Origin of the sequence: Methanococcoides sp. LMO-2 (assembly GCF_038432375.1) — an archaeon.
GTDB classification, from domain to species: Archaea; Halobacteriota; Methanosarcinia; order Methanosarcinales; family Methanosarcinaceae; genus Methanococcoides; species Methanococcoides cohabitans.
In genome coordinates this window covers 1-56270 of sequence record NZ_JBCAUS010000007.1, presented here as the reverse complement: position 1 = coordinate 56270, position 56270 = coordinate 1, and the positions used below count along the sequence as shown (strand labels likewise).

The following is a 56270-nucleotide window of genomic DNA, read 5'->3' as shown; positions in this document are numbered from 1 at the left end:
ATAGGTATTCTTGTATGGCACGAAAAAAAAAGAACCAAAAGAACCTGATAAAGGATATTGCGATCCAGAGGATCGAGTACCTTTTCAGGCTTGCAGAGGAGAACTATGGCTCCAGTCCGCAAAGGAGTGATCGCTATGTAGCTCTGGCAAGACGTATCGGAATGCGATATCGTGTAAGGCTTCCTTCTTACCTGAAGCGCAGGATCTGCAAGGATTGCCACTCTTTTCTTGTCCCCGGCAGCAGTTCCAGGATAAGGCTTCATGGCAGGTACATGACGATAACCTGCCTTAAATGCGGGAAAGAAATGCGCTACCCGTACAAATCCGAAAATAAAACAGCTTAATTTCCTGTAACAAGGTTCAGGAGCTTCACAATAAGGTATGCTGCAAGAAGCATTCCAAGACCCATGATCGCAAAGATCAGGAGGTTCCTGATCACAACATCTTTTTCAGATCCTGCCCTGATGCCGAAAGCTCCGCATGTTCCGCCTGAACAGCCACCACATGCACTGGGTGCCTTCTCGGCGAATTCACTTTCTGCTGGCATTTCACTGAGTACGGTGATCATTGGTTTTGTTTTTGGCATGATAATCGCCTGCAACGGTTATATTCTCATTATATGTTCCAATATGGGGATAATGATGTATAAAAAAGCGACGAGAGGGGGATTCGAACCCCCGAGGCGCAAAGCACCACAGGATTAGCAATCCTGCGCCATACCGGGCTTGGCTATCTCGTCATCGGGTTAGCATGTCCTTGCCATGCGTTCTCCTAAAAGGCAATAGCAATATTTAATGCTTTTCGTTTAAAGTGACGGGCACGCCGTGAGTTGCTGTCCATCACACAACCAAATGATCTGTGACCTCGCCTCCACCCCGCAGCCCTACAAGCGACAAGTGTCCATGGTAGGTCTGCTCCCTTCCGGGCCTCGACTGGTTCCCACGATGAAGATAAGAGGGCCAATTCTCCAATTAGTCCTTCTACCAACACCATCCAAGCAGGACGGGGCTTCGCAGTTGAGATCACAGGTTTGGAAATGATCAGAACAACTTCTTTTGGCTTCGTCTCCCGCATATCGGCGATTTCGGGTTACAGGTAACGCCGGCCTACCCAGACTAGCCCGTCAAGGCATACATATGCATTACAGGTAATAAAAGTATTCCTCTTTGAGGGGATTGGTAGGCTGGATACGGGTCACATTGTTCTCAACTACGTCACTACGATCACAAAATATTGCATAGTGGCAAGGGCGGGTGAGTAAATGACTATATAATGTAACGCCGTATACTGTTATGGTGATATCATGGATGAATTAATGGGATTTGTGACCGGTAACAAGAACCGGCAGAAACTACTGGCTCTTCTTGGATCCAAAGGGGAGATGGATGCAGCACGCATTGCAAAGAACATGCACGTGGTAAAACCATCCGTTGACAGGATAATTGCCGAGCTTGTTGAAAAAGAACTGCTGAGTGAAAATGGCGGAGTATACGGCCTCACAGATCTTGGAATGAGCATTGAGCGTTCAATTCACGCGATCTGATGTGGATCATATACCTGATCTGACAGAAAGCTATTCAGCTCTCTTACTTTTTTTAAAATTATTATTTCATTCTTTAACGGATTACATCGCAGTTAATATCGATTCCTTCATCCGTTATTGCATATTCACGCATGTTCAGTGCATGTTTTGATCCTTTGCACTTGAGTATCCTGATATACCTCTTGACCTCATTTGAGTATACGACCTGCCTGACCGTTACCAGAGTGTCCATAATAAAAGAGGCATCCTTGCTCATGATCCTGTCATTGTCCTCGGCGTTCAGCTCTGTTGTAATGACAGATGTGACACCTCTTGCTTTGAGGTAGGATGTAAGTCTCTGGAGGTATCCGCGAAGCTTGATCACATCTGGGAATGTTATCTCGAGATTAATGAGTCCGTCCACAACAAGCCTCGTTGCTTCCATGCTTTCCACAAGTTCTTTTATCCTTGTGGCATGCTCGTCCGGATGAATGTCCTCCGGGTTGGAATGGATGAATTTAAGCGAACCGGAGTCAACATACTGCTGCAGATCGCATCCCAGTTTTGCTGCTTCCAGGATGATCTGCTGTGGAAGTTCGTTATATGTGACAATTATGCCCTTTTCCCCGTTCTTTAGTCCTTCTACCAGGAACTGCCATCCGAATATGCTCTTCCCGGTTCCGGGTTCACCTGCAATAAGCACACTATTGCCTGCGAGCATTCCTCCGTGGAGCATAAGGTCAAAGTTCTCAATTCCGGACTTGATCCTGGTCTCTGTAATGCCATCGGTGTTCTCAACGATAAGTCGTGGGTATGCTGCAAATCCTTCCGAGCTGACATCATAACTGTACTCACGGGCTGTACACATTGCCCTGCTTTCAGGCTCGATGCCAAGCATCTTCAAAACTTTAAGTTTGTGGGCAGTATGGTATCCTGTGTTCTCTTTTGATAGGTATATGATGCCGTCTGTAAGATGGCTGGCGACATTTCCATGTATCTGGTCTTCAAGAAGTTCTCCTGTGAGCATGACAAAGGCATTTGATTCCTTGAGCATGGAATCCAGTGTGTAGAAGAAGCGCCTTCTCTCCTGCTCGACAAAACCAAAACCAATAGGTGTTATCGGATCAATGACCAGACGGTCGGGATTTTCTGTTGCGATCACATTACCAATGTCTATCAGTGTGCTCAATGGATCCTTCTCAGCTGCCGGCCTGCTTATAGGGTAGATCTGTACATTCTCATCAAGGAACGGGTATATGGAATGCAGTCTCTCTGCTTTCCCTGCAGTCTCTGTTGTGAGAGGGATGTATAGTGTCTTTTCTCCATTTTTTGCAGCATTAGATAGCATCTGGAGGGACATTGTGGTCTTGCCAACACCTGCTGTACCTGCGATCAGTATCGTCGAAGGCTTCCTGAAACCTCCAAGGATCTCGTCAAGACCATCGACACAGCATGACAAATTTTGAACTTCTGACATTGTAATTTTCCATATGGACAAAGGGTTACTTATAATTTCTTGATTTTATGTAAGGTAGGTCTATAAAAAGAATATCCTGCTTTTACCTCTACCTTTTCATTTTCCTGTCATTCCATTTCACTGAAAGGCTCTGTTGTAAGTTTCCCGTTCCTTTCGATAAGTTGCTCGATCTTCTTTTCAGAATCCTCTATCTTCCGGTTGCAGAGAAGTGCCAGCTTCATTCCTTTCTCGAAGGTCCCTATGCTGTCATCCAGTGTCAGTTGTCCTCTTTCAAGATGCTCGACAATGGTCTCAAGCTCCTCAAGAGCTTCTTCAAATGTAAGTTCCTCAATATTATTTTCACAGGTCTCTTCATTATTGTCCGTCTTACCCATATGCTCACCTTTTCCCATATGTTCACTTCTCAAATGACAGGTATTTCTTCCTGTCACTCCTTATTTTCCTGACATTACATTCCAGGATCCCATCGGTGACCACCACATCAACCTCGTCTTCTTCCTTTACGTCAGCAACCTCTGTGACGATCTTCCTGTTGTCAGGAGATATCGTTATACTGTAGCCTCTCCCTATGGTGTTCAGGGGGCTCACCGAATTGAGCCTGGATGCATGAAGCCTGAGCTCCGCAGTTTTGTTCTCCACGATCCTTTCAATTGATGCTGACAGCTTTGACGTGAGCTCGTCAAGGTGCTGGTAATCCTGTCTTAGCATGTCCCTGAAATGTTCAGGCTCGATCTTTTCCCGAAGGTGCTCAAGATGCCTCTTCCTTTCTGAGATCATGTGCCCGATCTCGCTCTCCATTCTCACGGACAGGTTCGAGATATGCCTTTTGACCTCTTTCTTATCGGGTACCACAAGCTCTGCAGCCGCAGATGGGGTCGGTGCCCGCAGGTCGGCAGTAAAATCAGATATGGTAAAATCAGTCTCATGGCCAACTGCTGAAACAATAGGTTTTTCCGAGTTGAAGATCGCCCTTGCAACTGCTTCCTCATTGAAGGACCAGAGGTCTTCAAGGGATCCTCCGCCGCGGCCCACTATAATTACATCAACCTCGGTCCTGTTCAGCAGTTCTATGGACCGTACGATACTTTCAGCGGATTTCTCTCCCTGTACTATTGTCGGGGAAAGCAGGATGTCGACAGGGTACCTGCGTCCGATAACATTGAGTATGTCATGTATCGCCGCCCCTGTGGGCGAGGTGGCAACACCGATCTTTTTCGGGAACTTCGGGATGGATTGCTTGTGGATGGGGGCGAACAGTCCTTCCTTCTCAAGCCTCTCCTTGAGTTGTTCGTAAGCTTTGTACAACTCTCCTATGCCGTCCGGGCGCATGTCCAGCACACGCAGTTGGTACTGTCCCCTGATGGTGTATACATCAATAGAGCCGAATACAAGGACCTTCATGTTCCTTTCAGGTTCAAAACGAAGTGTCCTGTTCACAGACCTGAAACTGACACAACTGACCTGGCTTTTTTCATCCTTGATCGTAAAATAATAATGTCCTGAACTATGCTTTGTGAGATTTGATATCTCTCCCTGTACCCATATATTGTTAAGTTTCGGGTCGGTTGTCAGGATATTTTTGATAAAATTGTTCAGTTCGGTAACGGTATAGGCAGGCATCGACACTTTCTCCAACTTCGCATACCGTTATGTTCTACTTATTATTTGTATCTGCTGTGAGCACACTGAAAGTAATATGCCGGAGGGATAATAAATGAATAATGTATCAGGCACAGTTACCTGATACTCAAAAGAAGTGTCATGCTTTCCTTTTTGCCTTCTTGTTCGCAAGTGCTTCTATGGGCTTCAGGTCCACATTGTCTGATATCACAAGTTTTTCTTCATCAACTGCGCTCATGAAGAACCTGTTTCCCACAGGTGTGCGTATTATCAGTGTGGTTTCTCCCTTTGGGGTTCCGATAGACCCTGCAGAGATATCCGCATCAAGTGCCGTCAGATCTGTGCAGATGGCACAACCCGGGCGGATGCAGTCCTCAACTTCGGAAAGCGGGACCGTGTGGACCTTGCCTTCCTCAGTTGTGATCTCCAGTTTTCCAGGGATGTCAAGGCGCTTGATCTGCCAGGGGTCAATTCCCATATCCTTTTTGAACTTGCCTTCAACCATTTTCTCATAGTCGAACGTTTCCGTGCAGAACAGGCCGATCATCAGGCGAATGGAATCTTTGAACGGGCGTATGAGGTCATGCTCACTTTTTCGCATCTCACTGATGGCCTGGACGACGCAGGGCACACCTACTATCGCTATATTGCGGTACTTTTTGGTGATGACCGCTTCCTTCAGTGCCGACAGGAGGGGGACCCACCAGTTATAGCGGCTTCCTGCCTGTTTGGTCATCGCCTCGCTTGAAGTTACGATAGTTGACATGGGTTTGAGGGTCCATGGATCCTCGGCAACAGTGATCACTGCATCAACAAGCTCCTGTTCCAGGGCGTTCATTAGAATGGCAGTGACCGCTCCTCCGCTCTGCTTTTTCTCAACATCGAAGTTCGCTGAGGCTGATACGATGTCGATGGAGTCCCCGATGGTCTCGATCTTCCGCTCGTTCACCCGGGGGCAGATCTCATAGCAGGCACCGCAGGCGACTCCATCCTTCTCTGACTTGCAGTATCCGTCATTCATCGGGTGTGTGGAATTCTCTCCTGTTTCAAAGAAAAGCGAGTTTGCCGGACAAACTGCAACACAGGCGCCGCAACATGCACACTTTCCTGTATGCCATATAGTGTTCTCCAGATCAGTATAGTTCCTGTCATACATGTTATCACTCCCATGTGTACTTGCCTGCGAACGGCCTGGTGCTTGCAGGTACTATGCAGGTGTAGTTCATATTTAGTAGCCCGGACGGGTCCTTGCCGAAATGTTCACAGAACTCTTCAACGTAAGGTGTTATCATTTCAAGCTCTTCCTCTCCGAAATCTGTCTTCCTGGCACCAATTCCCAGGATCTCATCTTCGACTTCCCCACGGACAATGATCATACCGCCGTGTATACCGCTGCCAATTCCACGGTCAACGATCGGTTCTTCCTTTCCAATACCCAGTACAAGGATGAGGCCTCCAGCCATATATTCTCCCAGGAATGCATGTGCAGTTCCTCCCACGACCAGCACAGGGCGGTGCTCCTCTTCATACTGTTTCATGTGGATTCCACCACGGTAACCGATGTTGTTCTCCACGAACAGCTTTCCACCGCGCATACTGTGTGCTGCGGCATCTCCCGTGCTTCCGTGGACGATGATCGTCCCCATGTCCATTGTATTGCCGGGAGCGTGGTCGCAGTTGCCGTTGACTATGCAGGTAGGACCGTTCATGAACATCCCGAGGTCGCCTCCGGCAACACCGTTGATAGTGATGGTGACGTCACCCTTCAGCCCATCAGCAATGAAACGCTGTCCTATGACGTTGTTCAGGACGATCTCTTCGGCACCGTCCCTTACAGCCTCCCTGATCATTTCATTTAAGGGTGTATAGTGGATGCCTTTTGCATCGATCTCTATTTTCTTCATGATATCAGGCCCCCACCGGCTTTACCTGCAGGACATCCAGGGTGCCTTCGTCCAGCATGTATCCTCTCAGGCGGCTTCTGTTGCTTCTAAGGCTCTCAATACTGTTAATTCCTGCAGCACCCATGAGCTCGCTGAGCTCCAGTGTCCATGAGCGGATGAGGTTTGCAACATGCTCGGATTCTACCTCAGGGTCAAGGCGTTCCACGAGATCAGGCCTCTGGGTTGCGATACCCCAAGGGCACATGCCTCTGTAACACTGGCCACATACGCGACATCCCATTGCTATAAGCGCACCTGTTCCAATGTAGACGGCATCTGCTCCCAGGGCAATGGATTTTGCAATATCGGCACTGTTGCGGATACCTCCGCTTGCAATGACCGAGATCTTGTTCCTGATGCCCTGGTCCTTGAGCTTCTGGTCAACACTTGCAACAGCTGCCTCGATGGGTATTCCCACATTGTCCCTGAAGACCTTTGGTGTTGCTCCGCTACCTCCGCGGAATCCGTCAATTACAACGGCATCTGCCGAGGATCGTGCGATACCTGCTGCAATTGCCGCAGCATTGTGGACAGCAGCAATCTTTACGAACACCGGCTTTTTCCACTCGGTAGCTTCCTTGAGACTTCTCACAAGCTGTGCGAGGTCTTCGATACTGTATATATCATGATGCGGTGCGGGGCTGATGGCATCACTTCCAAGAGGTATCATACGGGTGCAGGACACATCCTGACACACCTTCTCTCCTGGCAGGTGACCTCCGATTCCCGGCTTTGCGCCCTGTCCTATCTTGATCTCGATAGCAGCTCCCCTTTCCAGGTAGTTGATATCCACACCAAAACGTCCTGATGCCACCTGTACGATCATGTTCTTCTGGTACGGGTAGATGGCCTCGTGAAGACCTCCTTCACCGGTTCCCATGAACGTACCGGTCTTCTCCACAGCCTTTGCCAGACTCAGCTGGGCGTTCAGGCTGATAGCACCATAGCTCATGTGGCCGATCATGATGGGGGTATCGAGTTTGAGGTTAGGGGTAAGTTTGGTCAGCAGCTCTACGTCGCCGTTGTCCTTCTTATTAATTTCAAGTCTTGATGGCTTCTTTCCAAGATATGTGCGAAGCTCCATGGGTTCACGAAGGGGATCTATACTTGGATTTGTTACCTGACATGCATCCAGCACAAGCCTGTCGAAGATCACCGGATATGGTTTTGCATTTCCCATGCCTGACAGGATGATCTTCCCGCTGCGTGCCTGGTTGATGATGTCCTCACGTGCCTCTGCTGTCCAGAGTGGATGACTGCGGTAATCCACAGGTCGCTCCTTAAGAGTAATGGCATCCCTCGGACACATGGAGATGCAGTGATGGCATGCGGTACACTTTCGTGAATCGATGATGATCCTGTCATCTTCCCTGTGGAATACGCCATACGAACAGTTATCGATACAGCGCATACAGTGCATGCACTGCTCGCGGTCGATGCTGACCTTATATTTCAGGGGTACACTTCCAAGGCTCATACGTTCAACCTCCCTATCACAGGCTCTCCTGCCCTTGGCATGTGGATGTTCTGGACGTCCGGATCCATCACACGGATGGCAGCTTCCTCACTTGAGATGTAAAGCCTGTCTTCATTTTCTCCTATGACCAGCGGCCTGAGCTTGATCCTGTCGGTGAACCCTACTATTCCTTCATGGGTGGCTACCACTATTGCGAACGGCCCGTTCATGAGGGCAGGTCCGTAGGTGAGGCGGATCGCGTGGTTGAGCTTCTGCTCCTTTTCCGGCATGTTGTCTATCTCGTCCCAGAATGGTGGGGCAAGTGCCTTTACCACAATGTCCTCCGGAAGCCCGTGCCTTCTGCCCAGGAGATCGAAAAGGTATGCGACAACCTCGGTGTCGGTGAACATGCTGCATGTATAGCCCTGGCTTTCAACGTAGCGTCTGTTGGTTCCGTATGAGGTGATCTCTCCGTTGTGTACCACTGCCCAGTCAAGGAGGTTGAACGGGTGTGCTCCTCCCCACCAGCCAGGGGTGTTTGTGGGATAGCGGTTGTGTGCAAGCCAGATGTATCCTTTGTAGTCCTCGATACGATAGAAGTTGGCAACATCCTCAGGCCAGCCGGAAGCTTTGAAAACTCCCATGTTCTTTCCGGATGAGAATATCAGGGCGCCCTGGATATTGGAATTCGTTTCCATTACAATGTGCTTGATGACATCATCTTCAGGAGTTGTGCTTCCTGCCATGAGGTCGCTGTAAGGCTTGAAGAAGTATCTCCAGGGTATGTGGCTCCTTTTAAGGCCTTCCTGTTCGTATGTCGGGATGGCTTCCTGGTGCACAATGCGTCCCCATTTATGGAGCATGTGGTCAACCTGCGATTTTGGTTCCACAAGGTTGTCAAAGAAGACGTGGATGGCATAGCAGTCCTGGTAATCAGGGTATATGCCGTATGCCGCATAACCTGCACCTTCCCCACTTCCTCTTTCGTTCATAAGGCTTAGTGCATCGCGGATGCTGGATCCGTCCATTAGCGCCCTTTTCCTGTCGATCACACCTATTATTCCACACATTTTCATCACCTACTTAAATTTGTATAATCAGCATCTTCAATTCAGGGCGGAGGGTGTAAGGGAAAAGCCCCTTACAATATACTGAGGTACGTGTCAAGTTCCCACTGATGCACACGTGCCTTGTAGTTGTCCCATTCCGCAGTCTTTGCAGCGAGGTAGTTCTCAAAGACATGGTCTCCAAGAGCGTTTCTCACGAAATTGCTCGTCTTCATTTTGTCGGTCGCTTCCTTCAGGTTGCCCGGCAGGGATTCAATTCCCATTTCCTCTCTTTCCTGTTCACTAAGTTCGAAGATGTTCATCCTGAGCGATTCTCCCGGCTCTATCTTGTTCCTGATCCCGTCAAGACCTGCTTCCAGCATAACTGCAAATGCAAGGTACGGGTTACATGAAGGGTCAGGGTTCCTGAGCTCCACCCGGGTGCCCATGCCCCTTGTTGCAGGGATACGGATCAGTGAGCTCCTGTTGCTGTCAGACCATGTGATGTATATCGGTGCCTCATAACCCGGTACAAGACGCTTGTAGGAGTTCACCACCGGATTTGTGATAGCTGTAAATTCGCTGATGTGGTCAAGCAGGCCGCCGATGTAGTATCTTGCATTGTCGGAGAGCCCATTCTCTGCATTAGGATCATAGAATGCATTCTTTCCATCCTCTGTCATCAGGGACTGGTTTGCGTGCATTCCTGAGCCGTTCTCTCCAAAGATTGGCTTTGGCATAAAGGTTGCATAATAGCCTTTGTGGTATGCAATGGACTTGACCACGTATTTGAAGGTGACAACATTGTCTGCTGTTGTAAGGACATCTCCGAACCGGAAGTCGATCTCGTGCTGTGAAGGCGCGACCTCGTGGTGGGATGCTTCCAGCTTGAAGCCCATGTGCTCCAGTGCATAGTCGATCTCCCTGCGGACATCCTGTGCCCTGTCCAGCGGTGCAAAGTCAAAGTATCCACCGTAGTCGGTCATCTCAGTAGTTGCGTTTCCGTTCTCGTCCAGCTTGAAAAGGAAGAATTCCAGTTCAGGTCCTACGTTCATAGTGAATCCCATATCCTTTGCCTGCTGGATGGCTCTTTTCAGGATGTATCTTGGATCTCCTTCAAAGGGTGTTCCGTCAGGCAGTTTGACATCGCCTATGATACGAGCAACTGCACCTTCGGAAGGCCTCCATGGGAGTATATTGAAGGTTGTAGGATCGGGCATTAGCATCATGTCGGATTCTTCGATCCTTGTGAATCCCTCGATTGAGGAACCATCGAACATAACACCGTCATTGAAGGCATCTTCCAGGTTCTCTGAAGGGATTGCCCAGCTCTTGATCATTCCCAGTGTATCGGTGAACTGGGTTCTGATGAACTTTACATCATATTCGGTTACTGCTTCCAGTACGTCTTCCTTGGTCTGTATCTTTTTTTCAGAGTTTGTCATATCTGCACTTCCTTCGGGGAATACAGAATCCACATTCCGCCTTATTATATTTAAATATTTCTCTTAATTCAACATTTTGGGCAAATATATTGGTCGAACTCTTCTTTTTGTCACCCTATGAAATGGTGCCTGACATTCCTGACATGTGGTTTCTCCCCATCACAATTGCCTTTGAACAATGCCTTTTGATTCTCTTTTTGCAGTCCTCTATGGATCGATACTTTTTCTGCTAGCAAGAGTATATAAAACTTATAACTGTTTTCAAATATAACAATTGCTCTTCACGGTTTGTACCAAAGCGCACAATAGCATAATTTATAATGTATGAGCATTTAATTCCCATTGATGTCCCTCAGAAATGAACCGAATCTGATTTCCCTTATGGAAGGGACCGGCTCTGATATTTTAAAATGCATGCACTGTGGTGTCTGCAGCGGTAGCTGCCCGTCGGGAAGGCATACAAGCCTGAATATCAGGAGGCTCTTGAAGAAAGCACGTAATGATGCCGGGGTACTTTCTGATGACTCTCTCTGGATGTGCACCACCTGTTACAATTGCCAGGAGCGGTGTCCGAGAGGTATAGGCATCGTTGATGCTATATTCGAGATGCGTGCGCTTGCTGTGAGGGAAGGAATCATTTACCCTGAACACCGAAAGGTCGGAGAGCTGCTTCTGGAACATGGGCATGCTGTTCCTATCGATGAAGAGAACATGGCAAAGCGAGAAGCCCTGGGACTTGCTCCGCTGCCACCCACAGTTCACAGTTTCCCTGAAGGGCTGGAAGAGGTAAAGAAATTGATGGCATCATGCAGGTTCGATGAGCTGATGTCCGAAAAATGATTTTTTATTGTGGGAGATCAAGATATGGCAAATTTATCACTTTTTCTGGGATGTGTGATCCCTAACCGTTATCCGGGTATCGAAAAGAGCACAAAGCTCTGCCTTGAGAAGCTGGGTGTCGATTGTGTTGACCTTGAAGGTGCATCATGCTGCCCTGCTCCTGGCGTACTTCGCTCTTTTGACAAGGCCACCTGGCTCGCCCTTGCCGGCAGGAACATTGCATTATCCGAAGAGCTGGATCGCGACCTGCTGACCATCTGTAATGGTTGCTATGGCTCACTTGCCGATGCAAATTACGAGGTCAAAGAAGACGAGCAGCTCAAAAAGGATGTGAACTCCCATCTTGAAAAGATCGGAAGAAGCATCAAAGGCGACCACGAGGTCCGTCACATAACCGAGTTCCTTCACAGGGATATCGGTCCGGAGAAGATTCGTGATATTGTCATAAATCCTCTGGAACTGAGGGTTGCCGTGCACTATGGGTGTCACCTTTTAAAGCCATCTAAAGGACGTGTGGGTTCAAGTTTTGAAAGACCAGTGTTCTTTGATGAACTTGTGGAAGCAACAGGCGCAAAAAGCGTTGAGTACTCCGATAAGATGGAGTGCTGCGGGGCCGGTGGAGGTGTGCGTTCCGCATTGCCGGATGAAGCACTTGCGCTTACCGGTCATAAGTTATCCATGATCGAATCTGCAGAGGTTGATTGCATAGTAAATGCATGCCCCTTCTGCCATATGCAGCTGGATGTGGGACAGGTGGACCTTAATGAGAAAACTGGCACCTCGCATAATATTCCTGTGCTTCACTATACTCAGCTTCTGGGACTGGCTCTTGGTTTTTCAGTTGAGGGACTGGGCATCGACCTGAATGCAGTGGTGAATACTGACTTCCTTATGAAGGTTCTGTCAGAATAAATCATTTTCAGGATAGAAAGGAAGAACTAAAAAAGTGGTAATAAACCTTTCTTTTCTTTTCAATATTTATTATCAATATTTCTCTGCCATCCGGTTATCTTCCAAATAACAGTAGTCCAAGTAGTAACGCTATGACTGCAAGGATTATTATGGTGGCAATGATTCTGCCGGGTGAATTATTCTGGTTCATTATGTGCAATTAAGGCCGACTGTATAAATAAAAATTTCTGACAATTTATCTTTTTATTACAGTCTATATTTTGCTACCAAATAGCTTTGTAGAAATTTAAGTTTTTAAGATCCTGTTGACTATCTCAGAATCAACTCAAAGGTACTAAAAGATCAGTTAATAAAAAAAGAGAAAAAAAGAAAACTGGTTTGTTTAAACCAGTTTGTTGATTGGGTGGTTCTCATCCATGATCTCAAGACCGAGTTCTTTTGCGGTCTCAGCAAGGATGATGTCTACGAGTGCAGTTGCAGGGTAGACTGTGTCAGTGTTCTCGATAGGACCGAACAGCTGGAAGTTGGAACCGAGTGTCTGTGGGACAAGGTTTGTTCCGATATCTGCTGGCATGTAAACTGCCTTGCGCTGTTCCTTTGTCTCGAACTGCTTCTTGTATTCCTTCATCCAGTCCCATGCGGATGCAAGGTTGTGGTATCCACCGCCAACAGGGAGACCGAAGTGTCCCTTTACAGCGACGACTGCTCTCATAGATGCACCTGCACCTGCTCCGAGTGGAGTTGCAGCTACATCGACGAGTGGCTTTGTGATTCCACAGTCCTTTGCGATGTCGAGCATACCCATGCTCTGACCTGGACCACCGGACTCAAGGACTTCGAGCTTTCCTTTGACGGTTGGGTCTGTTGCGTTGAAAGCAAGGACGATTGAAGCGTCGATGTCACTCTTTCTGATAGCTTCGATCTCATCTTCGTGGATACTACCGTTGATGGAGTTGTAGATTGCTCTGTCAGCTACACCGATCTCTGTTACGTAATCTGCTGCTGCTGCACGTACGTCACCTGCGGATGAGTCGATAAGGAATGGTGTTGTGTCATCCTCTGCAATGAACCAGTCGATGTACTTCTTGATTGCCTGTGGTGTTTCACCGACGATCTGGTTAACACATGGGTTACCTGTAACGTCTGTCATCTCAAGCATGTGGTTCCAGAGATTGTCTGCTGCTTCCTTGTCGAAAATTCCCTCATCTTCATCGGTTACGATGTTGTGCCTGTTGTAGAACATTGAACCGATAAGAATTGTTGGGTACTGGCCAGGCTGACCGCCGAACTTGACGCCACCAACCTCGAATACTTCCTGTTTCTTGTCAAATTTGAACATGTTATTACCTCTTATCAGATGAGTATCGGGGATAATGAAATGTAGATGAGGAACATCAATATACCTGCAACTGCTCCGTATATGATACCTATATCCCTTCCTACTTTCTTTCCGATCCTCTGTGCGATCTCACTGTTTACGAATTCGATCTTCTCGTCGATCTCATTGAGCTTCTCAAGAACCTCATTGAAATCTGCAGGGTCTGTTACAACACTTGGTGTTGTGTTATTTCCGTCGCTCATATTACACCACCTACCTGCCAGATGATCAATGGGAGTACAAGTACCATCAGCACTGCAAATGCGAAACCGACGATGAAACCGGTTGCAGCTGTGGCATTAACTCCGGAGTCGAGCTTCTGGTTCCTTGCGATAAGCTGAGCCCTGTATCGAATTCTTTCGACAACACTTTCAATGGCACCCATCTGTGGGCTGATGACCATTGGGACTCCCTGTCCGGATTCTATTTCTTCTGCCATGTCAATTACCTCCCGAATAGCAATAGGCCAAGTAGTGACAGTGTGATCGCAAGACCGATCATGATACCTTCGACCTTTCCTGCGTGTACACCTGAGTGGAACTTGTTCCAGTTACCGGCAATGACCATTTCTCTGTCAATATCAAGGATCCTGTGCCTGACTGTAGCGAGCTCTGCTGCCATTGGCTTAAGTCCGCCAGCCTCTTCTTCCTCTTCGCCGCCACCTTCGCCGACCTCGACGATCATTGGGTCAGCATCAAAGGCTCCTGGGTCTCTTGCTGCGAGTTCCTTGATCTTTGCTGTGATCTGTCCCATATCTTCGGTACCGATCATCTCTACAGGCTCGATCTGCTGCTGGAACCTCTCGACTGCTGCCTCGGTTAGGTTCTCAACGTATGGGATAGCACCGCTTGCTCCGACAATACGGTTGTCGCTGACACCGTTCTTGTGGAACATCATGAATGCTTCACCGGTAATGTGTCCCTTTACTTCAGAACCTGTTACAAGAAGGAACCTGATGTTAGGGTTTGAGATGATCTGTGCAACTACTTTTTCCAGACCAAGGTTCTCTGTCTTACATGGACCTGTGATAGCAGCTCCTGCTTCTAACTGAGGTGCGCCTGGCAGGTGTGATCCAAGGGTGATGACTGCGACGCAGTTCTTTACGTCCCCTAATTCAAATTCACCTTTCAGGGTTGGCCAGCCTTCTGCTGGTTCTCTTTTATCTGCCATTTTAGAGTCCTCCGATCAGACTTAGTATGTACAGGGCGAGTGCGACCATACCTGAGAATACAAGACCGACAACAACTCCGTAGAAGGTGTTTCCGTAGAAACCTGCTTTGAGTGATGTGTTCTCTCTTCCGGGGTATGAGTTCAACAGCTTCCTGTCAGGTGCGAGTGAATTGATAAGATCGTCAGCGATCTTGTCAAGCTCATCGACCTGTTCCATGATTGGGTCCATTGAGTAGCAGATGATATCTTCACGCTCTTCTGCCAAGACTGATGTCAGTGGGTCCAGTACAAGATGTGCTTCTGGTGCAATGTGTACCATGCTCATTCTAATTCCTCCTCGGTTGGCAGGAGACCTGTTCCAATTACCTTGTATGCGTCCCTGTTAACGAGCTCAACATATTTCCTGAATGCAACATACCAGATCACGATTCCAATCACAATGCTTGGAATTGCTGATGCACCGGTTGCTACTGTTGCAACGATACCTGCAATGATCATTGCGATAGCACCCTTCTCAACAGCTGTTGTGAGTGTCCTGTCCTGCTGTTCGTCAGGACCGAGGTTTGCATTGAATGGGTGAAGGATAGCCATACCGCCTGCGATGAAGATCACAGCGATGTATCCTGTTGCTACAACGGTTTCCAGTACAGCGTCGAACAGGAATGTTCCTGTCATTGCGACACTGAGTCCGATGATGGTAAGTGCGCCTGCACCTGCGATCTCTGTCATGGACTGTTCCATGATAGGAATGCCCATTCCAAGGACCTTGTTAGCGAGTACACCAATGACGAGTCCGATAATAGCTGCTGCAATGAATGCGACGATAGGTCCGGCAATGCCACCAACGGCAAGTCCGAAAAGTGATGCGACGACTCCCATACCAAGTGCCATCATACCAATGGATGGTACACCGGTACCAAGACCGTAGCTTGCTACACGTCTTACTGCTGCTGCTCCCCAGACGATCGCACAGATAGCTCCAAGAGCACCAATGAATGCGAATGCTGGTCCGATTCCCTGTGTAAGGAAGTGTCCTGCGTATGCAGCGATAAGTCCGCCGGCTGCTCCGACAGCGATCAAGTTGTTCTGTGGAATTCCGCCTGTGGCTTCTCCACCAGCTCCTCCTGCTGACATTTTAGAGACCTCCTATTGCCATTACACCGACAAATGCGCACATCAATGTTGCTACAAAGGATGCGAGTACTGCCTTTGGCCATTTCTTGAACTTAGGGTCGTGGAAACCTTCGATGGTTCCTCCAATGTTGTATGAAGGAATTACCGCATTCACGAAGAAGATACCTACTGCGAAGATACTTGCGAGTGAGATAAGATCACTGTGAGCGAGTGTTGTGCTTGTGCTCATGAGTGAGTAGTATATGATAGCTCCACCAATACCTCCGAGAGCTCCACCGATGACACCACTTACGTATGAAACGGTTGGAAGTCCGTGTCCCTCTGTACCCTGGGATACATAGAGGTCCTGCCTGTCCTTTGTGATCGGGTCATAGTCTACCTTTGCGGATGCTGGTGGTACACCAACACCATACACGTATACCCATGTACCGATGATCATTGTTACTGCGATCATGATCATTGCACCGACTGCGCCTGATGCGACTACAAGTGCAACACTGTCGCTTACGTTCATAACTGCTCCTGCGGTGACAAGTCCGGTAAGACCTGCTCCTGCTGCCAGCTGGACAGTACCGGTACCAATACCAGTTGCCTGTGCCATAGCTGCAGGTGCTCCACCTACAGGTACGAAGTGAACACTCCATGAAATCAGCATGCCGCCGAGAGTGATCATAACAATATAGATTATATTTTCTGCGAGAATTCCTGCTATATCAATCATGCAGCTACCTCCTCGTCTTCCTTGTAAGGTCCGTATGCCTCACGTGCTGCGACTTCGATCCTTCTGTTCCAGATGATCATAAGTAATACAAGAATAGCTCCTGCAACAACTGAAAGCCAGCCCCAGCCTGCACCGATTGCAGGGTCAAAAACTGCTGTGATCCAACCGCTTAAGAAAACGGTCATACCGAATGCGAGACCTGTTACAGGGCCGCCGAACTTTGCACAGAACCATGAGTTGTCCATACCGTTTCTAAGTCCTGCTTCTCCTTTCCTTACAATGTTACCGGAGTTTGCAGCATTAAGACCGGATCCGAACTCGACGCTCTGGAATTCACGTTCTGCACCATAGTGAACATCACCTGTTGATGAACCGATAGCTCCGACAGTGATTCCCCAAATGAATGCAATGAGTGCAAGTGGGAAAGGATGTCCGAGAACAGCTACCATAATGTATGATACAACAAGGATACAGAATGTCGTAATGTATGCATATCCCATGATCACGGGCGTGTGTGATCTGAGAATATCAAGATAGATTGGTTGTCTGAAACGTTTCTGACTTGCAGTACGTCCCATGTATGACGTAATAGCATATGTTCCATGTACTGCGGTTGCAATGAGTGCACCAACAGCGAGAGCAAAGACCACTGACAGACCAGCGGTCATCAATACAGATGCCACGGTTCCGCCAATTGCACAGATCAATGCATTCGATGGTGGTTCACCGGAAATTGCTTTGTTATAGATCCTGTGTGGATACATCATCTGGGGTGCAAGTTGCACTTGTGAGTTTGGATTACTCTGGGATCCTACATCTGATTCAAGATCCTCAGTTGTGCCAGCAATAGTTGCGGCAGCACCCATAAGTGCTAAAACACCCATGCCCATGAGTGGTTCCATTTATTTATCCTCCTTATAGTTCTAAGTCGATAAGTGCGATAGTAATGCACTTCCTTCGATAATTCAGCCATATGTCGTTGAATATGGCATAGACTAACGTAAGATGGTGTGGATTATATGAAATCCTTCATAAACCTTTCGGAACTTTTCTGAAAAAAATCTGCTGACAGTAGGGACTTTCATTCCCTTCTGTCAAATCTCATAATGTAAATATCAGGCCTTGGCTGCTTCCCGCTTCCCCGTCCAAAGTCCATATAGCAGCTGCTGCACAGCATTCTTGCATTGATCGAAGCGACCTCTGCAGTGCCGGGAATAAGGCGTGCAAAAAGAAAAGATGGTTCTATTTCAAGTGATGTGACTGTGTCAGTCAGATGCTTGAGTATATGCTCTTCGAATATCTCCAGGTCATCCAGCTGCAGTCCTCTGGTGTTGATCGTGACACCACCGCATCCGCATGGGAGTGCAAAGGCATCCATTTCTATCAGGAATACAGGTATCCCTAAGAGTTCCCTCAGGTTGTTCTCCAGGGACGTGCGCGCTTTCAGCAGTTCTTGTGTCATGCTCATTTTCTATCTCCTACTGGTCCCAGTGGTATCTTCCGGATCTCGTCACCGCTTCCGGAATATCTGTATATGACCTTTTCAGCAAGGCGTTTGCAGTATCCGCATTTGTGGCACACTTTATCGCATTTCTTCCATTGCTCAATGGCACCGTCCAGCTCACTGTTCGGTATATAGAATGTATCCTTCAGGTCCTTTATGCTGTCCAGCAGGTCCATGAGGTTTCCATCATATCTCTCATTAGCGTATGCTTCAACGTTGTTGAGGATCCAGTTAACGAAATGGGTGCGCCCGCCGATCTTGAAAGTATCGGTAATGTGCTTGTACTCTTTCAGGTCCTCAGGCCTGATCCATGGTGATTTTATTATCTGCTGCGGATCCTTTATCCTCAGGGAAAGGCACTTGTAGTAGTAATAATCGTCAAGGACATTTGGCTTAGGCCCCGGGCCGTTGGCATGTGAAAAGAAATTGAAGTGGGCGTACCTGAATGGGCACTGGTAGAGGCATGCTTCATTGACAAGCAGCTTGAGCTTGCAGGAGACTGTATCCCGGATTGCTTCCAGCTTGTCGAAATGCCTGTTCACCGCAGGGTCCACAACAATTGTGGTAGCTCCCAGCTGTTCATAGAACTCTGCCTTTTGCGGTGTGTCAACGAATGAAAGTACTGAGACCACAACATCCATATCATAATCCTTTGCCAGCATCTCTACAATGTATGGGTCGGCAACGGTTATGGAATCGATCCCGATGGTATTCAGCTTGTCGAAATACCAGTCAATGGCGCGATAACCTTCCGGAGTGAGTTGCTGTCCTCCCATACAGGAGCTGTTCAGCACGATCTCCATTTTCACGCCTTTTGAATGTGCGTACTCGGTCTGCTCTGCTATCTCATCGAGCTTCGGAGCGCTCAGGTTCGTCCTTCCGGTCCCGATATAGTCAGGTGAGCCTGCCATGTATACTGCATAAATATTATCAGAACAGTTCAAAAGCTCCTCAAGTCCTTCAAAATGACCGACATGTGGTACATACAGCTTCATTGGAACTTCCTTATCAGTTGAGTTTAGATAAGGATTTTGGTTTGTTCGTGTCGGACCAAAATAGTTATTTAAGTCTGTTTTCGTTCTAATGAATATGATGATAGGTGCGTCTTCCTTTGCAGGTGAGCTAAAGGAACTGGATGATCATGTACAGTCAGTTGAACTTTATATGCCAAAACTTGGTGTCTATGAAGGTTCGAAACTTCAGAAGGACAGGCTTGAGATGATTCTGGATGAGCTTTCAACATATGACCTGCAAACATCCATGCACGCGCACTATTTTGCGGACGTCCCCACATATCCCAAAGAATTGGTTGTGGACACCGCTTCAATGGACGAAATGCACTTTTCCCTTATGGAGGAGTGTATAGAACTTGCAGGAAGACTTGGTACAAAAGCGGTTGTAATGCATCCGGGGAGAGTCGGGGATGACAGGCAAGCCTCCCTGAAAAGGATGGTCTCCAACCTTGAGCAGCTTGCTGCATTTGCATCCGAGAACAACGTTATGCTCGGTCTTGAGAACAAGGAAGCGACCGACCCCGGCAACCTTTGCTGTGAAGCTGAAGAGCTGTTAATGGTGGTCGATGCGGTAGATTCCCCGAATCTCGGGGTCACTTTTGATGTAGGCCATGCAAATCTTACGTGTGAAGGCGATCCTGAAAAGCTGGCTGCTTTTGTAAAGACCATCTCAGATCATGTGGTACATGTTCACCTGCATGACAATTATGGTTACTGGACCTCCAATTATGACGGCGACGAACACATGGCGCCTGGAAGCGGTAACATCGATTATTCTGTCCTTAAAGGGCTTAAAGGTTACAAGGGGATATACAACCTGGAAGTGTTTTCCATGGATGATGTCCTTGCCGGGAAAAAAGTGATAGGCGAATATGTAATGCCTTAACTTTGCGGATATGTCAGTTTGCTTATCCGGATGGTGTAAAATGATGTCTGTCTTCTGAGATCAGGCCTCTATTTTGTAATCAGGGGGTACTACAAGAACAAGCGTATCAGAGATCTGAAGCACTTTCTGTGTGACCGATCCCATGATCTTCTTTATGCCGGTATGTCCGCTGGTGCCGATGATTATTCTGTCAACGTTATGCATCCTGGCGGTCTTTACTATCTTTTCCGGTGCATTCCCGTCCACGATCTCGGCATGAAGTTTTGATTCTTCACATCCCATTGAGACCAGTTTCTCCTTGATGGAGCTGGTGACCTGTTCCGCACCGCTTTCTCTCCATGATTTCCTTCCAAGGCCCTTGTCTTCCACTACATGGACTATTACTATCTCTGCGTTGTGTTTCTTTGCGATCCTGCCTGCAACCATTGCAGCGTTCTCTGAATAAGTGGAACCATCGGTTGGTAGTAATAGTTTCATACAAGTTCGGGTAATCACTAAACATATTTAAGATATTGGATTTTGTTCCCTTATTTCCCGGATCGTATATGCGAACATTCATTGTTGACCACAATTTCGCAGATATTAAAAATATGTGAAGAGGATGGACCATTCATCCTCTTTGTACTGTATTCATGTGGGCTATCACGATGTCATCGATCTTTATCATGACGTTGCCTTCTGTTTCTTCATAAGGTATGTTCTCTTTCGGATAATCGACGCATGCTCCCTGTATTCCCTGTCCGGTTCCTGTATCAAAGGTTGTTCGGCAGGCATCACAGATAAGAAGTTCATCCTGAAGACTAAATCCGATTGATCCACAGGGGGGACAGACATTGGATCGTACCACGATCTCGTCCCCGAGCATGTAAGCCATTACTGCTATTTCTCCTGCAGATGTTTCCATTTTGAAGTGTGTGTTCATGCTCTCCTCGATGGTCTGAACAGGGATCACGACCGTATCATCAATCAATTGTGGCTCTATCCATGTGGCAGAAACCGGTTTCGTCTGGGCTGTTGCCTGTGCACCATCATCGACACAACCGGCAGCGAACACCACTGCAACTATTACTATGTAGGCTGCTAATTTAGATCTCATTATCTCATTCCTTTATTTTTCCGTCCTGTAAACTGATGATCCTGTCTGACATTGCAGCAAGATCATGATTGTGTGTTACCATTACCACTGTCATTTCATCTTTCAGAGACTTCAGAAGTGAGATTATCATCTCTCCTGTTTCTTTATCCAGAGCTCCTGTAGGTTCATCGGCAAGGAGAACGTCAGGTCTCATCACCAATGCTCTGGCTATTGCTACCCTTTGCTGCTCTCCACCGCTAAGCTCGGATGGCTTGTGGTCATGTCTGTGTGAAAGGTCCACTCTCTCCAGAGCTTCGACTATCTTTCGGTGTTCTTTCTCTCCTGCAAATACAAGGGGCAATGCAACGTTCTCGTATGCCGTTAGGGAAGGGATCAGGTGGAACTGCTGAAAAACGAAACCAACCGTCCTTCTTCTGTGTTCCACCAGCTCTTTCTGGGACCTCCCGGTAACATCAATTCCGTTTATCACTATGCTCCCGCTGCTCGGCTTGTCAAGCATGCCGATAAGGTTCATCAGGGTTGTTTTTCCCGAGCCGGACTGGCCCATTATGGAAACGAATTCTCCACTCCTGATTTCCATGTCAATACCATGTAGAACTTCGAAATCATCGGCCCCTATCTTGTAGCTCTTTTTAAGTCCTCTGGCCTGAATACTTATGTCAGACACTTCTAAGCACCTCCGCAGGGTCTATCTTTAGTGCACGTCTTGCAGGAAGTACCGATGCGACAAGTCCTACCATAATAGAAATACCGGCTGCCAGTGGCAGGAGTTCCCACATCAGTGACGGTTCAGCAAAGCCCAATAGAGGGGAAATTGAATAAGATGCCAGGCTTCCTGCAAAGAATCCAATGCTTCCGCCTATCATGCCGATCAGTGCTCCTTCTATGAACAGCATTGTTATGACCTGTCGGTCACTGGCCCCAATTGCGCGCATGATCCCTATCTCCTTTATCTTCTCGTTAACGGATGCAAGCATTGTGGAGGCTACGGTAAGTGTGCTTACAAGCAGTGTTATAAGTGAGACTGCCATGGCAGAATTCCGGGTATGGTCTATCATGGCCATCTCGCTTTGCACGATCTGGCTCATCGCCCTTGCCTCAATACCGGGTAGTATTCCTTCGATCTGCCTACTCATTTCCGAGACCGGGCAGTCATTACAAAGGGCGCGGATCTCAATACTGCTGACCTTTCCTTCCCTGTCAAGAAGCTTTTGTGATGTCAGAAGTGGCATTATGATGTATCCGTCTTCTTCCCCGCCGGTGCTCTCGATGATACCTTTCACTTTAAGTTCCATGAAAATATCATTTTTCTCAAGTGGAAATGTAGAACCGACCTCAAGTCCAAGAGGGGTTGCGATATCCTTTCCCAGCAGGACTTCCATCCCTTCGGGGTTGGAAATCCATTCTCCTTCAACGTTCCACCATGATTTGAGTATCTTCTCCTGCTCGATGTCGACCCCCATCACAATGATATTATCATTCCCGGTCTCTGCAACTCCATAAAGCCGTGGGGCCACTACGGCAAGATTGGCATTGTTCTCAATATCATATATTCTGGAGATTTCGGTTTGTTCAATGTAGTTCTCGCCTGTGGATATCGATCCCAGGGATGTTGATCCGGCTATCAGGGGTATCGAGTCGGTCTGGGGTCTTACTATAATGTTAGCTCCAAAATTGGTTGACTCTTCATAGAGACTCTCAGTTGCAGTGGAAAATGTTGTGACCACTGCTACAATAGCAGATGCTGCAACTATCACTCCCAATACGGCTATTGCAAGCTTGTTCTTTCGTCTGAAGATATCTTTCAGGACAACCGAATGTAAGTGCATGAAGTTGCATGTGAGAAAAAGATACATTAATGGGATTCTTCAGGTAAATATGGCCTTAACAAAAAACAGTTTGTTTTTCTTGTTGTGCTAAAGCAATATCATCGCAGGAAAGTATTTATCTGGTTGCAATACACTATGAAGTAAGGTCTTTGAGGGGATATGATGAACAAGTATGAGAAGTTCAAAAAGATGGAGAACAAGAGTTATTCGGATGTGACGCGCTTTCTGAAAAAGACCACTCACCTTACTGCACGTGAATGGATCATTGCCCGCCTATGTGCGGATTTCAAGAACCTTTCGAACCGCTCGGAAATGACCTGGATCGGACAGAACCTGCCGGAACTGGTGCCATTTGTGGATGAACCTTACACCAGGCAGGAGGTTTCCAATGCACATGCTGCGTTCAAACATAAGGTCCAGCGAAGCGGGACGACCTTCTTCTATGCATATTATGCAGGACTTATCAGTAAGGAAGAGATGATCCAGATGATCCATGGTATCGTGGGGGACCTCGAAAAGCTTATCGAGACCGAGAATGGTGAGGTGTCCGACGAGCACATGACCGATGTCCAGATGATCGTCGCGGATGCATTGCACAGGATAAATGAGTCACTTGACCTGGGTTGATGGGTCAAGGACCTTTATTTGTTGGTTAGTTATCAATTTAAGTAATTTATGTTATCTAAACCAATCAGTATTTATGCGATGAGGCTTTCTAAGGTTTGTGTTACAACGCTCCCATCTTACTTCCTTTCAAACTGATTTCCAACCGATTCCTCAATGATGGGAGCACCTCCTTCTGATAGTAAGTGTGTCTTTATTTTCTGCAAGTTGCATCTACTCTTCCCATTGTTATCGCTATCGTAGGTTTTGGCGACGTTTCATACAATGTTATCAAGATAAGTAATACAAATTATCTAAAAACATTACTATTTATACTATGATGCATTTCTATGTGTAGTTCTATGTGTAGTTCTATGTGTAGTTCTATGTGTAGTTCTATGTGTAGTTCTATGTGTAGTTCTATGTGTAGTTCTATGTGTTGTCTTCCAAATGCTCCCATCAGACTTCCTTTAGTTCTGATTTCCAACCCATTTTCATCATCGATGGGAGCGATTCCTTTTCCTGAAGACAGATCTCTTTTTTTAGACCTATACAGGGTTGTATGAAAAAAGACGACAATGTATTTATCGAGAGAGATTTTTTACTATATCGATACAATGAGTTTCAGAGATTTTATCGATCATTTAAGGGCAAGCGACAGGCTTGTTGAGGTCACTGATCCGGTTTCGAAGGTCTTCGAAGCACCACGAATTGCAAAAAGGAGCAATGGCCCGGTATTTTTCCATGATATTGACGGACAAAAGGCCATCATGAACCTCCTTGGTTCCAGGGACGAGCTTGCTGACATGTTCGGTGTGCCAAAGGATGGCATCATCCAGAGGCTTTCTGAAGTTCGTCCGGATGGAGAAGTGAAGATAGTCGACTCATCTCCCACACAGGAGGTCGTTACTGAGGATGTCGATCTTACAAAACTTCCACTTATGACACACTTCGAGAAGGACGGCGGACCTTACATCACCGCCGGTGTCGTGGTATCCGAGTATGACGGAATGATGAACGCATCCATCCACAGGCTCATGGTTGCCGGAAAGGATAAACTGGCAGCAAGGCTGGTCCCGCCGCGCCACACCTTTGTCCTGCACAAGAAGGCATCCGAGAACAACGAATCACTGCCTGTGGCTATCGTACTTGGTGCAGACCCTGCGATCACCTTTGCTTCCACCACCCGCGTGCCTGCAGGAAAGGAATTCGAGTACGCAGCAGCCCTTCGCGGTGCACCTGTGGAGCTTTTCGAATGTGAGAACGGCGTCAAGGTACCACACGCAGAGATCATTCTGGAAGGTTACATAGACCCTGTGGAAAGAGTGGACGAAGGTCCTTTCGTGGACATCACAGGAACATACGATCTTGTGCGCAAGGAGCCGGTGATCCGCATCACAAAGATCATGCACAGGCGTGATCCTATCTATCACGGAATTCTCCCGGCTGGTCCGGAACATCTCCTTATGATGGGAGTGCCCTATGAGCCAAAGATCTACAATGCCGTTTCAGAAGTAACCACAGTAAAGAACGTGGTGCTAACTGAAGGCGGTTGCTGTTACCTGCACGCTGTTGTCCAGATCGAGAAGCAGACCGAAGGTGATGCCAAGAACGCTATCATGGCTGCATTTGCAGCACACACAAGTCTCAAGCACGTTGTTATCGTGGACGAGGACATTGACATATTTGACATGCAGGACGTGGAGTTCGCCATTGCCACCCGTGTGAAAGGCGACTCTGATATGATGATAATCCCGAACGTGCGCGGCAGTTCACTTGATCCTAGAGGCGCACCTGACGGAACCACTACCAAGGTAGGTATCGATGCAACAAAAGTTCTTGCAGAGAAAGAGAACTTTGAACGCGCAAAGATGCCTGAATAAATCTTAGTCTAAGTAAGCTAAGTAAGCTAATCGGAAAATAACATGTATCTTACAAAAGAAGAAGAACGCACCCTGGATGGCGAGGATGGGGAAACCCTGCAGAAGGCAATGGAGATCCTTGTCGCACTTGGTGATATCTATGGTGCTGACAGCCTGATCCCGGTCAAGAGCGCGCAGATCGCAGGCGTTTCCTATAAGACCATAGGGGATGCAGGACTTGAATGGATATCTGATCTTAATGGCAAGGTGAAAGTGCCTTCCATCCTCAACCCTGCGGGCATGGACATGCAGCGCTGGAAGGATATGGGCATTGAGCCGGATTTTGCTGAGAAGCAGGTGGAAGTTATCAAGGCATACGAAAGCCTTGGTATCCGTTCCATGTGTACCTGCACACCATATTATCTTGAAGGCTTTTCAGCCACTTACGGCGACCATCTGGCCTGGAGCGAGTCCTCTGCTGTCTCCTATGCGAATTCAGTGATAGGAGCGCGCACAAACCGTGAAGGCGGTCCGTCTGCACTTTCAGCAGCACTTGTGGGCAAGACCGCGAACTATGGTTACCATCTTGACGAGAACCGTGTTCCTACGGTTTCCGTGACCGTGGAATGTGAGCTTTCAGGGTCAGATTACGGTGCACTGGGCTATCTTGCAGGAAAGGATGTGGGCAACAGGGTCCCTATCTTCTACATGGCCTCAACCCCTTCATCTGACAACCTTAAAGCACTGGGTGCGGCAATGGCAGCATCCGGGGCAGTAGCATTGTATCATATTGAGGACATAACCCCTGAAGCACAAAAGGTCGGCTTTGAGAACCCTGCCGAAAATATTGTAATTGAACGCAGTCAGATCGATGAGGTCTACGAAGAGATCATTGGTGGGAACGATGATCTGGAATGCGATATCGCTGCAGTAGGCTGTCCTCATTGTTCAGTAGATGAACTGGAGAACATCGCCCGGCTTCTGGAAAGCAAGTCAATTGAAAAGGAATTGTGGGTATGTACTTCAAGGGAAGTTGCTGAGAAGAATGCCGAACTTGTGAAGCAAATAGAGCAGAGCGGGGCAAAGGTGCTCTGTGATACATGTATGGTTGTATCTCCTGCTACGGAAGGTCATAACTGCATGATGGTAAACTCAGGGAAAGCGCTTGCTTATGTTCCGGGAATGTGCAAGGTTGCTGCAAAGATCGGCAGTCTTGAAGAATGCATCAACAAGGTAGGTGGTGGCAATTAAGATCAAATGCCGTACTATTGCAAGGGGTGTTGCAGAAGGCGAAGTACTGCTTTCATCTGATGCTCTCTCATTTTTAGGTAACGTTGACCCGAAGACAGGGGTAGTTGTCGATCCTTCACATGCCATCTACGGGAAGTGCATCAAGGACATGGTCCTGGTGTTCCCTCACGGGAAAGGCTCAACTGTGGGTTCCTATGTGATCTACCAGCTGAAAAAGAACAATGTTGCACCTGCAGCCATGATTAATATCGATTCCGAACCCATAGTCGCAGTCGGTGCCATCATATCAGGTATCCCTCTGGTGGATAGGCTGGAAGAGGACCCGTATGAGGTCCTTTCAGATGGCGATCATGTAAAGGTCGACAGCAGCAACGGATGCATCGAGATCCCTGAGTAAATCATAAGTGTGACATAATGGACAAAGACCAGGCAGATCCCGGCCATCTGGATGAGGCACAAATAGAAGCTTCCATCATGGAACTCTATCAAAATGTCCATCCCCTTTTCAAAGCCTATGAGGTGGGATATTCAGATGGTGATATTCATTTTTACGGTGTCCCTTTAGTGGACAGGAGATCGATCCACAATGCACTCTGGGGATTGTTTGCGGCAAAAGGCTACCGTCTTGAAATAAGGTCCGAACTTGGCGAGGACGTGCTGATCGCTTCCCCGATAAAGCAGGTCCCTGAACGTATCTGGATCAATGTAATACTGGCAATAGCTACTGTCTTCACGACCATGTTCGCCGGTGCGATGATGTTCGGGGTGGATATATTCAGCAACCCCGGTGATTTCTGGAAAGGTCTGCCCTTCACTCTTGCGATCATGTTCGTACTGGGATCTCATGAGATGGGGCACTATCTGGCCGCCAAGAAACATGGCCTTCGAACATCGCTTCCGTATTTCATTCCTTTCCCTAGTTTTATCGGTACCATGGGTGCCGTGATAAAGCACAGGGGTATTATCCCTAATCGTAGGGCACTGTTCGATGTGGCAGTTGCAGGTCCGATAGTGGGTATTGTTGCATCTGTGATCGTGACCTTCATAGGCCTCTCGCTGCCTCCGGTAGAGTTTAGCGGTGATCCCGGAACGATCATGATAGATATTCAGACCCCGCTTCTCTTCGATGCAATCTCTTGGATCACCGGCAGCACCCCGGAAATGATGCATCCGGTGGCATTTGCCGGATGGGTGGGCATGCTGGTTACCGTGCTGAACCTTCTGCCTTCCGGACAACTTGATGGTGGCCACATGATGCGTGCCATGCTGGGTGAGAATGCCAGGAAAGTGTCCCTCATCATGCCGTTAGTACTGGGCAGTATTGCGATGTATGTGATCTACGTCATGGAACAGAACGGAGGCATCTGGCTTTTCTGGTCATTTTTCCTTTTGCTGTTTGCCCTGGCAGGGCATCCAAAACCCTTAAATGATGAAATAATGCTTGACAACAGGAGGATGGCACTCGGGATTCTCACTTTTGTGCTGGGGATAATGTGTTTCACACTGGTGCCGCTGACTCTGGTCGTAAACTGAGGTTAAATTCATGGATGTTTGTTTCAGGTGGATGCAGAAGAACACTTACAGCCTTGCAGCTCTTCTTCCCCTTGTACCCGAGAACAGCATTGTGAAAAACCCTCAAGATGGCATCATGATATACAGTTTTGCCACCAGGCAGAAAGAGAGCGTTTTCTCAGAGGTTGATAGCTCCACAACAGATTCCATCTATATTGCTGGAGGTCCCCACCCTTCCGGTTCTGTGGAGGATACCCTCGAGCACTTTGATTATGTTGTAATTGGTGAAGGGGAAGAAACACTCCCTGAGCTTGTGGAAACACTTCAGGGAGGCAACAGACCTTCTGATGTGAAAGGTATCGCATATCGGAAGAATGGGAATGTGGTCTACACCGAAAAACGTGAACCTGTGGACCTCGATAAATATCCCTGCTTTGACCCGGAAGGCATCCGTTCTCCCATCGAGATCAGCAGGGGATGTCCGTGGAGGTGCAAGTACTGCCAGACGCCCAGGTTGTTCGGCAACCGAATGAGGCACAGGAGTATCGATTCCATTGAAAGGTTCGCAAAATACTACAGTGACCTGCGTTTTACTTCCTCGAATGCCTTTGCTTATGGTGGTAATGGTGTGCACCCTGAATTTGACAAGGTGGAGAAACTCCTGTCAAGACTGCATTCAATGGAAGATAAAAAGATATATTTCGGCACCTTCCCCTCAGAGGTCCGTCCGGAATTCGTGACCCACGAAGGGCTGGACCTGGTCGATAACTACTGTGCCAACAGATCTCTCAGCCTGGGTGCCCAGTCAGGTAGCGACAGGATACTGAAGGAAATGCTGCGTGGTCACACCTCAGAGGATGTCACAGTTGCAGTTGATCGCTGTTTTGAGCATGAGATAACACCGGTGGTGGATTTCATATTCGGTTTCCCGGATGAAACGGAAGAGGACCAGCAGAGAACGCTTGAGCAGATAAAGTGGATATGCAGAAAAGGCGGCAAAGTGAGAGCTCATTACCTTACCCCTCTACCGTCCACTCCGTATGAGAACATCGTACCGGCACCTATCAGTGCTTCGGTCCACAAGGTGCTGGGCAGGATGGCAAGGGATGGCAAGCTCAGCGGCAACTGGGACAAGTAAGTCAATAAGTAATTGATCAAGGATATTCAGTCATTTTTTGATATTCGATTGAGTTCGAACTCGTTTTTGTAAAATACGTAAACTTCGACCTCTTCGCCCTTGTTGAAAGCACGCATCTTCCTGTCATATATTGATTTGACATGACGGAGCTTGTTCTTCTGGAAGTGTTCCTTTATTTTTCGGAGGAACCTTATCTGCTGATCAAGGTATGCTTCCTCGTATGCTTTTGTGTCCTCTGCAATGATCTTTGCTTCATCTTCCGATATCTCAGCGTGGTAGCACCCGTGCTCGTTAAGCCCGGATATCTGCCTCCAGTCCAGATTACCCTCATCGTCCGTTTCCCTGTGGAGCATGTATGGGTAGAGCCGGCAGATGGTGAGCCTCCTGTCATAGATGGTACATCTTTTGTCCTCAAGCATGATGCAGCTGCCATCCTCCTTTGTTCTCAGTGCATACCCTGAAACGTAGAAACGGCCGTTCTGGTCACAGAACTCATAGTAAGGTGCAGGTTCGATGAGGCTCGGGTCAATGCTTTTCATGACCTCGGTATCCTTATCGAGGAGGAACACATGGTCGTTGAACTCACTGGTACAGCATCTGCCGCATAGGTCACATTCGAAGCCCACTTCCCTGATGATGTCGATCAGCTTCTCATCAGGATACGCAAGCATTTCCTCAAGTTCCCTTTTAGTATCCTCGATCTGTTGGTCTATAGAAGTAATGTCCGTCACCTTCCCATGTTCTGTATATAATATCCTGCTTTAACATTAAGATTCCCGGCAATAAGGCAATTTGTCAATAAAGCTTCCTCTGTCTTCAAAGCCTGAGTTCCGGATACCTGTCTCTCATTTTCCTGATGGCAAAAGGATATGCCACCCTTTGCAAAAGGTTGAAGTTGTGGAACGAATGCATGTGTTTCGGAGGGTTCCGTGTACCTTTCAGGCCATTGAATATCATGGAATAGTTCCTTGCCCCAAAGCGTTCCCATATGTAGCGGTTGACAAGGCTGGCCTTCAGCTTGTTCCGGAAACATTCGGTGGCATCTTTTTCATAGTCCTCTCCATGGATTATACTTCTGGCAGCAAGGTAGCCTGACCTCATTGCGCTGCGCATCCCGAATCCCCACACCATGTCCTGCAGTCCTGCAGCTTCACCAACATACAACTGGCCGTTGCTCTCGAAGTGGCAATCCAGTGAGAATGATCCGATCCCACCGTCAGGGCGTGGGTTCTGGATGTCCAGATCGACCATCTCTGAGAATATCCTCTTTGTGTTCTCAAGACAATCTCCCACATTGCTGAACCTGTCAAAAAGGACGGTGCACATGCAGCCCGAGCCATTCGTGACCAGAAGATAGGAGTACCCAAGGTATGCAGCCCGGTCGTCAACAAAAGCAATGGCCATGTCGTCCATGGATGTATCAAAGGCAATACCCTTTGCAGCAATGAACACCTCATTTTTTACAGGCCCTGTGGCGATTATATCCATTTCTTCCAGAGGGGCTTTCTCCTGAAATCGTATGTTCACTCCGCTCTGAAGGGCCTGCTCCTTTAGTCCGTAGTCAAGGCTTCCGGGAACCGAGCCCCGTTTAACAAGATAAAATGCAGGTGTCCCCGGGTCAGCTTCAAAATCCCAGTTCTTCCTGCCGTTGGAAACTGTAAAATTATAGAATGGGTCAAGGTCAAAGTTTGTCTCCAGGTTCATTTCCCGGAGTTCATCACCGATGTCCTTTTTGTCAGACCAGTTCTCCAGACCCTGCAGGCCGCCTTTAAGGTGCTTGCCCACATCAGGTGCCTTTTCGAACACGTCCACCTCATACCCTGCCTTTGCAAGGTTGATGGCTGCGGTAAGTCCTGATGGTCCGGCACCTGCAATTCTTATCTTTTTCATCTGTCCGGGAATAATGCCTGAGGATGTATTAGTATTTTGAGATTGGCCCTTTTCACTTTCACTTTCAATTCTGCTTGCTCTTGAAATGCTCAATTATCTTCTCGGCAAGCCCTTTGGTGATGCCTTCCACGTCAGCAAGCTCTTCCACAGAAGAACGCCTTATCTTATCGATGGATCCAAAGTGGTTCAACAAGGCCTTCTTCCTGGACGAACCTATGCCAGGTATCGAATCCAGCTCGGAATGGGACAGCCTTGCAGTCCTTCTTCTGCGATGCGAGGATACTGCAAAGCGGTGGGACTCATCCCTTACCTGCATGAGCATCTTCAGCGCATCCGAGGTATGTGGTAGTATTACAACTTCATCCTGTTCTTCCTTCGGAACGATGATATGCTCGAATCGTTTTGCCAGGCCGACCAGTGGTATGTCAAGCCCCAGATCCCTGAGCGATCCCATTGCGGCACCCACCTGTCCCGGTCCTCCGTCAATGAGGATAAGGTCAGGCATTTTATTATTCTCATTTTTCTGCTTCCTGTACCGGCGCCCCACAACTTCTGCCATCATGGCAAAGTCATCTATTCCCTTTACCGTCTTGATATTGAAGTGCCGGTACTGGTCCTTTGCAGGCATTCCGTTTTTGAAGACCACAAGGGATCCCACCGCGTCGGTCCCTGATATGTTGGATATGTCAAAACCCTCAATGTGTACAGGAAGTGTTGGCAGGGAGAGTTCATCACGAAGGTGTACCAGTGCCTGCAGTGCCGCATCCTGATCACTTTTCCTGATGTGGGATTGTTCCATTGTCATGACCGCATTCCTTGCAGCCATGTCAAGTAGTTTTTTCTTATCCCCCCTTGCAGGCACTTGTATGTGGACGCTTCGGGATGCTCTTTCGGACAGCCATTTTGTGATAAGCTCCTCATCGGGTATCTGGTGCTGTACAAGGATCTCCGGCGGCACCGGTGCATCCTGGTAGTATTGCTTGATGAACTCTGCCACAATTCTGGAGATATCCCCGGCCGCGTCTCCCCATGAAAGTGAGAAGTCAGCTTTACCCACCATGTTTCCGTCACGGATGTAGAAGACCTGCACAAAGATCGTTTCCTCATCGGCTGCCGTGGCTATGAGGTCGCTGTCATTGTTCCCTGCTGTGGCGGTCTGCTGCTCGGACAGGCTCTTGAGAGCTGTGATCTGGTCACGAACTGCAGCAGCGGCCTCGAACTCCTGTGCTTTTGCATGCTCCTGCATCTTTTCCGTAAGCGATCTGAGAATTCCTGCGGTGTCCCCTTTCAGGAATTTCACGGCTTCCATGACGTTACTGCGGTATTCTTCCTCAGAAATAGAACCGTTGCAGGGTGCATAGCAGCGGTCGATGTGAAAGTTAAGACATGGTCGGTGTCTCTTCCCGTCTATCTTGCGGTTGCACCTTTTTATCCTGAACACCTGTGATATCATGTCAAGTGTACGGCGAACCGGCTTGACATTGGTGTAGGGTCCAAAATAGAGTGCTCCGTCCATGAGCCTCTTGCGTGTTATGAATATTCGAGGGTATTTCTTGTTGACCGTGACCTTCACGTAAGGGTATCGTTTGTCATCCTTCAGGTCGATGTTATAGTGGGGCCTGTTCTTCTTTACAAGATTTGCTTCAAGTATCAGTGCGGCGACTTCGGATTCGGTGACAATATAGTCGATATCCCTGATCTTCCTGACCATTGCCCTGGTCTTCGAAGAATGGTGTTTCCCGGACTGGAAGTACTGGCTGACCCTTTTCTTCAGGGATTTTGCCTTTCCGATGTAGATTATGTTGTCGGAGTCGTCCTTCATCAGGTAGACGCCCGGCAGGTCAGGAATGTTGGATATATCCGGCTTCATTATATTCTGTCATCCTCTGTATGCCGCAGGGAAAAGAAAAAGACGTTGTCTCATTTTCCAAGGGCTTTCTCGAATGTCCTTTCGATAAACTGCTGGTATGTTTTATTGATAATGGTTTCCAGGTTGACGATATCTTCCCGGTTGTATTCAAGGAGAAGGTCCAGTGCTTCCTCGCTTCCTCGCTCGTACTCATGCCAGAGCCTGACCGCATCGAAACCGGTGATGTCAACTGTATCATCAGTTCTCTGTATTCCCAGCTTCTTTTCGATGGCCTTTAAGCCACCAGAAAGGCCAATGCGGCGCAGAGGGTACATGAGGTCCACATGGAGCTGGTTGAAATCGATCTCCGGGAACTCGTGCTGGATGAAAGGCAGGTCAAAGCGTGCTCCGTTGAAGGATACCAGGAGTTCGTATTTCTGCAGCTCTTCCACGATGTCGTCAAGGTCAATGCCTTTGACATACGTTTTTGCATCCTTTCCGTCATAGATTCCGACCACGGTAATGCAGGAACTGTTTGCTGACAGGCCAGTGGTCTCAATATCCACATAAGCGACAGAGTCCGAGAAATGCTCAAAGGCCCTCCAGTGTTCTGCACCGGGGAGGCATCTGGCGAAGTACTCGTAATCCCTCATTGCAAGGTGGTCTTTGGATTCGATGATGCCTTTCTCGATCTTTTCTTTCCTTGTTGCAGGTATTGAAATGTGGTCCTGGTTCTCCAGGTACTCGTCCCATTGGCAGTGTCCGCTCTCCCATATGCGTTTTTCAATCGTTTTTCCTATTCCGGGAATATGTGTGTAGGTGCTTGTAAGCATGTTCTTTTGCCCCTTCGAACCTTTCAGTTATGATTCTATTTAATTATGATGAGCTGGATATTTCGTTGTTAATACATATTTTATAGAAGGATCTGTGGCATAAGATACGCATTTTATATATATTATCAACATGTAAATCATATTTACAATTTCAATTGATCATACAAGGGGCTATCATGCGCGCAGATATAACATCACTGTTTGGGTTAAATGTGTATACGAATCAGGGTACGTATGTGGGAAAAGTGAACGATCTTGTTTTTGATGTGGATGAGAGGGTCGTATCCGGCCTCGCTCTTTCAGACATCAACCGTGACATCTTCGATGTTACAACAAGAGGTGTCATTCTTCCATACAGGTGGGTAGTGACCACAGGTGACATTGTCCTCATACGTGACATCGTTAAAAGGTTCAAGAAACCTGTACAAGAGGGAGAAAAGGAAGACTGAAATTTCTCATGAAACAGCGGGAGATCTATTCTGATCTGCGCTGCCTTGCTCCTGTGATCATACGAGTTGATGGCAGGACATTCAAACATACGCTTTCACGGCTTGGTTGCAAAAAGCCATACGATGAAAAGTTTGCATCTGCCATGGCGGATTCCCTTGAACTTTTCTTCAAAAAAAGCGGAATGAGTGCAGCGCTGGCATATACTTTTTCTGACGAGGCGAGCATTCTTTTCTTTGACCTGCCATTTGATGGAAGGGTCGAGAAGCTTGATTCGGTGGTCGCCAGTTACCTTAGCAGTGCTTTTACAATTAAGATGGGTCTTGATGAACCCGTTTCCTTTGATTCAAGGATCATCCCTGTCGAAAAGGAGCAGGTCCCGGAATACCTGATCTGGCGACAGAACGAATCCTGGCGCAATTGTGTTAGTTCCTATGGTTATTACACACTTCTTTCCGAAGGCATGGGTGAGAAGGAAGCTGCATCTGCTCTTAAGGGCAAGAAAGCCGCGGACATACATGAGATGCTGTTCCAGCGTGGCATAAACCTTGATAAGGTCCCTACCTGGCAGAAAAGAGGAGTTGTGATACACAAGACCGAGTATCATAAGACCGGTTTTGATCCTGTGAAGAACGAAAGGACCCTTGGTAAACGAAGCAAAGTGGTCCAGGACTGGGAAATCCCAATGTTCTCTTCTGAGGAAGGGGACGATTTTTTGAAAAGATATCTGGGTCACTGATGGTGCGGTGGCCTGTATTGGCCTCAGATGTACCGTAACCTATATGGTCATGACCTGAGTTTAAGGTCTCATCATTCATAGTGGCCAGTTTATAGTTCTACTATGATATCGAAGGTGAATTCATGGAAAAGATGGACCTTATAAAAAGAAATGTACAGGAGATTGTCACGGAAGAGGAGCTTACAAAATTGCTGGAGTCAAAGGAAAACCCTTCAGCATATACAGGCTACGAACCCAGTGGGAAGATCCACATGGGTCATGTTCTTACTGTGAACAAGCTGATGGACCTTCAGAAGGCAGGATTTGAGATCACTGTCCTTCTTGCGGATGTCCATGCCTACATGAACCAGAAAGGTACAATGGAAGAGGTTCGCAAGACTGCGGACTACAACAAGGAATGTTTCCTTGCACTGGGACTTGATCCGGAAAAGACCAATTTCGTATATGGTTCTGATTTCCAGCTCTCTCCTGACTACATGCTCAATGTGCTCAAGCTTACTCAGGCTACTTCACTTAACAGGGCAAAGAGAAGCATGGATGAGGTAGGAAGGAAGATGGAAGATCCTAAGGTCTCCCAGATGGTCTATCCGATCATGCAGGCCATTGATATCGCACTTCTTGGCGTTGACGTTGCAGTTGGTGGTATTGACCAGAGGAAGATCCACATGCTTGCAAGGGAAGGATTACCAGGACTTGGCTTCAAGGCTCCGCTTTGTATCCACACCCCGATACTTATCGGACTTGACGGTACCAAGATGTCATCCTCCAGCGAGAATTACATTTCAGTGGACGATGATGCAGCATCCATAAAGAAGAAACTTAAGAAAGCATTCTGTCCTGCAGGCGTTGTTGAAGACAACCCGGTGATGGCACTCTTCAAGTATCACATAATGCCACGTTATGATGAGATCGTATTCGAAAGGCCGGAAAAGTTCGGCGGCGATCTTGTGTGCAAGAGCTATGAAGACCTTGAGGCTGTATTTTCAGATGAGACCCTTCATCCGATGGACCTGAAGAATGGTGCAGCAAAGTACATCAATGAGATACTTGACCCTGTAAGGGAAGTACTTCTCTGATCTTATTTTGTCTGGCCGGGGCAGCAGATTCTCTGTTGCCTACGTAACCTATTTAATGTTTGCACCATAAGAATTAATTCAATAAGAATTGGTCGAATTGGGGAGCCACATGAAATATACATTTCAAGATTCTAATGATTTATCTATCCAGAGGGATGTTATACAGGACCTTCAGGATTTTGTTTACACATCAAGCAAAGTTCTTCCTATAGAGAATGCTTCCATTGAGAAGAACGATGATCTGATAGGAAGGAGAACATCTCTGGAAAATGGGTCTGAAGAACTGGAGTCTGCCAACAGTAAGCTCCTGGATTTCATCGATCGCATTACCGGTGAATTTGAAGAAAAAGAACTTCTTGATTACAGGAATTCCATCCTTGACGCATGTGAGACCTCTTTCAACAAGAGTTCCGGTGCCATGCTTTCGGATATCGAAAGCATTAACAAGGATATTGATAAAGGCCTGGACGATGTGGAAAGGCAGATCCTTTCCATACTGGATCCCTTCTTTGAAGGTGGTGTCTATGGCACAACGGAGAAGTATTTTGCTTCCATGGACAGGAATGTCCTGAGGGGTAAGCTAACGTCAATTGTTTCTGGAATGGAATATGAGTCCGAACTGACCTTTACTGATAATTCAACAACAATAAGGGGTTTCTTTGGCACTCTTTATCTACCTACCTGGAAAAGGTCAGGTATCATATACAAGGAAGACAAGGTGAAACTGGAAGATGTTTCCGACCTTATTCTCTCTAACCTGGACTTTGATGATCATCATATCAGTGCAATGTTCGTTAACAAGAAAGCCACCAAGAAGTTAAAGGCCGAGATGGGTGGCGATTCCCTTGTGATCTATTATGATGGCAATGAGGTCACAGCTGACCCTGCCCTCATGGGCTCTGTGAAAGAAGAACATGTAGTAGCAATGCTTGATGCGCTTAAGGATTACATCCGCTCCCATGTCAAGAGGAAGACCCTTGTCAAGCTCATGATCGATGGCGAGGATGCTATTCGTAATAACCAGACATTCGATTGCCTGAAACTAATTGCCGAGCAGTTCACAGATATCATCAACGAATGCATTGACAGAGGTTATACTGACGGCGAGATCACAATAAAGATCGAGCAAAATGACGGTACTCGTACCGAAAAATACGTTACAAAGGCTGAGCTTTTCGACCAGCTTTCAGAGTTTGGAAGCGAAGGTCTTGAACTTGCAAGTCTTCTCGGTGTGGAAAACATCTGAGACTATCAATTTCAGCTGGCCATATTCCTGATGTGGCCTTTTCATTTATCTTATATACTACCTGAAACAGAGATAACTATCAGTAAAATATCTCTGATACTATTTCGGGGGAGGCTTCATGGAATCTTTTGTAATTAACAATCTTACCATTATTTTCGGTTTTTCCATAGGCATCCTCTATCTCTGTCACCGCCTTCACATACCCATAATCGTAGGATTTCTTTTCACGGGTATGCTGCTGGGGCCCCATGGCTCCGGTCTCATAGATGCCGTCGAAGAGGTGGAAGTACTTGCCGAGATCGGCATAGTGTTGCTGCTTTTTACGATCGGTGTCGAGCTGTCCTTAAAGGATCTCTGGAGTATGAAAAGGGCTGTCCTCATAGGCGGTTCGATACAGGTACTGCTCACCACAGTGGTAGTCTATTTCATTTCTTCCTGGATGGGGTATGGTTATGGGGAATCCATCTTTGTCGGTTTCCTTTTCTCTCTTAGCAGTACTGCTATCGTTCTCAAACTACTGCAGAAAAGGGGGGAGCTGCATGCCCCGCATGGTCGTCTTTCCCTTGCGATCCTGCTTTACCAGGATGTCATTGTGGTTCCAATGATTCTGGTCACACCATTCCTGGCAGGTGTAGGTGGGAATGGTGATCCGGCCCTTATTCCCATAATTGCAAAAGGCATAGGGCTGGTCGTTCTGGTAATGGCAAGTGCAAAGTGGATCGTTCCGAACGTTCTCTATCAGATCACAAAGACCCGTGACTCTGAGCTCTTCTTCCTGAGCATTATTGTTGTCTGTCTTTCTGTTGCCTGGCTTACTTCCAGCATGGGACTGTCGCTGGCGCTTGGTGCTTTCCTTGCAGGTCTGATCATCTCGGAATCCGAGTACAGCCATCAGGCAATGAGCAACCTTATCCCCTTCCGTGATATTTTCATGAGCTTCTTCTTCATCTCCATAGGAATGCTGCTTGATATCGATCATTTCCTTGGCAACCCCTTACTGTTCATAATGGTGGCTGCAGGCGTCCTGCTGTTGAAATCAGTGATCGCGGGCCTGGCCTCATATCTGCTTGGCTTCCCCCTGCGTACGGCGATCCTGGGAGGGCTTGCATTGGCACAGGTAGGAGAGTTCTCATTCGTCCTGTCAAGGTTTGGACTGGAGTTCGGGATACTTGAACAGGATGTATATCAGTTGTTCCTTGTGGTTTCCATTCTTACCATGGCAGTAACTTCATCGGTCATGTCCCTTTCACCCAGGGTAGCAGACCGGGTAGTGAACCTGCCCATTCCATCAAAGCTCAAATGTGGTTTTCATCCCGGGGCCATGGAGTCTGTTCTTGATAAAAAGACCCATCTTGAAGACCATCTTATTATTGCAGGTTTTGGTTTCAATGGTCACACCGTTGCAAAGGCGGCAACAGTTGCCGGTATCCCATATCTTATCCTTGATACCAACCCAGAGACCGTCAGAAAGGAACAGTTAAAAGGTGAAATGGTCTACTACGGTGACTCTTCCCAGAAAGGAGTACTGGAACATGCGGATATCAAGAATGCAAGGGTACTTGTGGTCTGCATATCCGATCCGGCAGGGACAAGGAGGTCGGTTTCACTTGCCCGTAAAATGAATCCCAATGTTCACATCATTGCCCGTACACAGTATCTTCAGGAAATGGAACCATTGTATGCACTTGGTGCAAATGAGGTCATTCCCGAGGAATTCGAGACCTCTATTGAGATATTCGTGAGACTGATGAAGAGGTATCTTATTCCAAAGGATGAGATCGACAGATTTGTTGCAGAGATACGTTCGGACGGATATGAGATGTTCAGGACACTGTCTGGTACGATGAATATCTATGACATGGAAGTCGATATCCCGGATATGAACATCACGAACGTAAGGGTAAGGTCTTCCTCATTTGTGGTTGGGAAGACACTTGCCCAGCTTGAGCTCAGGAAGAAGTATGGGGTAACCATACTCGCCATCCGCAGGAACTCGGAGATCATTTCAAATCCGGACCCTGATCTTTTCCTCACCTCGCATGATGTGGTGGTATTGATGGGTGCACCGGAAATGATCTCAAAGGTCGATCCGCTGTTCGCAGGCGGGAGCATTGAATAAGGATATAGGAGTGGTCATATGGAACGCAGTATTGAAAGTATAAATGAACGCATCGGAAAAGGCGAAGCTGTTGTGCTCACTGCACAGGAGGTCTGTGAACTTACGGACCGTGGCGAAGATATCGAAAAGGTGGATGTTGTGACAGCAGCGACACGTGCCATTATGAGCGGTACCTATGCTATCCTCTCTTTCCCTGTGGATGCACCCTGCAGTTTCCTGCGGGCAAAGGAAGTCTATATGAACGGAGTCCCTGCACACACGGGTCCGTGTCCCAACGAAAGGCTGGGTATCCTTGACCTGATGCTCTTTGGTACGGATCACAGCCTTGATGACCACCACTATGGTGCAGGTCATCTCTTCCGTGACCTTGTAGCAGGGAATCCTGTGGATGTAAAGGTGGTCACAGATGGTGATGTAACATTCACAACACAGGTTACATTAGCCGATATGCCATATGCCATGATGTATGGTACACGTCATGCTTTCAAGAACTATTCCGCTTTTGTGAACACTTCCGATGACACAATTTCTTCCATATTCCATGCAATGGACTTCGGCCCAAGGCTTACCGAGGCCACTATCTCCGGCTGCGGGCAGATCAATCCTGTGAAGAACGATCCACTGCTCCAGTCCATTGGAATCGGGACACGCATTCTCATGAACGGCTCGGAAGGTTTCATATTGGGCTCCGGTACCCGCAGTGCCAAAGAGAAACCAAACCTTACGGCCTTTGCAGATATGCATGACATGGACCCTGAATACATGGGTGGTTTCTTCACTTCAGCCGGTCCGGAATGTATTGTTTCCTGGGCTGTACCGATAGCTGTTACCGATCCTTCGGTCGTTGATGCGATAACCGAACGTGACAGGCAGATCAAAATGTCAGTCATGGCCGTGGACAAAAGGGCTTGTGTTGGATATTCCACGTATGGTGATGTGTGGGAAGATGTGGACCTGGAGGTAACGTTCGCTCCTGATGAATGCATCAACTGTGCTTTGTGTGAGCCTCAGGAGAACTGTCCGATGGCTGCTATCAGTTTCGAAGAGGACAATGTAAAACTTGACAGGTATGCATGTTTCAACTGTGGCCTGTGTATGACCCTGTGTGTTGGGGATGTTTTCACAGGTAAGATGGGTTCCATCAATTTCGAGCTGGGTGATTATTCGGCCAACGTTCCTATCGTATTGCGCCAGTCTGACAAAAAGAGGGCACTGGAGCTGTCAGAAAAATTAAAAGAAAGGATTCTGGATGGCTCATTCCGTCTTACTCAGATGGTCGAGCACATTCAGTCATGAAGCGCTCGATTATCTCTTCAGGGGAAAGGCAGATCACGGGTACGGATGCATTTCCAGGATCCACGCGTACAACGAGCACTCCCCTGTCAACTTCTTTTAGCATCTTTTCGAGATCATCTTCGTTATCCACTGTGTGAACTTCGTCGATTCCTGCTCCTTTTGCAACAGCACCAAGATCTGTTCCAAGGGATGTGGCTGTAGGCTGGTCTCCGGTGGAACCGTAGGTTCCGTTGTCAATGATAACAAGCAGGTAGTTCTCAGGTTTCTGGTGTGCAATGGTGGCAAGGCTTCCCATGTTCATGAGGACTGAGCCATCACCGTCTATGGCAATGACATGTCTTTCAGGGACAGCAAGGGAAAGTCCGAGGCCAATGGATGATGAAAGTCCCATGGAGCCAAGCATGTAGAAGTTTCCCGGCTTGTCTTTCAGATCGTGGAGTTCCCTGGAAGGATAACCAATGTTGGCTACAATGAGTGAGTTCTTCTCCTCTGCCTTTCTGGCTATCATTGAGATCGCATCTATGCGTTTCATTCTGCCTCCCAGAAACCGATCTCGAGAAGGACGGCAACAGGCCTGCCTTTATCAGCTGCGATGTTCCATGCATGGATTATTGCATCTTCCACGTTGTCTATGGTTGGTACTACATACGGTATATCCATGGAATCGAGCAAAGACGGTGTAAGCTGGCCCATAGGTACCTGGGCACAGATGGTCTCACCTTCAATGCCCCTGTGGCTCATGATCAGAACCAGCGGGATGTGGAATAATTTATTAAGGGAGGCAAGTGCGTTGATGGAGTTCCCAAGTCCTGAGTTCTGCATTAGCATTGCAGGTACCTTCCCTCCCATGTAGGCTCCGGCACATATTCCTACGCCTTCTTCCTCGCGGGTTACCGGAACATGGATTATGTTCGGATCATTATCTATCATTGGAAGTATGTCTTTCAGGTTGACGCAGGGTACACTTACAACAAGGTCGATGCCTGCCATCCTCATACCATTGAATACAGATGTGCTTGGGTCCATTTGATCACCATACCTTCAGATCGATCGCTTCGATCCTGACATTTCTTTCCTCAACACCGACAACAATGCCTGAATGCACTTTCTGCATCATGCAATGTGTGGGAATGAACTTCACTGTTTCACCAACTCTCGGGATACGTCCTGTTTCTACTTTTCCGTCAAAGGCGAAGATAAGGCATATTCCTGCATCGATGAACTCAACCTCCTCATTTCCAAGGCGCTGGATAGGGCCCACCATGTGGATGGTGTTCATTCCACGGGAGGCTTCGATGACCTTTGCGAAATGCGTAATGGGGCAGCCAAGTGGTCGGTACCTTACAAGGTCACCTTTTTTCATCTCGGTACCGTCAATTGGATGGATGTCCTCCCTGCATGTGGGTTCGCCATCAAGGGGTGCAAGGGTGAAATCTGCTTCCAGCCCGTCGATTACACCGATGATGTTCGTGCTGTCAGACCTGTCCTTTAAGATCTCTTTCAGCTTCTTCCTGTTCTCGGCGAACTGTTGTTTTCCCAGAAAAGGGCAGAGTCCTATGTCCTCTGCTCTTCTCATGTTATCTGCAAGATCGCGGCATTGTTTGTATCCGCATTTGCCACAATTGTATCCCGGAAGCAGTTCAAGTATCTCCTGCATTGTTCATTCTCCCTTGTATTCCATCAATCCGTCGAGGTGGCGGAGAACTCCCATGTGGAATTTGCGTTCAACGCGCTTTTCACCACTGCAGAGGGTACAAATGGCAAGTGGCGGGTTGTACCTGAGGGTCATATCCTCAATATCTGCTTCAGCTCCTTCCTCGATAAGCTCTGCAAGTTCGATGGCACCTTTTCCGCTAAGTCCGTTAGCTTCCACAACCATGCATTCAGGGTTAACTTCCAGTACCCTTTCCCTGAACACCTCACGTTCTGCCTGTGAGACGATATCTCCCTTTGTCATGACAACTATATCTGCTGTCGTAAGAAGTGGGCCGACCTTCAGTGGGGTGTTCGGACCGGTTGTCACATCAATGACACAGACGGCCAGGCAGGAGTCTGGATACGGTGCACACCTCAGGCACAGTCCTGCGGTCTCATTGAGCAGTACATTGGAACCTTCTTCTTCCGCCCACTGGAGCATGGGCTCAGTATTGTAAATGGTAAAATGGTCCGGGCACATGTCCCTGGCAAGACCTACCCTGATCGGGACTTCAAGTCTTGCGAACCTTTTGTCATCATCTGTCCAGAGACAGTCCACCTTGACCACTGCAGGCTTGTTACCTCGCCTTTTCAGGGCCCGTATGGTATGAAGTAATACGGATGTTTTTCCGGATCCCGGGGTTCCTGCAACAACTACGAGTTTCATACGACACCTTCCACGACCTCTCCCCTGCGAATGATCTCACGAAGGTCCATCATCCAGTTGTCGACCTCTGAGACACGATCTCCCACATTCTTTTCTTCGGTGCTTGTTGTGATTATATCGTTCATTCCTCCGTTCTTTATGACTATCCTGCGGGATGCCATGAGTGCAAGAACAGGGTCATGTGTGACAACCACAACGATCTTTCCCTCTCCGGCCAGAAGTTCCAGTGCTTCCTGCTTCTTAATTCCTGCATTCTCAATCTCATCGATAAGCACGATGGGTGAATCGCTGATCACTGCGATGTCGGCGGTCATAAGGGAGCGTGATTGGCCACCACTGAGAACGGTAAGCGGCTCATCCTCGCGGATGGGTTCTCCTGTAAGCGTATTTGCAAGTTCGATGACCCTGTACATAAGTTCAGGATCCTTTCCGCGGCTTCTGGCATGCATCTGCAGGAACTCGGAAACTGTCATGTCAGCAAGGAAATGCATGTTCTGGGATAGCTGTGCGATGAGCTTCAGGCGCGGGTCAACTCTCATCTTTGTATCGGGTTCTTCGTCATTGATGAGTATCCTGCGGCCGGTGGGAGTGTCTCCCTGTGCCAGCTGTTCTATATCATCGATAAGCGTACTTTTTCCGGAGCCAGTTGGACCAACTATGCCAAGGATATCTCCGGGGTTCACTTCCACCCTGTCGATAGCTTCCTTTGTTCCATCCTTGTTAATGCCTCCGATGATCGTCAGTTTGATAGAATTGCTCATTCAATAACCTCCTTTGTAAAAAAATTCGGAAACCTTTCCCAGGATCTTTTTCTCAGAATCCGGGTCTTCAGGGGATACGCTAAGCCCGACATCCAGTTGTTTTGTAGCAAAATCTTCTTCAAGTCTTTTTTGTCCGCCACCGGTTATGTTCAACACGATACTGTCATCGTCATTGATCTCCCCGGTCTCCACAGCCTTGATCAGTGCAGCACAGGCAACACCCGGTGCCGGCAATATATCAATGCTTTCGGTCTCTTCAAAAAGCTTCTGTGCATCTTCGGCTTCCTTGTTAGTGATACCGTAGATTATCCCGTTAGTGTCATCAAGTGCATCCTTTACTCCGCCACTGGCTGAGTATGGTGGTTTCCTGTTGTAGAGCACATCGTCATGCATCTCTTCAGGGCAACGTCCGGTAAGTTCCATACCGGTCCATAATGAGTAGAGCGGAGCACATGGCAGGTTCTGGGCAAGATGAAGTCGTGGCATGTTGTTGCCGAAGCGACCGTCCTCTAGGAGTCTCATTGATGCTTCCCAGACCGAGATGCCACCTGTTCCGCTGCCAACTGCCTGGAAATAGTGTTGTGGGAGGCTTCCTGTAGTGAGCACAGCATCCAGCATCACGGTTGCCATGCCGTCCCTTCTGGCAACGTTGCGGGCACCACCCTCACTTACAAATCCTTCTTTTGCTGCTATCTTTTCTGCCATTGCGATAGCCTGGTAGTAGTCACCTTCCACAGTGACAGTACATATGGATGATGTGTCATCATTCGTTGTCCACAGGCGGTGAATGCTGTTCTTTGGTACTATCAGCAGCAACTTCTGTCCTGTTATGGATGCCACATGAGCAAAGGCTCGGGCTGTGTTGCCGGCAGATGCGACCACCATAATACGTTCTTCATCCCTCTCTATCAAACGCTGCATTGTGGGGAAGGACTCGAGGTCCTTGAAGCTGCATGTTTTTATGAAGGCCTCTTTTTCAGGCCAGTATCCGTTAAAAGTGATGTTCAGGTCGTTAAGCCCAAGTTCTTTTGCAAAACCTTCACTCTTGTATGTCACAGGTCTTCCGGTACCTTCTTCTATGATACCATTCACCGGTAGCCAGTCGATATATCTCCATATCCCTGGCAGATCGGCCGGTTCGATCTGTTTTTTGGAATATTCTGTACGCAGTAATGCATCACCATTTTTACAATGTAATGCGTATGGGTCCTGCACTTCTCCACATTTCGGACACTTAACGACATACTTTCTCATGCCTTCAAGTCGGAAAATTTGTTTATATATTTTTCCATTAATCAGGCAAAAATTGCCGTTTTAAGCCAGAGGGACGAAGGAGTGTCTACTATCAGGAAATATGATTGTAAAAAATTAATATGTGTATTCCGGGCATTTCCAATAATGCCCGGGAGTAGCCTTAAAAAGACCATTAATTAAAAAACCTTATTCTACCAATGTACCGACAACAGGGAAATCTTCCATAACATCATCGTCATGGGGTGAATCGTCCATTTCCTCTGTAAGGTCAATTCCACCTTCATGCATTCCCTGATGATCTCCCTCATCCCATAGCATGCTTTCAGTTACATCGTAGACCTTTCCCTGATATGCTATGTAGCACTTTTCTCCGTCCTGACCATTGTATTTTGCAAGTTGTTCCTTTGTAAATTCTTCCACTTCAATAACCTCCGTTTCAATTATTCTATTTTGTTTTAATATTGAATTAAGCTTTCTTTAACGTTACCCAGAAAACACTTCCCGGACCGTTCGGGTTGTCTTCCACTCCAACCTGTCCGCCATGCAGTTCGACTATTCTCTTGACAATTGCGAGACCAAGTCCGCTTCCCTTTATATTGCAATCTCCAACTGCTCTTTTGAAGCGGTCGAAGACCAGCTGCTTGTCCTTATCTGCAATGCCTTCTCCGGAGTCCGTAATTGTGATCTTCCAGTGCTCATTCCGGTCCTTTACTCCGATCTTTATGTCCTTATTCTCAGGGCTGTACTTTACAGCATTTGATACGAGGTTCGCGAATACTTCCTCGATCATCATATTGGCAACAGTATCACATTTTCTATCGTTCTCAAGCACGATCTGTATGCTTTTTTGTGCAGCTTGGTATTCGAACTGGGATGTACAATCATTCAGGACTTTCATAAGATCTACTGTTTCAAAGTTTATCTCGTCCATTGATTCCAGTTTGGCAAAAGCTGCCACACAGTCAATAAGCTCGATGAGCTTCCTGTTCGTGTTCTCTATCTTTTCCAGTTTTTCCAATTTATCTTCACCATCTTCTTCTGCAAGCAGAAGACAGGTATATCCGTCGATGACTGTTGCATGGTTCAGGATATCATGGCTTAGTATATCTGTAAAGATGCCTTTAAGCTCGTTCGAGCGCTCAAGCTGTTCTGTATATTTCCTGAGTATCTCCTCATTTTCCTTGATCTCGGTTATATCTATTATTGCTCCGACCAGACCGGCAGTCTCCCCGTTGAGGTCCGTGAAAAGGGATTTGTTGAACATCACTCTTCTTATTGAACTATCAGTCTGCGATTCGGTGGATGATTCGTAGACCTGTATTCCGCCTTTCTCGAAAAGCTCGTTATCCTTTTCATAGTATTGTATTGCAAGATCTTCGGGTGCAATATCAAATACCGTTTTACCAACAAGGTCTTCTTTCTTAATTCCGATGAAATTCTCAAATGCCTTGTTGCATCCAAGGTATGTTCCATCCTTATTCTTGTAGAATACGGGGACCGGGACTGCATCGATGAGTTCCTGAAGGAAGTGGAAGTAGGTCTTCTGTACCTTTTCAGCCTCCTTCCTTTGAGTGATGTCGTTTCCAATGGCAATGGATCCGATGACTTCCCTTTTTTCATTGACAAGGTTTCTGGAGTTCCATGATATAATGCGTTCTTCGCCATCCTTTCTTATGATGGTGGTCTCGAGCCCTGCTACCCGCTTGCCCTGTTCCAGAATGGCCTTAGCCTCTGCAAATATCTCTTTGCGATATTCTTCTTCAGGATATAGAAGTTCCCAGATCCTGTCACTACCAATGATCTCTTCCCTGGAATACCCGCTTATTTTTTCTGCAGCATTGTTCCATATGACAACTTCTGCCTTTTCGTTAAGGACGTTAAGCCAGATATCCGCATTTTCGATAACTGTCTGCTGGAACTGGGTCAGGTTGCATATCTTCTCTTCAGCCAATAGTTTCTCAGTGATATCCTCTACTGTGAACGTGATCCCAGCAGGCGGATCCTGGGGGTCTACAAGTGCAAAGGTAAAAGCAACGTTGATCTCTTTTCCATCCTTGCGTATCCATCTGCCCTGTGTTTTGAGTGGTTCCTTTGTCCTTATCATGCCCTGCAACAGAGCACCGATCCTGTAGTACTCATCATCATTGGGGTAGAGGAACCGGGTATTTGTCCCGATTATCTCTTCCCTGGAGTACCCGACAAGATCGCACATATTGTCATTAACATCCCTGAACACCCTGTCCCATACAACTCCGATACCTATTGGGGTTGCAAGGAATGCGCTCCTGATCTTTGCTTCCTTTTCCCTGATGTCCTTCTCATATTTTTTAAGTTCTGTAATGTCCTGCAGGGTGTATATGATCCCTCTTGACGTGTCTTCACTGTCCAGAAGTGCGAGTTTCAGGGAAATATCAATGATCTTTCCATCTTTGTTTACGAGCTGTGTATCTATTGTATGCGTCTTTCTTTCCCTTATGACGGCTTCAATTACTTTTCCCACCTCTCTGTAATGTTCATCAGATGGGTAGTACATGCGGGTGTCTTTTCCAATCACAGCATCTTTTGAGTATCCAAGTATGCGGTAAGCTTCTTCATTAGCATCCATTATCTTTCTGTCATAGGAAAACCCGATGCCTATGGGAGCTACATCGAAAAGGCTACTTATATGCCTCTCTTTTTCTTTTAATGATTCTTCAGCACGCTTTCTTTCTGTGATCTCCAGTTTGAGCTTTTCATTGGCTGCTTTAAGCTCAGATGTCCTGATCTCCACGAGCTCTTCGAGATGATTCTGGTATTTCTTGAGTTCGTCCTCTACAGCCTTGTGCTTTGTTACATCCCGGAGTACGCCTATCAATCCCCGGGAGTTCCCGTTTTCATCGCTCTGGAAGTGGGGGTAGTTCTCTATCCAGTGAATATTTCCTTCACTATCAGGCATCCTGAATGTGATGGAAGGGGCATTTTTATTGATCATTGCTTTCTGGAAAGCAGCAACTATCTTTCCGCGGTCTTCCGGATGAAGGTAATCTGAAAATGGAGTGTTCTCCATCTCTCCAGGATCAAACCCATATCTTGTGATCTGGGGACTGATGTAAAGAATTATGCCTTCTTCATTTGTAATATAAACTATATCCTTGGTGTTCTCGATAAGGTATCGATATTTAACCTAACCTTTGTTAACAAGATCCTTTATGGAAACGTAGTCTTTGGTATCTTTTTCTATAGTTTGCCCCCCGAGCAGTAGAAAAACAAAACAGGATATTATTATGCTCATGTCATGTATATAACTATAATTGTTCCCGGGAGCTTCATAGTAAAAAATAATATATAAATAGATACAACATATTGAAAAAAATCTTTGAAATGTAGCGTCAAATATGCAGATAAAATTAAGTTTTAAAGATGTGCCCTTTCAAAGCCCTGCAACCATGAAGCTTTTTTGAACCTTTAAGCTAGAAAAAGATCTCAGGCTTTCCTTAAAGTTACCCCGAATACGGTTCCATTGCTTTCGGAATTATCCTCCACACTGAGAGATCCTCCGTGCAGGTCGACGATCCTTTTGACAATAGCAAGTCCCAGCCCCGTTCCTTTGACACTGCCTTTTTCCAGCCGCTTGAAACGGTCAAAGACCAGTGATTTCTCATCATCCGGGATACCTTCTCCGAAATCGGTGACGGTGACCTTCCATTCCTGGTCTTTATCAAGGATATTCACAATAACCCTTGAGTTATCCGGGCCATATTTTATGGCATTTGATATGAGGTTTGCAAAGACCTCTTCTATCATGGGATTTGCCAGTGCATTATATGTTCCCTGTTCCGGATATTCGATAACAACTTTCTTTTGGCTGGCTTGATAATGGAAATTTTTAGAGACATCTTTTAACATACCTGAAAGTTCGATGGATTCGAATTTGATGTCTTCGATGGTCTCGAACTTTGCAAAAGAGGCCGCAGACTCGATAAGTTCCATAAGCTTACGGTTACTCGTCTCGATGTTCTCCAGTTTACTTATCTTCTTCTCATCCTTTTCCATTTCCAGCAGCATGTAGGCAAACCCGTTGACAACGTTCGCATGGTTCAGGAGATCATGGCGCATGATGTCGGTGAAGATATCTTTAAGTTCGTTGGAATGTTCAAGTTGTTCAGCATAATCTTTCAGGATCATCTCTGACCTGACACGTTCGGTGATGTCAAGAAGAACGCTTATAACTCCCAGGACATTCCCTTTTATGTCAGTGAAAACAGATTTGTTTACAAGAATATTGTGTTTTTTCTGGTCGCTGGCATAGGTAACTTCTTTTTCGTAGGTCCTTGTTCCCCCGGTTTCGATGAGTTCCATATCTGTATGATCCGGTTCCCCTATCAGTTCATCTACATGTAGCTCGGATGCCAGCTTTCCGATCATATCCTCTTTTCTGACACCTGAAAAGTTCTCAAACGCCATGTTGCATCCCAAATATGCCCCTTCCTTGTCTTTGTAACATATAGGCGCAGGGATCGCATCAATGAGCTCCTGCAGGAAGTGGACATGCTTTATCTGCATCTCTTCCGCTTCTTTCCTTTTGGTAATATCATTTCCTATGCCGATGGTTCCTATATTCTCTCCTTTTGTGTTCAGGAGTTTTTTATAGTTCCATGAGACTACACGTTCTTCGCCATCCTTTCTGGTGATGATGGTTTCCAGGTCGGAGACTTCCAGTCCTTCCTCGATTATCCTGGCTATTGTCGAGAATACCTCTTCGCGATATTCTTCATCAGGGTAAAGTTTTTCCCAGATTCGGGTACTTCCGACGACTTCGTCCCTTGAATAACCACTTATCCTTTCTGCGGCGTTGTTCCATATTACTACCTCAACGTCCTTGTTAAGGACATCAAGCCATATGTCAGCGTTCTCAATGACGGTTTGCTGGAACTGGCTGAGCCCGGTAACTCTTTCTCCTGATTTTTTGAGTTCCTCATTCTCTTTTTTGAGCTCTTCATTGGAACTTATCAGCTCTGCATTCCAACCCTCCAGTTCTTCATTGGAGTTGTCACGGAGCTTCTGGAGTTCCTTTTCCATTGAGATCTGTTCGGTGACATCCTTCATTATGCCGATGATCCTGGAGTTCTTCCCGTTAGCAGCTTTCTGGAACTCAGCATGGTTCTCGATCCAGTGCTCTTCGCCATCTTGGTCAAGGACCCTTAGAAGTGTGTCAAAAGGAGTCCTGTCAGTCATCATCTTCCGGAATCCGGATGCAAGTATCTCACGATCTGATGAATTGATGTATTTGAGAAAATGGGTTTGATGCATCTTTTGGGAATCCAGCCCAAATTTGCTTATCTGGGGACTGATGTAATCTATCACGCCGTCAGAGTTCAAAATATAGAATATGTCGCTTATGTTCTCTATGAGGAAGCTGCATCTGTTCTCTTCCACGTCCAATGCATTATGCATCGTGACACTCTCTACTTGACCTGTCATTTGGGGCTGCCTTCCAAAGAAGAAATATTATACTCATTATTATGATTACTTAATTATATATGAATTTTTTTAAGTATGTATCTATTTCTTCAGTTCTCAAGAACTTTTGATGCGTGTTTCAGCATTTCCTGTATGGAAATATGCTGTGGGCATTTCTCTTCGCACAATCCGCATTCAATACATCTTGATGCCCGCTCCTCAGGTGGTACGAACATCTCGTAGTGGTGGCGTGCCTTTTCAAGGTTGCCGTAAATAGAGGCACTGTTGAGGTAGGTGAATGCAGCAGGTATGTTAACGCCAGATGGGCAGGGCAGGCAGTATTTGCAGTTGGTACAGTTGACCTCGGTCTTTTCAAGATACACTTCACGGACCTTACATATTAGGTCGTGCTCTTTCTCTGAAAGCCCGCCTGCAATCCCTTCTTCTGCATAGGCAATGTTCTGTTCTAGCTGTTCGAAATTGCTCACTCCGCTCAGGACAATGCTGACCTGCGGCTGGTCCCAGAGATATTGCAGGCACCAGTTTGCAGGTGTGCGTTTAACATCCGCACTGTCCCATATCCGCTGCACATCATCAGGGACCTGTACAAGACTGCCTCCGCGTAGTGGTTCCATGATGGCAACACCAAGTCCCTTCTCAGCAGCATACAGAAGGCCTTCCTTTCCTGCCTGGTAGTTCTCATCCATGAAGTTGTACTGTATCATGCAGAAGTCCCAGTCATAACCGTCCACGATCTCTTTGAACACAGAGATGTCGTCGTGGAAGGAGAACCCGATGTACTTTATCTTACCTGAAGATAGTGCACTTTCAATAAAGTCGAACATTCCCAGTTCCTTCATCTTTTCCCAGTGACCTCTTGTGAAGCCGTGCATGAGGTAAAAATCGAAATAGTCTGTCTGCAGCCTGCGGAGCTGTTCGTCAAGGAAGCGGTCCATATCTTCTCTCTTTTCCACAAGCCAGAGGGGCAATTTTGTAGCCAGGAATACCTTCTCACGGTAACCATTGCTCAGGACCTTTCCCACGAAAGGTTCGCTTTTTCCTTCGTGGTAGGGGTAAGCGGTGTCAAAATAGTTCACGCCCTTTTCGATGGCGTATTCTATCATCCGGGTTGCCTGCTCCTCATCGATCCTGTCCTCTTTTCCATCGATCACAGGTAATCTCATACACCCGAAACCAAGTATTGAAACATCCTCTCCGGTTCTTCCAAATTTACGGTATAACATCTTATCCCTCTATTTTATGTAATATCAGCTATCTCTTGAGGTTGCACGGTATTGCATCTGATCTCTTCTACAGGTTTAATGATAGATGTTTACCTCTTATTAATATTCACTTTGTTGTACAGGTGATCCCTTGTATCGAACGGTCAGATCTGATGGTGTTGCTGAAAAGGAGTTAAAGAACTCTGTCTTCATAGGCCATGCCATTCCCATAAGGAACGAAGAGGATGCAAAGGCCTTTGTAAATTCCGTAAAGGAGCGATACAGCGATGCCAATCACAACGTCTCTGCCTACCTTATCAAGAACGGCAGCACCCTCGTGGCAAAGTATGATGATGACGGCGAGCCTGCAGGTAGCTCCGGAAAACCGGTGTTCAAGGTGCTGGAGCTTAAGGAGCTTACCAACGTGGCGGTGGTGGTGACCCGCTATTTCGGTGGGATCAAACTGGGTTTCGGAGGCCTTTCCAGGGCCTATCGTGAGGCGGCGGTTGCAGCCATTGAGGGGGCAGGGATAATTGAGGTGCATGAAACGGTGACCCTGGAACTGAAGGTCAGCTATTCCGACATGCAGCCTGTGAAGAAGCTGGTGGAAGAATGTGGGGCCGTGCTGGATGAGAACTACTCCGATATCGTGGAGCTGTCTGTGGAAGTGAGAAAAGGGACAGAGGATGATCTCATCTCACGCATCGCAGACCTGACAAGGAACAGGGCTACTGTATCCTTTACTGACAATTGATCCCGGTATGTCCGGCAAAATATTTATTTCAGGCACTCTATCTTTTTTTTGGGATCAGATATGCTTGTAAGGAAAGAAGAGGACAACGATTATCTCGCGATCACAGAGGTGAACGATCACGCATTTGGGCAGGAAAATGAGGGGCGGCTTGTTGTGAACTTAAGGATGCATGCCGATTTTGTTCCCGAACTTTCACTTGTCGCAGAGGTCGATGGCAGGATAGTGGGTCACATTCTGTTCTTCCCAGTGAGGATCGTTGATGACGGGAAGGAATTCGATACTCTTTCACTTGCTCCTATGGCAGTTCTCCCTGACTTCCAGAGGCAGGGTATTGGAAGTGCCCTAATAAAGGAAGGTTTAACAGTGGCAGAGAACCTCGGATACAGGTCGGTTGTGGTTGTGGGTCACCCGGAATACTATCCTCGCTTTGGTTTCAGGCCCGCATCAAACTGGGGTATCCGTTCTCCTTTCGAGGATGTGCCGGACGACGCGTTCATGGCAATGGAGCTTGTTGATGGTTCATTGGATGATGTAAGGGGTGTCGTGGAGTATCCTGAGGAGTTCTATGAGGTGTGAGGTCCTTTGATCAGGGAACTTTTCGGAAAAGGATGATCAGTTTTTTGTTCCTACTTTTTCTATTTATTCTATTTACTTTATGTTCGTATCTATATTCTATCCAGATAAAATCCATATACCTATCTGTCTATTCAACGCCTGAGGGTCATTGTCCATGACTCCTCCTTCAGGTAACAACATGATAGACAACACTAAGATATTCAGAAAGATCATCGATTCAATAACCACGGTCGTATTGTACATCCTTCTCCTTACGCTGGTCGTCGGGATGGGAATTACCTTGCTGGAATTGAGATTCACGGCCTTCACATCCCTGGATCTCGGATTTAATCACATGGTCTCCAGTGTCCTTACAATTTTCATACTGATCGACCTTTTCAACATATTTGTGGATTACCATGAGCATGAGCGCATCAAACTGACATACGTTACTGATGCCACCATCTTGATAGTCATGCGCGAGATCGCCGTGGGCATGTATGCAAAGGAGTTTGATTCAGAGTTCATCCTTGCACTTTCAGCACTTATACTGGTGCTGGGAATTGTGCGTGTCCTTGCTATCAGGTATTCTCCTGAGGAGATGCATGATATAGTGCCGGAATTTATGAATGGGAAGAAAAAAGAAACGGAAGCCGAAGTGGAATGACAGTCATGCGGACTGTTCATCCTTCCACTTGCTTTTAAAGATCATTTGGATCTCATTTTGCTGTAATCTCATCGTACTCCGGATGTTCAACCTTCCCCATGAAGAGGATGCACCCGGTCCTTTTGTCTTCGATGAAGAACATGAAGGGGTGGTCTGCCCTGAACTCTTTTATGATAGGCTCATCGACCATGGCGCAGTCGACTGCTTCAACTGCTGTTGCAGCAGCGGCTTCTGTTCCTTTCTCCTGCACGTCGATAGATGCCTGATGGATCACTTCTGAGATTGTCAGGTCCGTTTCTTCAGTTATTCCGGAAAGGCCGAATTTAGTGAATGCATCAGTTAATCCCATACTTATAAGTGGACTTGATAGCTCTTTTTTAGTCTGGAATTTGAATTTTGGCAACCATATGTTGACTTCATGCTCCTCCTCCATTTCTCTTTTTAGCTTCTCATAGTCATGGGAATTGAAATTATTCTCAAGAGCTTCAATGTCGTTATCATTCGGAAGTACAATGTACATTGAAAGGTCATCCCCCTTGTAGGGGAGTTCCAGTATCTTTGTTTCCGGGGTTTCACCATAACTGAACTTCCTTATGGCATACATCATGTCTGTCTGGATCTCCTCGCCGCCTGAGAGATAGAAAGTTTCTTCGCTCGTCCTGTGCTCCATGAATTCCTCTTTCCATTTACCATTGAAATAAATGGCATTCGTGACCACAAGCTTGGTGTGCCCGTCAAATGAGTGTCCGTTGATGAGGTCCTTTATCTTGTTGTTGGTTTGCTCTTCGACCCACTCATTGACCACCCTTGCAGATTCTTCAGGCCTACCTTCAAAATCAAGCTTCTCGACATCTCCATTATAATATTCCTCGATGTTCTTCTCGTAGTCAGCTACAAGTCGCTGATCTTCCCGTAACCAGAGTGCGTTCGCAGTTTCCAGCTCGTAGTCATTGGAATTCCGGTTTACAGTATCAATATAGTCTTTAGCGGCAATTCTCAGGACGTTTTTGTCAAGAGGATAATAGAGCACCTCTGCCATTTGCTGGTGCGTTGTTCCCTCAGCTCCTTCATAACAGATCGCCATTGCAGTGAAGATGCTGTAAGGGGATATTAGCAGGTTCTCATTGCTTCCGTCCTGTAATTCCGAGTACAGGTCAAAGGCAAAGGCATTGTTCGCAGCAGCAAGGTCATATTCCTCAACAGAGCGTGCATTTATGGTGGTGTCCGGGTCTGCCTGTGTATTTTCGATGCAGCCGATGCAGGTTAGTGAGATTGTTAGAAGAAGGATTGCAAGGATCGTTTGTGTTGGAGTCATAAATTTACAATGTCGTCCACATTGAAATATTTTGTCACCATTTAATAAAAATGTGGGTTCCATGAGTCAGCACAAGGTCACTTCTCAGACCGATATCTGAACTCAAAACCAAGGTGACTCAGTGAAAACAATGCAAGCATTATCACAAAAGAGATGAAGAGAACCACCACATAGGATGAGAGCATATAATAGATACGATTCATACATGCCAATTCTACATCCACACGTGAGAAGACACTAAACGCTATATCTGATATCGGATAGAAATAATATATCCTTGCTCCGGCAAGGTCATCAAGCAACAGGTGTGAAAGGGATGCAGACTCGGCGAAAAGTCCCACATACAATGCTCTGGCAAATTCCCTATATATCGCATATCCAATAAGTACTCCAAACAGGAGTGCAGAGAAGCTAAACAGCAGTGAATGCGTCGGAACTAGTCCTACGGTGGTGTGTTCCAGAGTGCCGTGTACCAGATAATTATATGGGGCAGTGATGTCCGGATAAAGCGCAAAAAAACTACCTATTAATAATAGCAACAGGAGACGCGGGGTCTGTTCAGTTGTGATAGTCCTTCGAAGGAGTCCTGCAACAGTAGTATAAACTGCTACTGCACAGATGCAGAACACGAAGAACATTACGTGCGCAATCGGATATGGCATGTTAGTAGATATGATGCGTATGAGTATAAATTTATCCGATGTTGGCTTCTTCCTGAGCTATCTCTCTTATCCTTTTGATGATCGATTCCAGCCCATTCGATCTTGCAGGGGAGAGATTTGATCTCAGGCCGATCGACTTTTGAAGACTGTTTGGGTTGATATGTCTTTTAGTTTTCAATATCATTAAATTTCAAAATTATCATTTATTCAATTTATTTTCGACTTGTCTCATTTTGGCTGAAGTAACAGCTCAAATCTCTGCAAAAATCACTATCAGAAACCCATGCGACTGCCGGGATTCGAACCCGGGTCCCAAGCTTGGGAAGCGACAAAAAAGCAACAACAATAGGCATGATTTCTTCAAATTCACTGCATTCAAATGAAGTGTATATGATTGATTATGCAGCCACAAAAAAAGATTTTGG

General features: G+C 47.0%; 60 protein-coding genes, 1 tRNA gene, 1 other RNA gene and 1 pseudogene. 20 read left to right on the top strand and 43 right to left on the bottom strand.

Annotated elements, in window-relative coordinates; translation table 11 throughout:
- Positions 1-14: 14 nt before the first annotated feature.
- Complete coding sequence (locus tag WOA13_RS10245) at positions 15-344, top strand: ribonuclease P protein component 4 (protein WP_342127811.1); 330 nt, start codon at positions 15-17, stop codon at positions 342-344.
- Here WOA13_RS10245 and WOA13_RS10240 read toward each other — a convergent pair.
- The 3 genes from WOA13_RS10240 to ffs all read right to left on the bottom strand — a co-directional run bounded on the left by WOA13_RS10240 (position 341) and on the right by ffs (position 1126).
- Entirely contained in the window at positions 341-586 is a 246-nt protein-coding gene (locus WOA13_RS10240) for a hypothetical protein (protein WP_342127810.1), read from the bottom strand. The two genes, WOA13_RS10245 and WOA13_RS10240, sit on opposite strands and share 4 nt — an antisense overlap.
- A gap of 68 nt (positions 587-654) precedes the next feature.
- Positions 655-739 (bottom strand) — tRNA-Ser (locus WOA13_RS10235).
- 72 nt (positions 740-811) lie between these two features.
- Positions 812-1126, bottom strand: an RNA gene (gene ffs, locus WOA13_RS10230) — signal recognition particle sRNA.
- Between the two features lie 177 nt (positions 1127-1303).
- Here ffs and WOA13_RS10225 point away from each other — a divergent pair.
- Positions 1304-1543, top strand: a complete 240-nt coding sequence (locus tag WOA13_RS10225; protein ID WP_342127809.1) for a MarR family transcriptional regulator — start codon at positions 1304-1306, stop codon at positions 1541-1543.
- Between the two features lie 73 nt (positions 1544-1616).
- Here WOA13_RS10225 and WOA13_RS10220 read toward each other — a convergent pair whose 3' ends face one another.
- From WOA13_RS10220 to glnA, 8 genes are all read right to left on the bottom strand, one after another.
- Entirely contained in the window at positions 1617-2999 is a 1383-nt protein-coding gene (locus tag WOA13_RS10220) for an ATPase domain-containing protein (RefSeq protein ID WP_342127808.1), read from the bottom strand.
- A 107-nt stretch (positions 3000-3106) separates the two neighbouring features.
- Positions 3107-3391, bottom strand: a complete 285-nt coding sequence (gene xseB, locus WOA13_RS10215) for an exodeoxyribonuclease VII small subunit (protein ID WP_342127807.1) — start codon at positions 3389-3391, stop codon at positions 3107-3109.
- Between the two features lie 4 nt (positions 3392-3395).
- Entirely contained in the window at positions 3396-4619 is a 1224-nt protein-coding gene (gene xseA / locus WOA13_RS10210) for an exodeoxyribonuclease VII large subunit (protein ID WP_342127806.1), read from the bottom strand.
- Positions 4620-4758: 139 nt separating this feature from the next.
- Positions 4759-5775, bottom strand: coding sequence for a Coenzyme F420 hydrogenase/dehydrogenase, beta subunit C-terminal domain (locus WOA13_RS10205; protein WP_342127805.1), 1017 nt, complete (start codon positions 5773-5775; stop codon positions 4759-4761).
- Positions 5776-5779: 4 nt separating this feature from the next.
- Positions 5780-6523, bottom strand: a complete 744-nt coding sequence (locus tag WOA13_RS10200) for a GltB/FmdC/FwdC-like GXGXG domain-containing protein (protein WP_342127804.1) — start codon at positions 6521-6523, stop codon at positions 5780-5782.
- 4 nt (positions 6524-6527) lie between these two features.
- The gene (locus WOA13_RS10195) at positions 6528-8039 is read right to left on the bottom strand and encodes a glutamate synthase-related protein (protein ID WP_342127803.1); all 1512 of its coding nucleotides are present in this window, start codon (positions 8037-8039) and stop codon (positions 6528-6530) included.
- The gene (locus tag WOA13_RS10190; RefSeq protein ID WP_342127802.1) at positions 8036-9088 is read right to left on the bottom strand and encodes a class II glutamine amidotransferase; all 1053 of its coding nucleotides are present in this window, start codon (positions 9086-9088) and stop codon (positions 8036-8038) included. The genes WOA13_RS10195 and WOA13_RS10190 overlap by 4 nt, the downstream gene beginning before the upstream one ends.
- Positions 9089-9159: 71 nt before the next feature.
- On the bottom strand, positions 9160-10509 hold the full coding sequence (glnA, locus tag WOA13_RS10185; RefSeq protein WP_342127801.1) for a type I glutamate--ammonia ligase: 1350 nt from the start codon (positions 10507-10509) through the stop codon (positions 9160-9162).
- A 345-nt stretch (positions 10510-10854) separates the two neighbouring features.
- Here glnA and hdrC point away from each other — a divergent pair, with 345 nt between their 5' ends.
- Both hdrC and hdrB read left to right on the top strand, forming a co-directional pair.
- A complete protein-coding gene (gene hdrC / locus WOA13_RS10180; RefSeq protein WP_342127800.1) occupies positions 10855-11349 on the top strand; it encodes a CoB--CoM heterodisulfide reductase subunit C in 495 nt (164 codons plus the stop codon).
- Positions 11350-11373: 24 nt separating this feature from the next.
- On the top strand, positions 11374-12261 hold the full coding sequence (gene hdrB, locus WOA13_RS10175) for a CoB--CoM heterodisulfide reductase subunit B (RefSeq protein WP_342127799.1): 888 nt from the start codon (positions 11374-11376) through the stop codon (positions 12259-12261).
- Between the two features lie 382 nt (positions 12262-12643).
- Here the strand turns inward: hdrB and mtrH are convergent, their stop codons facing one another.
- From mtrH to WOA13_RS10125, 10 genes are all read right to left on the bottom strand, one after another.
- Positions 12644-13600 (bottom strand): tetrahydromethanopterin S-methyltransferase subunit H, encoded by a 957-nt coding sequence (gene mtrH, locus WOA13_RS10170; RefSeq protein ID WP_342127798.1) that lies wholly within the window; start codon positions 13598-13600, stop codon positions 12644-12646.
- A gap of 14 nt (positions 13601-13614) precedes the next feature.
- The gene (gene mtrG, locus WOA13_RS10165) at positions 13615-13842 is read right to left on the bottom strand and encodes a tetrahydromethanopterin S-methyltransferase subunit MtrG (protein WP_342127797.1); all 228 of its coding nucleotides are present in this window, start codon (positions 13840-13842) and stop codon (positions 13615-13617) included.
- The gene (locus WOA13_RS10160) at positions 13839-14078 is read right to left on the bottom strand and encodes a tetrahydromethanopterin S-methyltransferase subunit F (RefSeq protein WP_048206064.1); all 240 of its coding nucleotides are present in this window, start codon (positions 14076-14078) and stop codon (positions 13839-13841) included. The genes mtrG and WOA13_RS10160 overlap by 4 nt, the downstream gene beginning before the upstream one ends.
- Positions 14079-14083: 5 nt before the next feature.
- A complete protein-coding gene (gene mtrA / locus WOA13_RS10155; protein WP_342127796.1) occupies positions 14084-14809 on the bottom strand; it encodes a tetrahydromethanopterin S-methyltransferase subunit A in 726 nt (241 codons plus the stop codon).
- A 1-nt stretch (position 14810) separates the two neighbouring features.
- Positions 14811-15134 carry a tetrahydromethanopterin S-methyltransferase subunit B gene (locus WOA13_RS10150; protein WP_342127795.1) on the bottom strand — a complete coding sequence of 108 codons (324 nt, stop codon included), beginning with the start codon at positions 15132-15134 and terminating at the stop codon, positions 14811-14813.
- On the bottom strand, positions 15131-15943 hold the full coding sequence (gene mtrC / locus WOA13_RS10145; RefSeq protein ID WP_342127794.1) for a tetrahydromethanopterin S-methyltransferase subunit MtrC: 813 nt from the start codon (positions 15941-15943) through the stop codon (positions 15131-15133). The genes WOA13_RS10150 and mtrC overlap by 4 nt, the downstream gene beginning before the upstream one ends.
- A gap of 1 nt (position 15944) precedes the next feature.
- Positions 15945-16664, bottom strand: a complete 720-nt coding sequence (mtrD, locus tag WOA13_RS10140; protein ID WP_342127793.1) for a tetrahydromethanopterin S-methyltransferase subunit D — start codon at positions 16662-16664, stop codon at positions 15945-15947.
- The gene (gene mtrE / locus WOA13_RS10135) at positions 16661-17566 is read right to left on the bottom strand and encodes a tetrahydromethanopterin S-methyltransferase subunit E (RefSeq protein ID WP_342127792.1); all 906 of its coding nucleotides are present in this window, start codon (positions 17564-17566) and stop codon (positions 16661-16663) included. The genes mtrD and mtrE overlap by 4 nt, the downstream gene beginning before the upstream one ends.
- A gap of 179 nt (positions 17567-17745) precedes the next feature.
- Positions 17746-18132, bottom strand: a complete 387-nt coding sequence (locus tag WOA13_RS10130; RefSeq protein ID WP_342127791.1) for a DUF5402 family protein — start codon at positions 18130-18132, stop codon at positions 17746-17748.
- A complete protein-coding gene (locus WOA13_RS10125; protein WP_342127790.1) occupies positions 18129-19163 on the bottom strand; it encodes a peptidase U32 family protein in 1035 nt (344 codons plus the stop codon). The genes WOA13_RS10130 and WOA13_RS10125 overlap by 4 nt, the downstream gene beginning before the upstream one ends.
- A gap of 94 nt (positions 19164-19257) precedes the next feature.
- Here WOA13_RS10125 and WOA13_RS10120 point away from each other — a divergent pair, with 94 nt between their 5' ends.
- Entirely contained in the window at positions 19258-20067 is an 810-nt protein-coding gene (locus WOA13_RS10120) for a sugar phosphate isomerase/epimerase family protein (protein ID WP_342127789.1), read from the top strand.
- A gap of 60 nt (positions 20068-20127) precedes the next feature.
- Here WOA13_RS10120 and WOA13_RS10115 read toward each other — a convergent pair whose 3' ends face one another.
- From WOA13_RS10115 to WOA13_RS10100, 4 genes are all read right to left on the bottom strand, one after another.
- Positions 20128-20544, bottom strand: coding sequence for a universal stress protein (locus WOA13_RS10115; RefSeq protein ID WP_048206055.1), 417 nt, complete (start codon positions 20542-20544; stop codon positions 20128-20130).
- Positions 20545-20677: 133 nt separating this feature from the next.
- Positions 20678-21163, bottom strand: a complete 486-nt coding sequence (locus WOA13_RS10110) for a Fe-S-containing protein (RefSeq protein ID WP_342127788.1) — start codon at positions 21161-21163, stop codon at positions 20678-20680.
- Positions 21164-21167: 4 nt separating this feature from the next.
- Positions 21168-21830: an ABC transporter ATP-binding protein gene (locus WOA13_RS10105; protein WP_342127787.1), complete on the bottom strand. Its 663-nt coding sequence runs from the start codon at positions 21828-21830 to the stop codon at positions 21168-21170.
- Complete coding sequence (locus WOA13_RS10100; protein ID WP_342127786.1) at positions 21823-22992, bottom strand: ABC transporter permease; 1170 nt, start codon at positions 22990-22992, stop codon at positions 21823-21825. The genes WOA13_RS10105 and WOA13_RS10100 overlap by 8 nt, the downstream gene beginning before the upstream one ends.
- A 159-nt stretch (positions 22993-23151) precedes the next feature.
- On the opposite strand from WOA13_RS10100, the gene WOA13_RS10095 reads away from it, so the two are divergent.
- From WOA13_RS10095 to WOA13_RS10070, 6 genes are all read left to right on the top strand, one after another.
- Entirely contained in the window at positions 23152-23619 is a 468-nt protein-coding gene (locus WOA13_RS10095) for a DUF5806 family protein (protein ID WP_342127785.1), read from the top strand.
- Positions 23620-24212: 593 nt separating this feature from the next.
- Positions 24213-25478, top strand: coding sequence for an anhydromevalonate phosphate decarboxylase (locus WOA13_RS10090; RefSeq protein WP_342127784.1), 1266 nt, complete (start codon positions 24213-24215; stop codon positions 25476-25478).
- A 42-nt stretch (positions 25479-25520) separates the two neighbouring features.
- The gene (locus tag WOA13_RS10085; protein WP_342127783.1) at positions 25521-26708 is read left to right on the top strand and encodes a phosphomevalonate dehydratase large subunit; all 1188 of its coding nucleotides are present in this window, start codon (positions 25521-25523) and stop codon (positions 26706-26708) included.
- Positions 26695-27105: a phosphomevalonate dehydratase small subunit gene (locus tag WOA13_RS10080; RefSeq protein WP_342127782.1), complete on the top strand. Its 411-nt coding sequence runs from the start codon at positions 26695-26697 to the stop codon at positions 27103-27105. Before WOA13_RS10085 ends, WOA13_RS10080 begins: the two co-directional genes overlap by 14 nt.
- Positions 27106-27122: 17 nt before the next feature.
- Complete coding sequence (locus tag WOA13_RS10075) at positions 27123-28241, top strand: site-2 protease family protein (RefSeq protein ID WP_342127781.1); 1119 nt, start codon at positions 27123-27125, stop codon at positions 28239-28241.
- Between the two features lie 10 nt (positions 28242-28251).
- Complete coding sequence (locus tag WOA13_RS10070; protein ID WP_342127780.1) at positions 28252-29358, top strand: TIGR04013 family B12-binding domain/radical SAM domain-containing protein; 1107 nt, start codon at positions 28252-28254, stop codon at positions 29356-29358.
- A gap of 26 nt (positions 29359-29384) precedes the next feature.
- Here the strand turns inward: WOA13_RS10070 and WOA13_RS10065 are convergent, their stop codons facing one another.
- From WOA13_RS10065 to WOA13_RS10050, 4 genes are all read right to left on the bottom strand, one after another.
- Positions 29385-30089, bottom strand: a complete 705-nt coding sequence (locus WOA13_RS10065) for a YkgJ family cysteine cluster protein (RefSeq protein ID WP_342127779.1) — start codon at positions 30087-30089, stop codon at positions 29385-29387.
- 85 nt (positions 30090-30174) lie between these two features.
- Entirely contained in the window at positions 30175-31248 is a 1074-nt protein-coding gene (locus tag WOA13_RS10060; RefSeq protein ID WP_342127778.1) for an NAD(P)/FAD-dependent oxidoreductase, read from the bottom strand.
- A 64-nt stretch (positions 31249-31312) separates the two neighbouring features.
- Entirely contained in the window at positions 31313-33118 is a 1806-nt protein-coding gene (gene uvrC / locus WOA13_RS10055; protein ID WP_342127777.1) for an excinuclease ABC subunit UvrC, read from the bottom strand.
- A gap of 50 nt (positions 33119-33168) precedes the next feature.
- Positions 33169-33930, bottom strand: a complete 762-nt coding sequence (locus WOA13_RS10050) for a ribonuclease H-like domain-containing protein (protein ID WP_342127776.1) — start codon at positions 33928-33930, stop codon at positions 33169-33171.
- A gap of 176 nt (positions 33931-34106) precedes the next feature.
- Between WOA13_RS10050 and WOA13_RS10045 the strand changes: the two genes are divergently transcribed.
- The 6 genes from WOA13_RS10045 to WOA13_RS10020 all read left to right on the top strand — a co-directional run bounded on the left by WOA13_RS10045 (position 34107) and on the right by WOA13_RS10020 (position 40853).
- Entirely contained in the window at positions 34107-34379 is a 273-nt protein-coding gene (locus WOA13_RS10045; protein WP_342127775.1) for a PRC-barrel domain-containing protein, read from the top strand.
- An 8-nt stretch (positions 34380-34387) separates the two neighbouring features.
- The gene (locus WOA13_RS10040) at positions 34388-35116 is read left to right on the top strand and encodes a tRNA(His) guanylyltransferase Thg1 family protein (RefSeq protein WP_342127774.1); all 729 of its coding nucleotides are present in this window, start codon (positions 34388-34390) and stop codon (positions 35114-35116) included.
- Positions 35117-35238: 122 nt separating this feature from the next.
- Complete coding sequence (locus tag WOA13_RS10035) at positions 35239-36192, top strand: tyrosine--tRNA ligase (RefSeq protein WP_342127773.1); 954 nt, start codon at positions 35239-35241, stop codon at positions 36190-36192.
- 109 nt (positions 36193-36301) lie between these two features.
- Positions 36302-37438 (top strand): hypothetical protein, encoded by a 1137-nt coding sequence (locus tag WOA13_RS10030; protein WP_342127772.1) that lies wholly within the window; start codon positions 36302-36304, stop codon positions 37436-37438.
- A gap of 118 nt (positions 37439-37556) precedes the next feature.
- A complete protein-coding gene (locus WOA13_RS10025; protein WP_342127771.1) occupies positions 37557-39557 on the top strand; it encodes a monovalent cation:proton antiporter family protein in 2001 nt (666 codons plus the stop codon).
- A gap of 18 nt (positions 39558-39575) precedes the next feature.
- The gene (locus tag WOA13_RS10020) at positions 39576-40853 is read left to right on the top strand and encodes a methanogenesis marker 16 metalloprotein (RefSeq protein WP_342127770.1); all 1278 of its coding nucleotides are present in this window, start codon (positions 39576-39578) and stop codon (positions 40851-40853) included.
- On the opposite strand, the gene comE is transcribed toward WOA13_RS10020, so the two are convergent.
- The 11 genes and pseudogenes from comE to WOA13_RS09965 all read right to left on the bottom strand — a co-directional run bounded on the left by comE (position 40822) and on the right by WOA13_RS09965 (position 51913).
- Positions 40822-41385, bottom strand: a complete 564-nt coding sequence (gene comE / locus WOA13_RS10015; RefSeq protein ID WP_342127769.1) for a sulfopyruvate decarboxylase subunit beta — start codon at positions 41383-41385, stop codon at positions 40822-40824. The two genes, WOA13_RS10020 and comE, sit on opposite strands and share 32 nt — an antisense overlap.
- Positions 41382-41879, bottom strand: coding sequence for a sulfopyruvate decarboxylase subunit alpha (gene comD / locus WOA13_RS10010; protein WP_342127768.1), 498 nt, complete (start codon positions 41877-41879; stop codon positions 41382-41384). The genes comE and comD overlap by 4 nt, the downstream gene beginning before the upstream one ends.
- Before the next feature lie 4 nt (positions 41880-41883).
- The gene (locus tag WOA13_RS10005) at positions 41884-42510 is read right to left on the bottom strand and encodes a (Fe-S)-binding protein (protein ID WP_048206034.1); all 627 of its coding nucleotides are present in this window, start codon (positions 42508-42510) and stop codon (positions 41884-41886) included.
- A 3-nt stretch (positions 42511-42513) separates the two neighbouring features.
- Positions 42514-43215 carry a GTP-binding protein gene (locus tag WOA13_RS10000; protein WP_342127767.1) on the bottom strand — a complete coding sequence of 234 codons (702 nt, stop codon included), beginning with the start codon at positions 43213-43215 and terminating at the stop codon, positions 42514-42516.
- Entirely contained in the window at positions 43212-43976 is a 765-nt protein-coding gene (locus tag WOA13_RS09995; protein ID WP_342127766.1) for an ATP-binding cassette domain-containing protein, read from the bottom strand. Before WOA13_RS09995 ends, WOA13_RS10000 begins: the two co-directional genes overlap by 4 nt.
- On the bottom strand, positions 43977-45230 hold the full coding sequence (locus WOA13_RS09990) for a cysteate synthase (RefSeq protein ID WP_342127765.1): 1254 nt from the start codon (positions 45228-45230) through the stop codon (positions 43977-43979). It lies immediately after the preceding gene.
- A 186-nt stretch (positions 45231-45416) separates the two neighbouring features.
- Positions 45417-45650 carry a cytochrome b5 domain-containing protein gene (locus WOA13_RS09985; protein WP_342127764.1) on the bottom strand — a complete coding sequence of 78 codons (234 nt, stop codon included), beginning with the start codon at positions 45648-45650 and terminating at the stop codon, positions 45417-45419.
- A gap of 46 nt (positions 45651-45696) precedes the next feature.
- Positions 45697-46020, bottom strand: a complete 324-nt coding sequence (locus tag WOA13_RS09980) for a sensor histidine kinase (protein ID WP_342128029.1) — start codon at positions 46018-46020, stop codon at positions 45697-45699.
- Between the two features lie 390 nt (positions 46021-46410).
- A pseudogene (locus WOA13_RS09975) lies at positions 46411-48378 on the bottom strand (PAS domain-containing protein); the annotation flags it as partial.
- Between the two features lie 314 nt (positions 48379-48692).
- A complete protein-coding gene (locus WOA13_RS09970; protein ID WP_342127763.1) occupies positions 48693-50690 on the bottom strand; it encodes a PAS domain-containing sensor histidine kinase in 1998 nt (665 codons plus the stop codon).
- An 89-nt stretch (positions 50691-50779) separates the two neighbouring features.
- Entirely contained in the window at positions 50780-51913 is a 1134-nt protein-coding gene (locus WOA13_RS09965) for an aldo/keto reductase (protein WP_342127762.1), read from the bottom strand.
- Between the two features lie 130 nt (positions 51914-52043).
- Here WOA13_RS09965 and WOA13_RS09960 point away from each other — a divergent pair, with 130 nt between their 5' ends.
- The 3 genes from WOA13_RS09960 to WOA13_RS09950 all read left to right on the top strand — a co-directional run bounded on the left by WOA13_RS09960 (position 52044) and on the right by WOA13_RS09950 (position 53868).
- Complete coding sequence (locus WOA13_RS09960; RefSeq protein WP_342127761.1) at positions 52044-52646, top strand: IMPACT family protein; 603 nt, start codon at positions 52044-52046, stop codon at positions 52644-52646.
- Between the two features lie 48 nt (positions 52647-52694).
- Complete coding sequence (locus tag WOA13_RS09955; protein WP_342127760.1) at positions 52695-53222, top strand: GNAT family N-acetyltransferase; 528 nt, start codon at positions 52695-52697, stop codon at positions 53220-53222.
- A 154-nt stretch (positions 53223-53376) separates the two neighbouring features.
- Positions 53377-53868 carry a phosphate-starvation-inducible PsiE family protein gene (locus WOA13_RS09950; protein WP_342127759.1) on the top strand — a complete coding sequence of 164 codons (492 nt, stop codon included), beginning with the start codon at positions 53377-53379 and terminating at the stop codon, positions 53866-53868.
- Between the two features lie 52 nt (positions 53869-53920).
- Here the strand turns inward: WOA13_RS09950 and WOA13_RS09945 are convergent, their stop codons facing one another.
- The 3 genes from WOA13_RS09945 to WOA13_RS09935 all read right to left on the bottom strand — a co-directional run bounded on the left by WOA13_RS09945 (position 53921) and on the right by WOA13_RS09935 (position 56023).
- Positions 53921-55183 (bottom strand): serpin family protein, encoded by a 1263-nt coding sequence (locus WOA13_RS09945; RefSeq protein ID WP_342127758.1) that lies wholly within the window; start codon positions 55181-55183, stop codon positions 53921-53923.
- A gap of 77 nt (positions 55184-55260) precedes the next feature.
- Positions 55261-55845 (bottom strand): metal-dependent hydrolase, encoded by a 585-nt coding sequence (locus WOA13_RS09940; protein WP_342127757.1) that lies wholly within the window; start codon positions 55843-55845, stop codon positions 55261-55263.
- Between the two features lie 31 nt (positions 55846-55876).
- Positions 55877-56023: a hypothetical protein gene (locus WOA13_RS09935; RefSeq protein WP_342127756.1), complete on the bottom strand. Its 147-nt coding sequence runs from the start codon at positions 56021-56023 to the stop codon at positions 55877-55879.
- Positions 56024-56270: the final 247 nt, after the last annotated feature.

Bases quoted from the DNA above. Each gene is read 5' to 3' on its own strand.
- mtrD (WP_342127793.1), bottom strand. From the start codon at position 16,664: ATGATTGATATAGCAGGAATTCTCGCAGAAAATATAATCTATATTGTT.
- mtrE (WP_342127792.1), bottom strand. From the start codon at position 17,566: ATGGAACCACTCATGGGCATGGGTGTTTTAGCACTTATGGGTGCTGCC.
- comE (WP_342127769.1), bottom strand. From the start codon at position 41,385: ATGAAACGCATAGATGCGATCTCAATGATAGCCAGAAAGGCAGAGGAG.
- WOA13_RS10200 (WP_342127804.1), bottom strand. From the start codon at position 6,523: ATGAAGAAAATAGAGATCGATGCAAAAGGCATCCACTATACACCCTTA.
- WOA13_RS10205 (WP_342127805.1), bottom strand. From the start codon at position 5,775: ATGTATGACAGGAACTATACTGATCTGGAGAACACTATATGGCATACA.
- WOA13_RS10125 (WP_342127790.1), bottom strand. From the start codon at position 19,163: ATGAAGCTGTATGTACCACATGTCGGTCATTTTGAAGGACTTGAGGAG.
- hdrC (WP_342127800.1), top strand. From the start codon at position 10,855: ATGTCCCTCAGAAATGAACCGAATCTGATTTCCCTTATGGAAGGGACC.
- WOA13_RS09990 (WP_342127765.1), bottom strand. From the start codon at position 45,230: ATGAGAAAGTATGTCGTTAAGTGTCCGAAATGTGGAGAAGTGCAGGAC.
- WOA13_RS10195 (WP_342127803.1), bottom strand. From the start codon at position 8,039: ATGAGCCTTGGAAGTGTACCCCTGAAATATAAGGTCAGCATCGACCGC.
- mtrC (WP_342127794.1), bottom strand. From the start codon at position 15,943: ATGTCAGCAGGAGGAGCTGGTGGAGAAGCCACAGGCGGAATTCCACAG.
- WOA13_RS10020 (WP_342127770.1), top strand. From the start codon at position 39,576: ATGGAACGCAGTATTGAAAGTATAAATGAACGCATCGGAAAAGGCGAA.
- hdrB (WP_342127799.1), top strand. From the start codon at position 11,374: ATGGCAAATTTATCACTTTTTCTGGGATGTGTGATCCCTAACCGTTAT.
- mtrG (WP_342127797.1), bottom strand. From the start codon at position 13,842: ATGAGCGACGGAAATAACACAACACCAAGTGTTGTAACAGACCCTGCA.
- WOA13_RS10005 (WP_048206034.1), bottom strand. From the start codon at position 42,510: ATGCAGGAGATACTTGAACTGCTTCCGGGATACAATTGTGGCAAATGC.
- xseA (WP_342127806.1), bottom strand. From the start codon at position 4,619: ATGCCTGCCTATACCGTTACCGAACTGAACAATTTTATCAAAAATATC.
- WOA13_RS10160 (WP_048206064.1), bottom strand. From the start codon at position 14,078: ATGGCAGAAGAAATAGAATCCGGACAGGGAGTCCCAATGGTCATCAGC.
- WOA13_RS09940 (WP_342127757.1), bottom strand. From the start codon at position 55,845: ATGCCATATCCGATTGCGCACGTAATGTTCTTCGTGTTCTGCATCTGT.
- WOA13_RS09995 (WP_342127766.1), bottom strand. From the start codon at position 43,976: ATGAGCAATTCTATCAAACTGACGATCATCGGAGGCATTAACAAGGAT.
- WOA13_RS09945 (WP_342127758.1), bottom strand. From the start codon at position 55,183: ATGACTCCAACACAAACGATCCTTGCAATCCTTCTTCTAACAATCTCA.
- comD (WP_342127768.1), bottom strand. From the start codon at position 41,879: ATGGACCCAAGCACATCTGTATTCAATGGTATGAGGATGGCAGGCATC.
- glnA (WP_342127801.1), bottom strand. From the start codon at position 10,509: ATGACAAACTCTGAAAAAAAGATACAGACCAAGGAAGACGTACTGGAA.
- WOA13_RS10070 (WP_342127780.1), top strand. From the start codon at position 28,252: ATGGATGTTTGTTTCAGGTGGATGCAGAAGAACACTTACAGCCTTGCA.
- WOA13_RS10120 (WP_342127789.1), top strand. From the start codon at position 19,258: ATGATGATAGGTGCGTCTTCCTTTGCAGGTGAGCTAAAGGAACTGGAT.
- WOA13_RS09980 (WP_342128029.1), bottom strand. From the start codon at position 46,020: ATGATCGAGGAAGTATTCGCGAACCTCGTATCAAATGCTGTAAAGTAC.
- WOA13_RS10060 (WP_342127778.1), bottom strand. From the start codon at position 31,248: ATGAAAAAGATAAGAATTGCAGGTGCCGGACCATCAGGACTTACCGCA.
- WOA13_RS10100 (WP_342127786.1), bottom strand. From the start codon at position 22,992: ATGCACTTACATTCGGTTGTCCTGAAAGATATCTTCAGACGAAAGAAC.
- WOA13_RS10025 (WP_342127771.1), top strand. From the start codon at position 37,557: ATGGAATCTTTTGTAATTAACAATCTTACCATTATTTTCGGTTTTTCC.
- WOA13_RS10030 (WP_342127772.1), top strand. From the start codon at position 36,302: ATGAAATATACATTTCAAGATTCTAATGATTTATCTATCCAGAGGGAT.
- WOA13_RS10040 (WP_342127774.1), top strand. From the start codon at position 34,388: ATGAAACAGCGGGAGATCTATTCTGATCTGCGCTGCCTTGCTCCTGTG.
- WOA13_RS10190 (WP_342127802.1), bottom strand. From the start codon at position 9,088: ATGTGTGGAATAATAGGTGTGATCGACAGGAAAAGGGCGCTAATGGAC.
- WOA13_RS10045 (WP_342127775.1), top strand. From the start codon at position 34,107: ATGCGCGCAGATATAACATCACTGTTTGGGTTAAATGTGTATACGAAT.
- WOA13_RS10035 (WP_342127773.1), top strand. From the start codon at position 35,239: ATGGAAAAGATGGACCTTATAAAAAGAAATGTACAGGAGATTGTCACG.
- WOA13_RS10110 (WP_342127788.1), bottom strand. From the start codon at position 21,163: ATGAGATCTAAATTAGCAGCCTACATAGTAATAGTTGCAGTGGTGTTC.
- WOA13_RS10090 (WP_342127784.1), top strand. From the start codon at position 24,213: ATGAGTTTCAGAGATTTTATCGATCATTTAAGGGCAAGCGACAGGCTT.
- WOA13_RS10050 (WP_342127776.1), bottom strand. From the start codon at position 33,930: ATGCTTACAAGCACCTACACACATATTCCCGGAATAGGAAAAACGATT.
- uvrC (WP_342127777.1), bottom strand. From the start codon at position 33,118: ATGAAGCCGGATATATCCAACATTCCTGACCTGCCGGGCGTCTACCTG.
- WOA13_RS10220 (WP_342127808.1), bottom strand. From the start codon at position 2,999: ATGTCAGAAGTTCAAAATTTGTCATGCTGTGTCGATGGTCTTGACGAG.
- xseB (WP_342127807.1), bottom strand. From the start codon at position 3,391: ATGGGAAAAGGTGAGCATATGGGTAAGACGGACAATAATGAAGAGACC.
- WOA13_RS10225 (WP_342127809.1), top strand. From the start codon at position 1,304: ATGGATGAATTAATGGGATTTGTGACCGGTAACAAGAACCGGCAGAAA.
- WOA13_RS10130 (WP_342127791.1), bottom strand. From the start codon at position 18,132: ATGAGCATGACACAAGAACTGCTGAAAGCGCGCACGTCCCTGGAGAAC.
- WOA13_RS09970 (WP_342127763.1), bottom strand. From the start codon at position 50,690: ATGACAGGTCAAGTAGAGAGTGTCACGATGCATAATGCATTGGACGTG.
- WOA13_RS10085 (WP_342127783.1), top strand. From the start codon at position 25,521: ATGTATCTTACAAAAGAAGAAGAACGCACCCTGGATGGCGAGGATGGG.
- WOA13_RS09965 (WP_342127762.1), bottom strand. From the start codon at position 51,913: ATGTTATACCGTAAATTTGGAAGAACCGGAGAGGATGTTTCAATACTT.
- mtrA (WP_342127796.1), bottom strand. From the start codon at position 14,809: ATGGCAGATAAAAGAGAACCAGCAGAAGGCTGGCCAACCCTGAAAGGT.
- mtrH (WP_342127798.1), bottom strand. From the start codon at position 13,600: ATGTTCAAATTTGACAAGAAACAGGAAGTATTCGAGGTTGGTGGCGTC.
- WOA13_RS09950 (WP_342127759.1), top strand. From the start codon at position 53,377: ATGACTCCTCCTTCAGGTAACAACATGATAGACAACACTAAGATATTC.
- WOA13_RS10150 (WP_342127795.1), bottom strand. From the start codon at position 15,134: ATGAGCATGGTACACATTGCACCAGAAGCACATCTTGTACTGGACCCA.
- WOA13_RS10240 (WP_342127810.1), bottom strand. From the start codon at position 586: ATGCCAAAAACAAAACCAATGATCACCGTACTCAGTGAAATGCCAGCA.
- WOA13_RS10095 (WP_342127785.1), top strand. From the start codon at position 23,152: ATGATGAACAAGTATGAGAAGTTCAAAAAGATGGAGAACAAGAGTTAT.
- WOA13_RS10115 (WP_048206055.1), bottom strand. From the start codon at position 20,544: ATGAAACTATTACTACCAACCGATGGTTCCACTTATTCAGAGAACGCT.
- WOA13_RS10075 (WP_342127781.1), top strand. From the start codon at position 27,123: ATGGACAAAGACCAGGCAGATCCCGGCCATCTGGATGAGGCACAAATA.
- WOA13_RS10245 (WP_342127811.1), top strand. From the start codon at position 15: ATGGCACGAAAAAAAAAGAACCAAAAGAACCTGATAAAGGATATTGCG.
- WOA13_RS10000 (WP_342127767.1), bottom strand. From the start codon at position 43,215: ATGAAACTCGTAGTTGTTGCAGGAACCCCGGGATCCGGAAAAACATCC.